Below are 49,955 nucleotides of genomic sequence, written 5' to 3'. Positions count from 1 at the left end.
TAAGAGTGTCTGACACACCGCACTCCTCCTTTTAGGGTCGCTTCGCAACCCAACGCGGGGCAAGCCCGCTCGCCACAGGAATCGTGTTCGCCCTATCAGACAGATTTCCAAAGACCTTGAAAGGGCTGGCTCTTACAGCGGGTCACTTTTGGAAGGACCGGAAGCCGGCCCAGCCAAAAGTAACCAAAAGGTCCTCGCCCCATCACTCGGTGCCTCGCTTAGGCTCGGCATGCCCGCACTCCGGCTTGAATCCGTGGGCCGCCGTGACGGGGTGTGTCAGCTGGCATACATTGCACTGATCCACCGCCATCGCAGGCAAGCCAGCTCCCACAAGGGTTTGTGTCCGCTTTTAGAAACGCACACCGGTTGTCACCATTGCCGCATTGAACCCCAGCAACACCAGCTCTGCCGCGACCGGCCCGTAGTGGGTGCCCACGGAGGGGATAATCACCGGTGCAACGCCAAAACGGTTCAACGGGATTTTGTCGCGGTACTTGCCGCGATAGCCCTGGATCGCCCCTCCCGTTACCTTCAAGTACACCGGATAGTCGGTCATGTCATAACGCTTGCCCGCATAGGCGTAGTACGAGCGCTGGCTGAACGAATTGCGAAACGTCGCCCCGCCATACACAAAGCCTGACGCTTGATTGCGCTCCAGGCCGATCAGGTCTTGATGGTTGTTGTGTTTCGGGTCTGGTGAAAAATGCCGGGTATAGACGCTGGTCTGCGCGTACCAAAAACCCTTGTCGTCATTGGCTGGGGGCGTTTCTGCGGCGAGTGCGGTGGTGGCCTGGGCCAGGAACAACAGGCCAGGCAGTCGAAATTTCTTCATGGGTGCGACCTCGATAGTCGGTTTGACAGGCGGCTAGTTGGGTCGTGGCGTGCGTTATTTTGACGGCTCGGCACGCGCCCAGGCTGAACCGGGGCTGAAAGTACCGGGATTGCTGCACCCAATCCTGATGAGTGGGCCGTTGTGCTATACAGCGGCGCGTTTTATTACGGTAAAGTCTCTTACAACTGGTAACACTAAGGAGGCACACCGCTTTTCGCCATGACCGTCATCGAATCCGATCTTATGCAATTGGCTTACCCTCCGCGGCTTGATCTGGGGCCGCAACTCACTCACGAGCAGTTGATGAGCTCGATGCAGGCCACCATGGCTCGGCATAAGGGTGGGCCGGTCTGGCTATTCGCTTATGGTTCGCTGATCTGGCGCCCCGAATGCTCCTCGACCGAACGCGTGCGGGCACGGGTCCACGGTTATCACCGCGGCCTTTACTTATGGTCGCATGAGCATCGCGGTACGCCGGAGTTGCCGGGGTTGGTGTTTGGTCTGGATCGCGGCGGCTCTTGCAGCGGGTTTGCCTACCGCTTGCCGGAAGATCAGTTGGAGGCCTCGCTTTATGCCTTGTGGCAACGCGAGATGCCTTACCCCTCGTACCGGCCGCACTGGCTCAACTGCCGTCTCGAAGATGGCAGCCAGGTACAGGCGCTGGGGTTTGTGTTGGAGCGGCACTTGCCAAGCTATGCCGGCAACTTGCCCGACATCGTGCTCAACCATGTGTTGGAAAGCGCTTGCGGGCGTTACGGCACGACGCGTGATTACGTCGAGCAGACCGTTAACGCCCTGCGTAGCCACGCCATGCCAGATAAAAACCTGGAGGCGCGGCTCAAGCGTTGTGCAAAGGGTTGCGGCGGCGTTAACGCGCGGAGCTGACGCTGTTGGTGTGCCACAGCGTCGGGATCAGGAACGCGATCGCCAACAGGCACGCGCCTACCAGCAGTACAAACCCGCCATCCCAGCCGAAATGGTCCACCGTGTAGCCCATGGCTGCACTGGCGGCCACCGAGCCACCGAGGTAACCGAACAAACCGGTGAAACCCGCAGCGGTGCCAGCGGCTTTCTTCGGTGCCAGTTCCAGCGCCTGCAGGCCGATCAACATCACCGGGCCGTAGATCAGGAAGCCGATCGAGAACAGCGCGATCATGTCGACCATTGGGTTGCCCGGCGGGTTGAGCCAGTAAACCAGCGTCGCCACGGTTACCAGCGCCATGAACACGATGCCGGTCAGGCCACGGTTGCCCCGGAAGATTTTGTCCGACATCCAGCCGCACAGCAGCGTGCCCGGAATACCTGCCCACTCGTAGAAGAAGTACGCCCACGAGGTTTTATCCACGTCGAAGTGTTTGGCTTCCTTGAGGTAGGTCGGCGCCCAGTCCAACACGCCGTAGCGCAGCAGGTAGACGAAGACGTTGGCGAACGCGATGTACCACAGCATTTTGTTGCGCAGCACGTACTTGACGAAGATTTCCTTGGCGCTGAATTCGTCTTCGTGGCTGGCGTCGTAGCCTTCCGGGTAATCGTTCTTGTACTTCTCGATCGGCGGCAGGCCGACGGATTGCGGGGTGTCGCGCATGGTGATGAAGGCAAACGCCGCCACCGCCAGCGCCACAGTCGCGGGCACATAGAAGGCTGCGTGCCAGTCGTTGAACCAGGCCATGCCCAACAGGAACAGCGGGCCAATCAAGCCGCCGCCGACGTTGTGCGCCACGTTCCACACCGACACCACGCCGCCGCGTTCTTTCTGCGACCACCAGTGCACCATGGTCCGCCCACTTGGCGGCCAGCCCATGCCTTGGGCCCAGCCGTTGATGAACAGCAAAATGAACATCATGGTCACGCTGGACGTAGCCCAAGGCGCGAAACCGAAAATGAACATCACACCCGCCGATATCAGCAGGCCGAAGGGCAGGAAGTAACGTGGGTTGGAGCGGTCGGACACCAGGCCCATAAGGAACTTGGACAGGCCGTAGGCAATCGCAATCGCCGACATCGCCAGGCCCAGCTGACCACGGGTGTAACCCTCGTCGATCAAGTAGGGCATGGCCAGCGAGAAGTTTTTACGCAGCAGGTAGTACCCGGCGTAACCGAAGAAAATACCCGCGAAGATCTGCCAGCGCAGCCGTCGGTAGGTACTGTCTATTTTTTCTTCAGGCAGGGGCGCCTGGTGTGCGGCAGGTCGAAAGAAAGCAAACATTCAAGAGCTCCAAATTTCTTGTTTTGACTGCGGATGCGAATGTTACAGTTTCGTTACCGAAAATAGCATCGCCTCTTATCTGCCAACACAGGAATTGGGAGCAATTGCATGTTCTCTTATGAACATGTCGCGAATGGATAAGTCATGGTCGTGAGCAGTGCCTAAGGCCACTGAGGATCCAAGGTGGGAGCTGGCTTGCCTGCGATGGCGGTGTGTCAGTGATACCGCTATCGCAGGCAAGCCAGCTCCCACATTGATTGCATTGCAAATGGGTTAGCGGGTTTGTACGACGACTTTGCCGACCGCTTTGCGCTGCCTCAGGTCATTGATCGCCTGGGCGGCCTGTTCGAGTGGGTACACCTGCGACACCAATGGCTTGAGCTTGCCCTCGGCATACCAAGTGAACAACTGCTGGAAATTCGCCGCATTGTCCTGTGGCTGGCGCTGGGCAAACGAACCCCAGAACACCCCGACCACGGACGCGCCCTTGAGCAGCGCCAGGTTCACCGGCAGCTCGGGAATGCGCCCGCTGGCAAAACCCACCACCAACAGGCGGCCATTCCAGGCGATGGCGCGCACGGCTTGGTCAAACAGGTCGCCGCCCACCGGGTCGTAAATCACATCCACGCCGTTGCCGTCAGTCAGGCGCTTGACCTCATCCTTCAGGTTGGCTTCGCTGTAGTTGATCAACTCATCGGCACCGGCTGCTTTCGCCACGGCGAGTTTGTCGGCGCTGCTGGCGGCGGCAATCACGCGGGCGCCCATGGCTTTGCCGATTTCCACCGCCGCCAGGCCCACGCCACCGGAGGCGCCGAGCACCAGCAGGGTTTCGCCGGGTTGCAAGTGGGCGCGTTGTTTCAGCGCGTGCATCGATGTGCCGTAGGTCATGCTGAAGGCGGCGGCGGTGTTGAAGTCCATGCTTGGCGGGATCGGCAGCACGTTGTAGCCCGGCACCGCGACTTGCTCGGCAAAACTGCCCCAGCCGGTCAGCGCCATGACGCGGTCGCCGACTTTGAGGTGGCTGACCTTCTCGCCCACTTCACTTACCACGCCTGCCGCTTCGCCACCCGGCGAGAACGGGAAGGGCGGCTTGAACTGATATTTGCCCTCGATAATCAGGGTATCCGGGAAGTTGACCCCGGCGGCGTGCACGTCCAGCAGGATTTCGTTCTTCTTGATCGCAGGGCTTTCGATCTCTTCCAGCACCAGGGTTTCGGCGGGGCCGAAGGCTTTGCACAGCACAGCTTTCATCGGACTATTCCTTTTGGCATCGTGGCCGATAAGTGTAGGAGGGTACGCCCGTGGGTCAACGAGCATGCCCGGGCCTGATAAGCCGCCATAAGCTTGTGCTCAGCCTTGCTAGCGTTATGCTACCGGGCAATCGAATGTGAGGAATGAACTGTGAAAGCGTGGATTCTGTTGATGCTGGCCTTGACCTTGCCGATGGCCGCCCAGGCCGAAGAAGCCAAAGAAGGCGAGCCGCCGAAGGTCAGCTATATCAGCCTGACGCCGCCGTTCGTGGGCAACTATGGCCTGGACGGCACGGCGAAGCTCAAAGTGTTCAAGGCCGACATCGCCCTGCGCGTGACCGGGCCTGAAGCCGCCGCAGCCGTCAAAGCCAACGACCCGTTGATTCGTAACCAATTGGTCGCGCTGTTTACTCAACAGACTACCGAGGCGATGAGCACGGTTGAAGGCAAGGAAAAACTGCGTCAGGAAGCCTTGAAACAGACCCAGCAAGTGATGAACGACGAGACCGGCAAGCCGATGGTTGAAGACCTGTTGTTCAACAACCTGATCATCCAGTAATACTCTCAGCGCAACTGAATGATGGCCGCCCACTGTTCGGCGGTCACCGGCATCACTGAAAGCCGGCTGCCTTTTTGCACCAGGGGTAATTCTGCGAGGGCGGTTTGCTGCTTCAAGTAGCCAAGGCCGAGCACCTTTGGAAAGGTTTTGACGTGCGCCACATTGATTGCGCTCCATGGGTTTTTCTCCGGGGTTGCCTTGGCGTCGAAGTAGTGGCTTTCCGGCTCCAGCGCTGTAGGGTCCGGGTAGGCCGCCTCGACGATTTTGCCGATGCCGGCAATGCCGGGCTCCGGGCAACTGGAGTGGTAGAAGAAAAATTCATCACTCACCGCCATGGCCCGTAGGAAGTTGCGCGCCTGGTAGTTGCGCACCCCGTCCCAGCGGGCTTCGCCGAGCTTTTCCAGGCCTTTGATCGAGAGTTCGTCGGGCTCGGATTTCATCAACCAGTAGGCCATTTTTCGGCTCCTGAAAAAGGTATTGGGCAAGTTGTCAGGCAATTCCATGACAAACCGACAGTCGGTTGGCGTCAAGGTTTGCGTGTTGGTTCACGTTGCCGCAAAATGCCGGCCTTTAAGCTTGACGCAGTTGCAACGGACTACTTTGGAACGTTGTTGTCATCGTGTACGAGGTGCCTGAAGGGGGGCAATCGATGCAACGTAAACCGGATTTACTATGGATTTTGGTTATTTTGTTTGGCCTGGGCGTCGTGACCACCGGGTATGCGCAAAGCTTGTGGTCGAACAAGACCGATGCGCCCGTTGAACTGGCTCAACAGCAGCCGCAACCGTTCAAGCGTTAACGCTTCTTTAAGGCGTCGCCGACTCCGGCGACGTTTCTGCGACATACCATTGCTTATCGGTGACAGTGCCCGCCAGCGGTACGTCCCAGCTTGCCTGTGCCAATCGATCGACCTTCTGACATTCATGTGCCAAACCCAGCAACGTGGGTTTGCGCCAGTTTTTGCGTCGAGCCAGGTAAGCCAGGCTGCGGTCATAAAAGCCGCCGCCCATGCCGAGGCGTCCGCCCGCATCATCGAACCCCACCAACGGCAGTAGCACCAAATCCAGCGCCCAAACCTGACGTTGCTGGTGGGCGTTCACCCGTGGTTCAAGAATGCGAAAGCGATTGGGCAACAACTTATCCCCAGGCCGCACGCGCTGGAACACCATTTTGGTTCGCGGCCAGGCGCTGAGTACCGGCAGGTAAGTGGCCTTGCCCCGGCGCTGAGCGGCGCGCAGCAGCAAGCGCGGATCGATTTCACCGTCCGTCGGCAGGTATAAAGAGATATGTTTGGCCCGGCGAAACAGCGGGTGCTGTGCCAGTTGCCGAAACAGGCCCTGGGCGGCCTTGCGTTGCTCGCTCGGCGAGAGTTCGCGGCGGGCTTTGCGCAGCATGCGTCGAAGGTGCGGACGGGAAAGCGGCGCAGGTTCGGTCATGGTTTCGGCTCATAAAACAATGCCAGTCCTAGGACTGGCATTGAGTTTTTGAATTCAGGCTCCCCGACAGAGCCGCTGTCGACTTAGCCCTTGAACCCGAAAGTTCAAGGTGGAAGATGCAGTAGGCTTTAAGGCTTTCCGTCTAGCGGACATGCACACCAGCCCAACGTGCAACTTCCAGGGTAGTGCGAATCGGCTCAGGGACATCGCCGACTGGCAAACACGCCAGGGAGTGGGGCGAGTATACCTTAAACAGTCGCGGCAATCAGCCCTTGGGTGGTGCTGGATCGGTAGAAAGTACCAGATCCACGCGGTCCAGCAGGTCGCGTACCTGCTCACGCGTCGAGCCGCTGGCCTGCACGTCAGGCCGTTCCTGCTTATGCAGCAAATCGTGAGTAATGTTCAGCGCGGCCATCACAGCGATGCGATCGGCGCCGATCACTTTGCCGCTGCTGCGGATTTCACGCATCTTGCCGTCCAGGTAGCGCGCGGCGCTCACCAGGTTGCTGCGCTCTTCCTGGGGGCAGATGATCGAATATTCTTTGTCGAGGATCTGCACGGTTACGCTATTGCTTGAACTCATGAGTCTTGCTCCAGGGCCTTCAGGCGCGAAATCATCGATTCGACCTTACGCCGGGCGATTTCGTTTTTTTCAATGAGGTGCGCGCGTTCCTCGCGCCAGGTCTTTTCCTGAGCTAATAGGAGTCCGTTTTGACTCTTAAGTTGCTCGACCCGATCAATTAGCAGTTCGAGTCTGGCCATCAGCGCTTGCAGGTCGGTGTCTTCCATTGGGTTCCACTGGATTTGTCTGATGAATGGCAACTGCAGGATAAACGATCTCACGCCCTTGATAGTCTTGGTACGTCTGCCGGTGCTAGGATACAGCGCTCCATTCTAGACATTGCGCCGTCTGGCGCCTAGCTCACCATGCCTATTCAGAACTCCCCGTACGACGCTTTTTCCAAACTGCTGAGCACCAGCGGTCACCCTTGCTCGCCTGCTGAACTGCACGGCGTGCTACTGGGCCGCAGTTGCACCGGGGTTGGCTTTGATGCCGACAACTGGTTGGCCGATGTGGCCGAGCTGCTCGAAACCGAACCCACCGAAAATGTGCGTAACGCGCTGATCGGCCTTCAGGAAATGGTCAAGGGCGAGCTGACCGGTGATGACGTCACCGTGGTCCTGCTGTTGCCGACCGACGATGCACCGCTCGCCGAACGCGCCGCCGCGCTGGGCCAATGGTGCCAGGGTTTCCTCCACGGTTTCGGCGTGAACGCCGGCGGCCTGGAACTGAGCACCGACGCCAAGGAAGTGTTGCAGGATCTGGCAGCCATCTCCCAAGTGCAAGACGCTCTGGAAGAGTCCGAAGACGGCGAAGGCGACTACATGGAAGTCATGGAATACCTGCGCGTCGCGCCGCTGCTGCTGTTCACCGAGACCAAAAAGTCTGCTGAACCTGCTTCGCCCAAGCCGTCGCTGCACTGAGAAAGGACACCCATCTGCCCATGATCCATATCCCCAGAGCGGAATACACCCGACGCCGCAAGGCGCTGATGGCGCAGATGGAACCCAACAGCATCGCGATACTGCCCGCTGCTGCCGTGGCGATCCGCAACCGTGATGTGGAACATGTCTACCGTCAGGACAGCGACTTTCAGTACCTCAGCGGCTTCCCCGAACCGGAAGCGGTGATCGTGCTGATGCCCGGTCGCCTGCATGGCGAGTACGTGCTGTTCTGCCGCGAGCGCAATGCCGAACGCGAATTGTGGGACGGCCTGCGCGCCGGCACCGAAGGCGCCATCCGCGACTTTGGCGCCGATGATGCGTTTCCCATTACCGATATCGACGACATCCTGCCCGGACTGATCGAAGGCCGCGACCGGGTGTATTCGGCCATGGGCAGCAACGCCGAATTCGACCGTCACGTGATGGAGTGGATCAACGTGATCCGCTCTAAAGCGCACCTCGGCGCCCAGCCGCCGAACGAGTTTGTTGCCCTGGATCATCTGCTTCACGACATGCGCCTGTATAAATCGGCGGCAGAAGTGAAGGTGATGCGCGAGGCTGCGCGAATTTCCTGCGCTGCCCACGTGAAGGCCATGCAGACCAGCCGTGCCGGGTTGCATGAGTTCAGCCTCGAAGCCGAACTGGACTACGAATTCCGCAAAGGCGGCGCGAAAATGCCCGCCTACGGCTCCATCGTTGCCGCCGGGCGCAACAGCTGCATCCTGCATTACCAGCAGAATGACGCCGTGCTCAAGGACGGCGACCTGGTGCTGATCGACGCCGGTTGCGAGATCGACTGCTACGCCAGCGACATCACCCGCACCTGGCCTGTCAATGGCAAATTTTCGCCGGAACAGAAGGCTATCTACGAGATTGTGCTGGCCTCCCAGGAAGCCGCGTTTGCCGAAATCGCGCCAAACAAGCATTGGAATCAGGCCCATGAGGCCACGGTGCAGGTCATCACCGCGGGGCTGGTCAAGCTGGGGCTGTTGCAGGGTGACGTCGACGAGTTGATTGCCAAAGAAGCCTACCGCGCCTTTTATATGCACCGCGCCGGTCATTGGCTGGGCATGGATGTGCACGATGTGGGCGAGTACAAAGTCGGCGGTGAATGGCGTGTGCTGGAAGTCGGCATGGCGTTGACCGTGGAACCGGGTATCTACATCTCACCGGACAACCAGAACGTGGCAAAGAAATGGCGTGGCATTGGCGTACGCATCGAGGACGACGTGGTAGTGACCAAAAAAGGCTGTGAAATCCTGACCAGCGGCGTGCCCAAGACCGTCGCTGACATCGAAGCGCTGATGGCGGCGGCCCGATGAGCCGGGTCAACCTGGCCATTATCGGCGGCGGCCTGGTAGGCGCCAGCCTGGCACTGGCGTTGCAGGCCGGGGCCAAGGCGCGCGGCTGGAAAATCGTGCTGATCGAGCCGTTCGCTCCGGGCGACAGCTACCAGCCCAGCTACGACGCACGTTCCTCGGCGCTGTCGTTTGGCGCGCGTCAGATTTATCAGCGTTTGGGTGTGTGGCAGCACATTGCCCGCCGCGCCGAGCCGATCAAACAGATTCACGTGTCAGACCGTGGGCGCTTCTCCACCGCGCGATTGTCGGCGATGGAAGAGGGCGTGCCCGCGCTGGGTTATGTCGTGGAAAATGCCTGGCTCGGCCAATGCCTGTGGCAAGGCCTGGACAAAGACGTGGTGAGCTGGCGCTGCCCGGCGGAAGTCACGCGCATGGAGCCGCTGCCTGACGGCTATCGCCTGACGCTCAATGATGAAACGGTTCTGGAGTGTGATCTGGCGGTGCTCGCCGACGGCGGCCGCTCCAGCTTGCGCGAGCAACTGGGCATTGGCGTGAAAACCCGGCCGTACAACCAGAGCGCGCTGATCGCCAACATCACCCCGAGCGAGTCCCATAACGGCGAAGCGTTCGAGCGCTTCACCGATGAAGGCCCGATGGCGTTGCTGCCGCTGCCGGACAACCGCTGCGCGCTGGTGTGGACGCGCATCGGCATGGACGCCCAGCGCCTGGCCAATCTCGATGAGCGCAGCTTTCTCAGCGAATTGCAGGGCGTGTTCGGCTATCGCCTGGGCACCTTGAAGCAAGTCGGCGCCCGGCATTTGTATCCGCTGACGCTGGTGGAGGCCGAAGAGCAAGTGCGCTCGCACCTGGTCGTCCTCGGCAACGCCGCCCACAGCTTGCACCCGATTGCCGGGCAGGGGTTCAACCTGTCCCTGCGCGATGCGAACGCCTTGGCCGAAGCCTTGCTGGCCGGGCCGCAAACCCCGGGCGACCTGGCGACCCTGCAGCGCTACCGCGAGCGTCAGCGTCTGGATCAAAAATTGACCGTGGGCTTCTCCGACCAAGTGACGCGCCTGTTTGGCAGCGCTCAACCATTGGTCGCGCTGGGCCGCAACATGGGGCTGCTGGGCCTGGATTTACTGCCACCGGCCAAACGCTGGTTTGCTCGTCAGGCCATGGGCCTGGGTACGCGCTCCGATGGGTAAGTGGCTGATCCAGCGGCTGGGCAAGGCGCGGCTGTTGCGCTGGATCATGACCCTCTACCCGCCGTACCTGGGCGCAGGTATCAGCGTGCAACAGATGAGCGCCGACTTTCGTCACGTCAAAGTGCGCATGGGCCTGGGCTGGTACAACCGCAATTACGTCGGCACGCAGTTCGGCGGCAGCTTGTATTCGATGGTCGACCCGTTCTACATGCTGATGCTGATGGAGAACCTGGGCCGCGACTACATCGTGTGGGACAAGGCCGCGAGCATTGACTTCATCTCGCCGGGCAAAGGCCCGGTGTACGCCGAATTTTCCATCGACGACGCCTTGCTCGATGAGGTGCGTCGCCAGACCGAAGGGGGCGAGAAGTACTTGCCCCAGCTGAAGGTCGAGATTCATGACGGCTCCGGCACTCTGGTGGCGCGTGTCGACAAAACCCTTTACGTGCGGCGCAAGCCGCCAGCAAAGCAGGCTTAAAGCATGGACATGCGCGCAGATGTGCTGATTGTCGGGGCCGGAATGGTCGGAAGCGCCTTGGCGCTGGCATTGCAGGGCAGTGGCCTGCAGGTGCTGCTGCTCGACGGCAGCCCGCTAAGCGTCAAGCCGTTCGACCGTGATGCGGCGTTCGAACCCCGCGTGAGCGCCTTGTCGACGGCCAGTCAGCGCATTCTTGAGCGCCTCGGCGTATGGGATGGCATCCTCGAACGGCGGGCCAGCCCGTACGGCGAGATGCAGGTGTGGGACGGCAGCGGCACCGGCCAGATCCACTTTTCGGCGGCCAGTGTGCACGCTGAAGTGCTCGGGCATATCGTCGAAAACCGTGTGGTTCAGGATGCCTTGCTGGATCGCCTGCACGACTGCGATTTGGGCCTGTTGGCCAACGCGCGTCTGGAACAGATGCGCCGCTCCGGCGACGATTGGCTGCTGACCCTGGCGGATGGGCGCAAACTGCGCGCGCCGCTGGTGGTCGCCGCCGATGGTGCACATTCTGCCGTACGCCGCCTGACCGGCACCGCCACCCGCGAATGGGATTACCTGCATAACGCCATTGTTACCAGCGTGCGCAGCAGCCAGCCGCACCAGCGCACGGCGTGGCAACGGTTTACCGACACCGGCCCGCTGGCGTTTCTGCCGTTGGTGCGGGACGGGCAGGAGGATTGGTGTTCGATCGTGTGGTCGACCACGCCCGCTGAGTCCGCCCGCCTGATGGCGCTGGACGATGACACGTTCTGCCGTGAACTGGAGCGCGCCTTTGAAGGGCGCCTTGGCACCGTGGTCAGCGCCGACCCTCGCGTTTGCGTGCCGTTGCGTCAGCGCCACGCCAAACGCTACGTGGCCGAGGGCCTGGCGTTGATCGGCGACGCAGCTCACGTGATCCACCCGTTGGCGGGGCAGGGCGTGAATTTGGGCTTTCTCGATGCGGCCACACTGGCCGACGTGCTGTTGTCTGCAAACGAGCGGGGCGAGCGCTTGGCGGATGTGAAAGTGTTGAGCCGTTACGAGCGTCGGCGCATGCCGCACAACCTGGCGTTGATGGCTGCAATGGAAGGTTTCGAGCGGCTGTTCCAGGCCGATCAACTGCCACTGCGCTGGCTGCGCAACGCCGGGTTGAAGCTGGTCAACCAGATGCCCGAAGCCAAGGCCGTATTCGTGCGCCAAGCCCTGGGCCTTACCGGCGACCTCCCCGAACTGGCCAAACCTTAAATTGAGTCACCTAACCCTGTGGGAGCGGGCTTGCTCGCGAAAGCGCAGTGTCAGTCGGTACATGTATTGCTGATCGATCGCTTTCGCGAGCAAGCCCGCTCCCACAGGGGAAGTTCTTTAGCTGCAAAGCTGATGTGCAACATCTGGTAACGCCTCCACCAAGCGCCACCAAATGTGAGTCCTTATCATTTGCCTACTTTTTGCGAATGAGAGACCGCACCCATGTTGGCACCCAAGCGCCTCCTGACTGCCCTGGCACTCACCCTTATCGGCACCACCACCGTGCAGGCGGCCGACGAGGTCGTGGTCTACTCCTCGCGCATCGACGAACTGATCAAGCCGGTGTTCGACGCCTACACCAAAAAGACCGGCGTGCAGGTGAAGTTCATCACCGACAAGGAAGCCCCTCTGATGCAGCGCATCAAGGCCGAGGGCGAAAACGCCACTGCTGACCTGCTGCTGACCGTCGACGCCGGCAACCTCTGGCAGGCCGAGCAAATGGGCATCCTGCAACCGTTCACCTCCGAGGTGATCAACAAGAACATTCCCCTGCAATACCGCTCCTCGAAACATGCCTGGACCGGCTTGAGCCTGCGCGCACGAACCATCGCCTATTCCACCGACCGCGTGAAACCGGGTGACCTGACCACTTACGAAGCCCTGGCCGACAAACAATGGGAAGGCCGCCTGTGCCTGCGCACGGCGAAAAAAGTCTACAACCAATCGCTGACAGCCACCCTGATCGAAACCCATGGCGCGGCCAAAACCGAAGAAATCGTTAAGGGCTGGGTCAATAACCTGTCTACCGACGTGTTCTCCGATGACATCGCGGTTATCGAGGCCATCAATGCCGGGCAGTGCGACGTGGGCATCGTCAACACCTACTATTACGGCCGCCTGCACAAGCAGAAGCCGGACCTGGCAGTTAAGCTGTTCTGGCCGAACCAGGGCGACCGTGGCGTGCACGTGAACCTGTCGGGCATCGGCCTGACCAAATATGCACCGCACCCGGAAGCCGCCAAAGCATTGGTGGAGTGGATGACCACGCCTGAGGCGCAGAAGATCTTTGCTGATGTGAATCAGGAGTTCCCGGCCAACCCGGCGGTACCACCGTCGGCTGAAGTCGCGACCTGGGGCAAGTTTGTGGCGGATACCTTGCCGGTGGAAGTGGCGGGCAAGCGCCAGGCAGAAGCCATTCGCCTGATGGATCGCGCCGGCTGGAACTAAAAGCACAGCAAACACCAATGTGGGAGCTGGCTTGCCTGCGATGGCATCACCTCGGTATGACTGATACACCGAGCTGATGCCATCGCAGGCAAGCCAGCTCCCACCTTGATTTATGGCAACTTCAAGATACTTATTCACTGAGAAACAACATTGGCCCACCCCGCCCAACGCCGCTGGTACCTGCCGGTCTTCACCGTCGCCGCCCTGGTGCTGCTTCCGCTGAGCGTGCTGCTACTGTCCTGGCAAAGCATCGACGCGCAAATCTGGTCGCACCTCTGGGAAACCCAGATGCCGCGTCTGTTGGGCAATACCCTGACGCTGGTGCTTGGCGTCGGTGTGGGTGTGACGGTGTTGGGCGTAAGCCTGGCCTGGCTGACCAGCCTCTGCGAATTCCCTGGCCGGCGCTGGCTCGACTGGGCATTGATGCTGCCCTTCGCTATCCCGGCCTACGTGCTGGCTTTTGTGTTTGTCGGCCTGCTGGACTTTGCAGGCCCGGTGCAGACCCTGCTGCGTGAGTGGTTCGGTACAGGGCTGCGTTTGCCTCGCGTACGTTCCACCGCTGGCGTAGTGATTGTGTTGGTGCTGGTGTTCTATCCCTACGTTTACCTGCTGGCGCGCACCGCGTTTCTGGCGCAGGGCAAAGGCCTGATGGAAGCGGCGCGGGTACTCGGCCAATCGCCCTGGCAAGCGTTCTGGCGTGTGGCGCTGCCCATGGCGCGCCCCGCAATTGGCGCCGGCGTGGCGCTGGCCTTGATGGAAACCCTGGCCGATTTCGGCGCAGTCTCGGTGTTCAACTTCGACACCTTCACCACCGCCATCTACAAGACCTGGTACGGTTTCTTCAGCCTGTCGAGCGCTGCGCAGTTGGCCAGCCTGTTGCTGCTGGTGGTGATGCTGGTGCTCTACGGCGAGCGGCGCGCCCGCGGTGCCAGTCGCCCAAGCAATGAGCGGCCACGGGGCAAGGCACTTTATCACCTGCGTGGGTTCAAGGCGGCGGCAGCCAGTGGCTGGTGTGGTTTGGTATTCGCCTGCGCCTTTGTGATTCCGATGCTGCAGTTGGTCGTTTGGTTTTGGCAGCGCGGTCGGTTCGATCTGGATGAGCGCTACGCCGGCCTGATCGTCCACACCCTCTATCTGGGCGGTATCACGGCGCTGATCACGGTCAGCGTGGCGCTGATACTGGCCTTCGCCAACCGCCTGGCGCCGACCCGGGCGATTCGCTCGGGCATCAGCCTGGCCAATGTCGGCTATGCCTTGCCGGGCTCGGTGTTGGCGGTGTCGATCATGCTGGCATTCAGTTATCTCGACCGTGAACTGGTGGTGCCGCTGTCAGGCTTGCTGGGCGGCGCAGGTAAACCGTTGCTGTTGGGCAGCCTGTCGGCACTGGTGCTGGCCTATCTGGTGCGCTTTCTGGCGGTGGCCTATGGGCCGCTGGAAAACAGCCTGGCGCGAATCCGCCCATCGTTGCCGGAAGCGGCGCGCAGCCTGGGAGTGAGCGGGCCGCGACTGTTTTGCAAAGTGTATCTGCCATTGTTGTTGCCGGGCACCCTGAGCGCGGCGCTGCTGGTGTTTGTCGATGTGCTCAAGGAAATGCCCGCGACCTTGCTGATGCGCCCATTTGGCTGGGACACCCTGGCGGTACGCATCTTTGAAATGACCAGTGAAGGCGAGTGGGCGCGTGCGTCTTTGCCGGCGCTGACCCTGGTACTGGTCGGCCTGTTGCCAGTGATCGGGTTGATTCGACGCTCCGCGCGACCAATCGCTTAGGTGCCAGTCCTACGGCTTGCGGCTACAATGCGCGGCATTCGGTGCGCTTCGTCTTTCGGAGCGGGTCGCTGGGCGTTGCTGCAGGCCTTGTAATTCAAGGCATTCAGACGCAAACAGCAGCTCCGCGCACCTTCGCCACGCCCGGAAGGAGAAACCCATGGGACAGCGTACGCCTCTGTATGACCTGCATCTCGCCCTAGGCGCGAAAATGGTCGATTTTGGCGGTTGGGATATGCCTCTGCATTACGGCTCGCAAGTTGAAGAACACCACCAAGTGCGACGCGACTGCGGGGTGTTTGACGTATCTCATATGACCGTGATCGATGTCACAGGCCTTCAGGCCAAGGAATGGCTCCAGCACTTGCTGGCCAATGATGTCGATCGTTTGCATGGCTGCGGCCGTGCGCTTTACAGCGCCATGCTCAATGAGCAGGGCGGCGTGGTAGACGACATGATCGTCTATCGAACCGAAACCGGTTACCGGCTGGTGTTCAACGCCGCCACGCGCGATCAGGATATGGCCTGGATGCAGGCGCAACTGGGCGGCTACTCGGTACAGATGCTTGAGCGGTCCGAATTGGCCATGCTCGCCATCCAAGGCCCGCTTGCCCGGCAGAAAATCGCCGAGTTGGTCACCCAGTCTCGCGGCACCTTGATTCACCAGCTCAAGCCCTTTGAGGGCCAGACCGACGGCGACTGGTTTATCGCCCGCACGGGTTACACCGGCGAAGACGGCCTGGAAATTGTCCTGCCTGCCGATCAGGCCCCAGGTTTTTTCAACGACCTGGTCGGTGCCGGCATTTCACCCATTGGCCTCGGCGCCCGCGATACCTTGCGCCTGGAAGCCGGCATGAACCTGTACGGCCAGGATATCCACCAGGACGTTTCACCGCTTGCGGCCAATATGGCCTGGAGCATTGCCTGGGAGCCCGCCGAACGCAACTTCATCGGCCGCGCCGCGCTGGAAGCGGAAAAAGCGGCGGGTGTGCAGTTCAAATTGGTCGGGCTGGTACTGGAAGAACGCGGGGTTTTACGCGCTCATCAGGTGGTTCGTATCGCCAATGTTGGCGAAGGGGAGATAACCAGTGGTAGTTTCTCTCCTACGCTGAGCAAATCCATTGCCCTGGCGCGCGTACCGACGGCGACTGCCGACCGGGCCGAAGTGGAAATCCGCGGCAAGTGGTACCCGGTTCGAGTGGTCAAACCGACCTTCGTGCGCCATGGCAAAACCTTGATCTAACACAGTTCCGGCAGGCCAAAGGCCGCTGACATTTCTTCTTGAGGACACAGACTATGAGCAATATCCCTGCCGACCTGCGTTTTGCCGAAAGTCACGAATGGGCCCGTCTGGAAGCTGACGGTACCGTGACCGTCGGTATCTCCGACCATGCCCAGGAAGCCTTGGGTGACGTGGTGTTTGTTGAGTTGGCTGAAGTCGGCGCTCAGTTTGAGGCGCAAGGCCAGGCGGGTGTGGTTGAGTCGGTGAAGGCTGCTTCGGATATCTATGCGCCAATTGCTGGCGAAGTAATCGCTGTCAACGAGGAACTGAGCGGTAGCCCTGAGCTGCTGAACTCCGACCCGTACGGTGCCTGGATCTTCAAACTCAAGCCAAGCAGCCCTGCTGACCTTGAAAAGCTGCTGGATGCCGCTGGCTACAAAGCCGCCATCGGCGAATAAACGCAGACAGCAGTATCAGCACAAACCAATGTGGGAGCTGGCAAGCCAGCTCCCACAGTTGATTGGGTTTACTCAGGTTTCAGTACAGCTTTAACTGCCGCTACAGACCGCTCCACATCCGCCTCTGTCATGGCCGTGAACATCGGCAACGACACGATCAAACGCCCAACCTTTTCCGCCACAGGGAACATGCCTTCCTTAAACCCTTGTGCCCGATACAGGCTCAGCAAGTGGATCGGCGGGTAGTGATAGCCAATGCCGACGCCGTGGGCCTGCATCTGCTCCATGAATGTCGCGCGTGCTGGCAGGCCATCCTGACGTTCCGGCAGCACCAACTGGAACAAGTGCCAGTTACTGTTTTCGAAATCTGCCGGCGGCAGTTGCGCGCCGTATTGCGCTTCAAAGTCACTGCCGAAGCACTTGAAGTAGTGCCTTGCCAGGTTCTGGCGGTGTGCAGTGATCTTCTCGATATGCGCAAATTGCCCCAGGCCAATGGCCGCAGCGATATCGGTCATGTTGAACTTGCCGCCTAACACATCCACATCCAGGCCGTCGAAGCCTGTACGAGTAACGCCTTGCAGGCGATATTTTTCGGCCAGGCGTGCTTCCTCGGCGTTGTTCAACACCAGGCAACCGCCTTCGGACGACGTGATGTTCTTGTTGGCCTGGAAGCTGAACGACACGAAGTCACCCGTAGCGCCGATGCGTTCACCATTCCAGCTGGAGCCCAGGGCCTGAGCGGCGTCTTCGACGATGCGCAGGTTGTACTTGTTGGCCAGTGCGTAAAGCATCGGCATGTCCAGTGGCAAGCCAGCCAGGTACACCGGGATGATGGCTTTGGTACGCGGGGTGATTGCGGCTTCGACCTGGGCCAGATCAATGTTGCGAGTGACCGGGTCGATATCGGCAAACACCGGCGTCGCGCCGACTTCCAGAATCACGTTGGCCGTTGCGACCCAGGAGATCGGCGTGGTGATTACTTCATCCCCAGGACCGATGCCGGCGATGCGCAACGCGATCTCCATGGTGCATGTGCCGGAGTTGAACGTGCGCACCGGACGGCCGCCAAAGTATTCCGACAGCTGTGCTTCGAACGCCTGCACTTTTGGCCCGCTGGTAATCCAGCCCGAGCGCAGTACATCGCCGACCGCCGAGATGGTGGCCTCATCAATGGTAGGTTTGGAGAACGGCAGAAAAGGCTGTTGGCTCATGACGACGAAGGCATCCGTTTCAGTTAGGCGATGAGTGTTAAACGTATCAGTACCGCATGGTTGCACGGCTCGACTGAATATAGCCTGTCGCCCGTGAATGAATCGTCATATTGCGGGCAAAAAAATGCCGCTTTATCAGCGGCATTTTTTATGGGCCGAGTATTACTCGGTGACAGCATTTTTCGCGAGAATGGCGTTGGCCAGTTCCATATCCGTGGCCTGCAGGCCAGGGTTGTCGGCGCGGACTTTCTGCATGGCAGCTTCAAGGTACGGGCCGCGGATGCCGCCGTCGCTGGCGACAAAACTGCCCGCGTCGTCCTGGGCGGCAACCACCATCTTGTGATCCTTGAAGGTCAGGTACGTCGAGCCGGTGGTGGCGCCCGACGAAATGACATTGCGCCAGAAGCTGTCGGCCATCGCTGAACCGACAGGGAGGGAAAGCACAGCAAGGGTTGCGACAGCATATTTGAGACGCATGATGGGTGACTCCGGGTGGGTTATCTGTACGTTATGATTGTAGTTAACCCAATCGAGTTCAATCCTGACTAAACAGTTTCGACTTGCAAAATGACCCCAGCCTGCCCAATTACGCGGACTTGGGCGCCTACAGGGCTGTCTGGCCCCGTCGCCATCCACACGCCATCACCGACTTTTATCTTGCCCCGACCATCAACGATCGCCTGATGTACCACAAAAGTGCGCCCGATTAACTCGGAGCCGCGCATGTTCAAACCGGGTTGGTCGCTGACCTTCGCGCTGCTGCGCTGGCGCCTCCACCAGTACACCGCTGTGAGGATCGACAACAGGGCGAACAGCAGCAGTTGCCATTCCAGCCCGAGTGGCGGCACCAGGAATTTAATGACGCCCACGGCTGCTGCGGCGATGCCCATCCACAACAGGTAACCACCGGCGCCGAACACTTCAAGAATCAACAGCACCGTACCCAGTGCCAGCCAATCCCAGAACGACAGATGCTGCAGGAATTCCCACATGGCGACTGCCTCAGCCTTTCTTGTTGTCGAAGGTGGCCTTGACGATCTCGCCGATGCCACCAATGGAGCCAATCATCTGACTCGCTTCCAGCGGCATCAGGATGACCTTGCTGTTGTTGGCGGAAGCGAGTTTGCCCAGGGCATCGATGTATTTTTGCGCGACGAAGTAGTTGACCGCCTGAACGTTACCCGACGCGATGGCCTCGGAAACCACTTTGGTGGCACGCGCCTCTGCTTCGGCTTGGCGCTCACGGGCTTCGGATTCAAGGAACGCCGCCTGACGGCTACCTTCAGCTTCAAGGATCTGCGCCTGTTTCTTGCCCTCGGCCGTCAGGATCGCCGACGCTCTCAGGCCTTCGGCCTCGAGGATTTGCGCGCGTTTGATGCGCTCGGCTTTCATCTGGCCGGACATGGCAGCCATCAGGTCGGCAGGCGGGCTGATGTCCTTGATTTCGATGCGGGTGATCTTGATGCCCCACGGCGCCGTGGCTTCATCGACGGTGCGCAGCAGTTTTTCGTTAATACCGTCACGCTGGCTCAACATGGCATCCAGCTCCATGGAACCGAGCACGGTGCGGATATTGGTTTGCAGCAGGTTGCGGATGGCGTGTTCGAGGTTGTTCACCTCATAGGCAGCCTGGGCGGTGTTGACCACCTGGAAGAAGCACACGGCGTCGATCTGCACGGTGGCGTTGTCGGCGGTGATGACTTCCTGAGGCGGAATATCCAGCACGCTTTCCATTACGTTGATCTTGCGACCGATGCGGTCCATGACCGGAATGATGATGTTGAGGCCGGGCTTGAGGGTGTTGGTATAGCGGCCAAAACGCTCGACGGTCCATTGGTAGCCCTGAGGCACCACCTTGAAGCCCATGAACAGGATGGCCACGGCCAACCCAACGAAAAGAAGCAGTACGGTTCCGATCTGCATAGCGATTCCCTATCTGATGGTGTCAGTGAAACGACGTTCGCCCGAGTGTAACGGTCTGGTCAGGGATAAGAACGGTTTCATGGCCCAACGACCAAAGCATTTGTTTCTGAATCCCCAGGTGTCACCCGTAATACCTCTGCCATGGTTGTCAGCCCTGCATGCACTTTGCTGATCCCGGCGGCTCGCAGGCCGCACATACCGTTCTCCCGCGCCGCATGGCGTAACGCCTGCGCATCCGCACCGGGGATGATCAGCGCCTTGAGCGCCTCGTCGACCACCATGATTTCGTAGAGCCCGGCGCGGCCTCGATAGCCACTGTCACGACACTCGTTGCAACCGATAGCCTCGTGGACAGTTCCCAGCGCATCCACCACGCGTTTGCAGTGAGGGCACAAAAGCCGCACCAGACGCTGCGCCATCACGCCTATCAGCGTCGCTTTGATCAAATAATGTGCAATGCCCAGTTCCTGCAAACGGCTGATCGCTCCGGGCGCATCGTTGGTGTGCAGGGTCGACAGCACCAGGTGGCCGGTCAACGCAGCCTGGATCGCCATTTCAGCGGTTTCCTGGTCGCGAATCTCGCCGATCATAATGATGTCCGGGTCTTGCCGTAACAGTGCGCGAATGCCGCTGGCGAAGGTCAGGTCGATGTTGTGCTGTACCTGCATCTGGTTGAAGGCGGGCTCGACCATTTCAATCGGGTCTTCCACCGTGCACAGGTTCACCTCTCGGGTCGCCAATTGCTTGAGTGTGGTGTAGAGGGTGCTGGTTTTGCCCGAACCGGTCGGCCCGGTGACCAGGATGATGCCGTTGCTGTGACGGGTCATGGCATGCCAGCGCTGCTGGTCGTCAGCGGACAGCCCCAGCTGGTCAAAATCCTTGAGCAACACCTGTGGGTCGAAAATTCGCATCACCAGTTTCTCGCCAAATACCGTCGGCAAAGTGGAGAGGCGCAGTTCCACTTCGACGCCGAAAGGGCTCTTGGTCTTGACCCGGCCGTCCTGGGGTTTGCGTTTTTCCGCCACATTCATCCGGCCCAGGCTTTTCAGGCGGCTGACAACCGCCATCGTGACCTGGGGTGGAAACTGGTAAACGTCGTGCAGCAGCCCATCAATGCGAAAACGCACGCGGCCCTGATCACGACACGGTTCGATATGGATATCACTGGCCCGCTGGCCGAAGGCGTACTGCAATAGCCAGTCGACAATGTTGACGATATGCGCGTCATTGGCATCCGGCTCCTTATCGCTGGCGCCGCGGTTGAGCAGTTCGGGATGGCCCGGTGGCGCGGCCTTTCGATCAGCACCGCTGACCGACTTGGCCAGCCGATAGAACTCGTCGGTACAACGCTGAATGTCCTGTGGGTTGGCAACCACGCGGGTAATCGAGCGTTTGAGCACCTGCGCCAACCCGCTTTCCCAGCCGGTGATGTAGGGCTGTGCGCTGGCGACGGTAACGGTTTGCGCATCCACCGCTACCGCAAGAATGGCATGGCGCTGCGCGAACGCTTGGGACATCAGGGGCACGACCGCCGCCGCGTCGATCTTCAGCGGGTCGATGCGCAGATAGGGCTGCCCGGCATCACGGGCAAGCCATTGCATCAGCGTTTCCAGGCAAGGCCCCTCGGCCGCTATGCATTCCAGAGGGTGCAGGGTTGAGACGACCGTCGACAACCGGCGCGCCAAATCCGCCGCAATCAACCCTTGCTCGACCAATACAGGCAGCAATTGTTGCAGGTCCAGTCGACGATCTGGCAAGGCGGCGGGCATTTGGAATTCCTGAGCAGCATGGGTGTGATCCCAGGCTAGCTACCTCCCGTCATTCCTCCTCCCGGCGTGTATTGCAGGCTTTTACCGAGCGACGGCCATTACCGCCTCAGGCCGCGCAGCATCAGCCGGCCACAGGTCCAGCGAGCACACGGTAATCAGGTTTCGAATCTTTTCACCGATCACCTGGGCGCGGTGCCAGCTCAATCCGTCCATCACGATATCAATGTTCAACAGGTCATCGTCGCGGTTCACGCAGACCTGCCGGGGCGTCAGAAACTGCAGGGCAAAATAGTTAAGCACTCGGCACAAAACATCCGGTTCTGCCTCGGCGACGATCCGATAATGCGCCTGACAATGGGGGTTGGTGACGGCCCATGCATCGACGCGGGAGGCGGGTTGTGCGGTTTCTACGGCGTGCATGCTGACTCTCCAGATTCGACTGAAGAAATTTTTACATTCGCCAGGGGAGATTTCTTACCTAAGATGGGCTTGATTGGCGAATAATCGAATCAAACAATTCAAAATAATCACGATAAAAGGTAATTTTATGCACAGTGAGTTGGACGTCTACGACCGCCGTATTCTGGCCCTGCTGCAAGAAGACGCCTCGCTCTCCAGTGCGCAGATCGCCGAGCAGGTCGGGCTGTCGCAGTCGCCCTGCTGGCGGCGCATCCAGCGGCTCAAGGAGGAAGGCGTGATTCGCGGGCAGGTCACCCTGCTGGACCGCAAGAAAATTGGCCTCAACACGCAGATTTTTGCCGAGATCAAACTCAACGCCCACGGGCGATCGAACTTCACGGAATTCACCGACGCGATTCGCGGGTTTCCGGAGGTGCTGGAGTGTTATGTGCTGATGGGGTCGGTGGATTTTTTGCTGCGGATTGTTACGTCGGACATCGAGGCGTACGAGCGGTTTTTCTTTGAGAAGTTGTCGATGGTGCCGGGGATTCAGGAGGTGAATTCGATTGTGGCGTTGTCGGAGATCAAGTCCACCACCAGTCTGCCAGTATTGCGCTGACAGTGTGGGAGCGGGCTTGCTCGCGAAAGCGTAGTGTCAGTCACTGAATGTGTGTCTGATCCACCGCTTTCGCGAGCAAGCCCGCTCCCACATTTTGACCGAGGCGTCAGTTGGATTACAGACGCAGCAAAGTCTTCCAGGCGCGGTTCTGATAAACCGCAATCGCCTGATGCATCCGCGCATCCAGCGACTCATCGGTGATCGGCTGGTTGGCCAGTTGCGCCAACTTGTTCAGCTCGCCGTACAGACGGTCCAGCTCCGGGATGTCCACCACCTGACGTGCATGGTGCAGCCACGCCTGAATACGCTCGATGCGCGGCAGTTGCTCAGCCAAATCTTCCGGCTGCTGCTGGTAGCGCTGCAGTTGCAGGGCGACGGCGTCGTCGGCCAGCAGGCGCGGCAGCCAGTTGGTGATTTGCGCGGCGCCCTGGCGGTTGCCACGCACATTGCGATCGGCGGTCCAGGTGCGGGCCAGCAACCAGCGCGAAGCGTTCAGTGAGAACAAGCCCCAACGCACGTCGTCCAATTCTTCGATGAACTGTTCCGGCGCGGCTTTGCGGATGTCTTCATCGTCGTCGCCGGCTTGTACCAGCGGGCGCCAGTCTTCCAACAAGGCATCGAGTGCGCTGCGCAGTTCACTGGTGGATTGACGCGGTGCGGCCTGGCCCAGGCTGCCGATCAGAGCGCGCAATTCGCCAAGGTTGTCGACCCAATCCTGCAGCAGGCGCCAGTGGCCGTTGAACCGATACTGTTCGGCCAGGCGCTGGCTGCTGCCGAGCAAGTGCCACATGATCGCGGCGAAGGTATCGTCCAACGGCATTTCGGCGTGAACATCGGGTGCCGGCAGGCTCAGGGAGTAGCTGCTGGCGTCGTACAGGCGGTAGCCGCGCTCGGCCTTGCTGATATCGCACGGCATCAGCGCGAGGGTCGCGGCCAATTCGGCGGCGAGTTCCAGCAGGGCAGCCGGCTCACCTTCACGCAGCTCCAGCTCCAGCTCGCAGATTTCTTCTTTCTGCTTGCCGACCACCACATGGCCCAGGTCCAAAGCGGCTTCGATCACCACCTTGGCCTTGCCACGGCCCCAGGCGATTTCGGCGCGTTCACGCACAAAGTCGGTGGTGAAGATTGGCTTGAGGGTCTTTTTGTCCAGCTCGGCCAGTTGCTCGGGCCAGCATTCGCCGTCGAGCTTCTTCACGTCGAGCTTGGCTTTGGCCAGGTCCCAGTTGTACTCGTTACGTTCCGACAAGCCGGCGATGCTTTGGCCGCGGGTCTTGAGGGTCTGGATGATCTCGTCACCGTCCTTGCGCAGGCGCAGGGCGACTTTGGCCTGGGCCAGGTCGCGCTCGGGGGTGTCGAAGTACTGGTTCATCAACTCACGGCGTTCCCAGCCACTTTTGTTACGTTTTTTCAGTAGCGGGTGCTCACGCAGCGCGGCGAGTGTTTCGCGGCTGACGCGGAGCTTGATTTCGGTTTCTTTCTGCATGGCCGGAAAATCCAGGATCGGGAGCGCAGCCGGGAAAAAGAGTGGCTGCCAAGGTCGTGCAGTGTACAGGACTGAGCCCGGCAACGTGCCGCAACGGTTTATTGTGTCGTGCAGATGGCTCTATAGTGGGGCTCATCCGTGAAGTTGAGAGACCGCGCATGCCATTACCGTCCATGAAAGAGCAGTTCGCCGCATTGATTGCCGCGCCTTCGGTCAGTTGCACCCAAGCGTCTCTCGACCAGACCAACCGCCCGGTGATTGATTTGCTCGCCAGTTGGCTGGGCGATTTGGGTTTCGCCATCGACATTCAACAAGTCAGCCCCGGCAAATTCAACCTGTTGGCGAGTTTCGGCAGCGGCCCCGGCGGGCTGGTGCTGGCGGGGCATAGCGATACCGTTCCGTATGACGCCGCGTTGTGGAAGACCGATCCGCTTAAATTGACGGAAGTCGACGGCCGCTGGGTAGGACTGGGCAGCTGCGACATGAAGGGTTTTTTCGCGCTGGCGATTGAAGCTGTGTTGCCGTTGCTGGACCAACCGTTCAAGCAACCGCTGCTGATTCTTGCTACCTGCGATGAAGAAAGCTCGATGTCCGGCGCCCGTGCGCTGGCCGAAGCGGGGCGCCCGCTGGGCCGCGCCGCAGTCATCGGCGAGCCGACCGGGCTCAAGCCGATTCGCCTGCACAAAGGCGTGATGATGGAGCGCATCGACATTCTCGGCCAAAGCGGCCATTCATCGGATCCAAGCCTGGGCCACAGCGCCCTTGAAGCCATGCACGACGCCATCGGCGAACTGCGCGGCCTGCGCCTGGCCTGGCAGCGCGAGTACCGCAACCCGCAATTCAGCGTGCCGCAACCGACCATGAACTTCGGCTGCATCCATGGCGGCGATAACCCCAACCGCATCTGCGGCCAGTGCTCCCTGGAGTTCGACCTGCGGCCCTTGCCGGGCATGGACCCACAGGTGCTGCGCAACGCCATTCGCCAGAAGCTCGAACCCTTGGCCGAACGGCACAAAGTGAAGATTGATTACGCTCCGCTGTTCCCCGAAGTGCCGCCGTTTGAGCAAGCTGAAGACGCCGAGCTGGTGCGAGTTGCACAACGATTGACCGGTCATCGTGCCGAAGCAGTAGCGTTCGGCACCGAAGCGCCTTATCTTCAGCGCCTCGGTTGCGAAACCCTGGTGTTAGGCCCTGGCGATATCGCCTGCGCCCATCAGCCGGGCGAGTACCTCGAAATGTCACGGTTGACGCCTACAGTGCGTCTATTGCGCGAACTGATTGAGCATTACTGCCTGAAACCCGCGTAAATTAACCCCTGCCCATTCGTACATAGAAGGAGAGCGAGCGTGTCGCCAAGCCTGTTCCGACGATAACCATCAGCCCGTTGTGCGCTTTCACGAATCATCCTTTTTCGGCTGCTTTTTATTACAGGCCCAGGTTTTATGCCCGAATACGTTAATTGGCTTCGTCACGCTTCGCCCTACATCAATGCTCACCGGGACTGCACCTTTGTGGTCATGCTGCCCGGCGACGGTGTGGAACACCCCAACTTCGGCAATATCGTCCACGACCTGGTGCTGCTGCACAGCCTGGGTGTGCGGCTGGTACTGGTCCACGGTTCGCGCCCTCAAATTGAAGCCCGTCTTGAAGCGCGCGGCTTGACCCCGGTTTACCACGAAGGCATGCGCATCACCGATGCCGCGACGCTGGAGTGTGTGATCGACGCCGTCGGCCACTTGCGTATCGCCATTGAAGCGCGCTTGTCCATGGACATGGCGTCCTCGCCGATGCAGGGTTCGCGCCTGCGTGTGACCAGCGGCAACCTGGTGACGGCGCGCCCGATCGGCGTGCTCGGGGGCGTGGACTATCACCATACCGGCGAAGTGCGCCGCGTTGATCGCAAAGGCATCAACCGCCTGTTGGACGAGCGCTCCATCGTACTGCTGTCGCCGCTGGGCTATTCGCCTACCGGTGAAATCTTCAACCTGGCCTGCGAAGACGTCGCCACCCGCGCCGCCATCGACCTGGGCGCCGACAAGCTGCTGCTGTTTGGCGCCGACCTCGGCCTGATTGATGAACATGGCCGACTGGTGCGTGAACTGCGCCCGCAACAAGTGCCGGCACACCTGTTGCGCCTGGGCAGCAACTACCAGGCGGAACTGTTGGACGCTGCCGCCGAGGCTTGCCGTGGCGGGGTAGGGCGCAGCCACATCGTGAGTTATGCCGAAGACGGCGCCTTGCTCACCGAACTGTTCACCCGGGACGGCGGCGGTACGCTGGTGGCCCAGGAGCAATTCGAACTGGTGCGCGAGGCGGCGATTGAAGACGTCGGAGGTTTGCTTGACCTGATCAGCCCATTGGAAGAGCAGGGCATTCTGGTACGCCGTTCGCGGGAAGTGCTGGAGCGCGAGGTCGAGCAGTTCAGCGTGGTCGAACGCGAAGGCATGATCATCGCCTGCGCGGCGCTGTACCAGATCGCTGATTCGGACGCCGGTGAGTTGGCGTGCCTGGCGGTAAACCCGGAGTACCGTCACGGCGGGCGCGGTGATGAGTTGCTGGAACGTATCGAAACGCGCGCGCGGGCGCAGGGGTTAAAGACGTTGTTCGTGCTGACTACCCGCACCGCCCACTGGTTCCGGGAGCGTGGTTTTGTGCCGAGCAGCGTGGATCGCCTGCCATCGGCGCGGGCGTCGCTGTACAACTATCAGCGTAATTCGAAAATCTTCGAGAAGGCGCTTTAACCCCAATTTAGTTATCTAATACAAAGCGGGCTTCTGTGGGAGCTGGCTTGCCTGCGATAGCATCACCTCGGTGTTACTGAAAAACCGGGGTGTCAGCATCGCAGGCAAGCCAGCTCCCACAGTTGATTGCATTTATTGGCGGATAAATTTGTTGGTCACAACGGCCGAGTAATCCGGCAACACCGTCTCCCCAATCGCTTTCGCCGTGCCGCCTTTAAGCAGCGCATCGGTTTGCTGTGCCTGAGCATTCGGGAACGTGATGCCCGCCAACAGTTCGGCACTGGAACCTGTCAATTTGGCGATTTTCTGCACGGGCTCCGAATCCACCGTCCAGCTGTCTTTGCGCGCGGCATAGTCGGCAAAAAAATCCAGCGTGACATTGGCAAACCTGGCAACCACGTCAGGATGTTTTTCCGCAAAATCCTTGCGCACCACCAAGGCTTCAGAAGTACTGATCTGCGCCGATACGATAAACGCCATGATCGGTAGAGTGCGTGAAGCCGCCGTTGCGAGGGGCTGGAACCCAGGTTGTCGAGTTGCATGTCGCCGGAGACGATGGCGGTGACTACCTTCGGCCCACTGTTGAACCGGCGGCTCTGACACCAAAAGAAAGAATTAGTGACACAAAAACTGTAACAATTTGACGGGAGGATGTGCCACTGGCCATGATGGCGTCGCCTTTTTGATCGTGGGTGACGTATGCAACAGTACGGCCACACTAATCGATCTAAAAAAAGGCGAGTAAATACCGTTCAGGTATTAGCTTATGGTGCGCGTAGGTCCACGCTGACCCGTTCGTGCCGTGTAAATGCTTATTCCTGAATCGTATGAAAAAGGATGAAACAATTCTTTTTGGGTGTATGAAAAACTCATTACCCTGCAGGGACCAAATCAACTGCGATTAGACCAAGGTAGTAGACAAACGAAGTTACGATTGACTTGGTAGTCACTATCTGGCGCTAATCGCGCATCTGTGGATCCAGGGCGTCAGACCCGGGACCTAAGAAATACAAAAATTAGAAATGAGAGGAGCGGTACATGAAGAAGTCAACATTGGCGTTGGCCGTGGCTGTAGCTGCGATTGCCCAACAGGCAAACTCCGCCGGTTTTATCGATGACAGCAAGGTTACGCTGGGGCTGCGTAACTTTTACATCAACACTGATAACCGTGACTCCGCTGCTGGCACTGCAGCCAACAAGCGCGCCGGTGTTCAGAGCAAGCAAGAAGAATGGGGCCAAGGCTTCGATCTGCGCTTCATCTCCGGTTTCACCCAGGGCACCGTCGGCTTCGGTCTCGATGCTATCGGCCTGCTGGGCGTGCGTCTGGATTCGGGCGGCGGCACCAACGGCGCCACTGCCAGTTCCTACGGCGGCACTGTGTTCCCGAGCAAGTCCAACGGCGAAGCTGTTGATAACTACTCGAGCCTGGGCCTGACTGCCAAAGCCAAGATCTCTCAAACCGAATTGAAGCTGGGTACTCTGCAACCCAAGCTGCCGGTTATCGTGACCAACGACGGTCGTCTGCTGCCGCAGACCTTCCAGGGTGGCCAGATCACTTCGAACGATATCAAAGACCTGACGCTGGTTGCCGGTCAGATCGAAAAGGCCAAAGGTCGTAACTCCAGCAACGTTGACAACCTGTCCATTTCGGGTGCAAACAGCCGTGGCGCCAGCTGGCGTGACAGCAACAAGTTCTACTTCGCCGGTGGTGATTACAAGATCACCAAGGACCTGACGGCTCAGTACTACTACGGCAACCTGGAAGATTTCTACAAGCAGCACTTCCTGGGTCTGACCCACAACTGGGCTATCGGCCCGGGTGTACTGAAATCTGACCTGCGTTATTTCAACAGCTCCGATGACGGTAAGAACGGCAACGAATCCGCCTACTTCTCTTCGGGCAACTACAGCGGCGTCAACTCCGGTCGCGGCAAGGTCGATAACAACCTGTACAGCGGCCTGTTCCTGTACACCGTTGCCGGCCACACCTTCGGTGGTGGTTACCAGGTCAGCAACGGTAGCAGCGACTTCCCTTGGTTGAACCAGGGCGACGGTTCGTCTGCCTACATCACCACTGACATGCAGATCGCCAAGTTCGCCCGTGCCGGCGAACGCACCTGGCAAGCTCGTTACGCTTATGACTTCGCCAAGGTTGGCGTGCCTGGCTTGACCGCCGGTGTCGTGTACCTCAAAGGTACTGATATCGATACCGTCAACGGCAGCCGTGCCGAGTTCACTGGCCAGTCCGAGTGGGAACGTGACATCACTGTTGCCTACGTGATCCCAGAAGGCCCGCTGAAAAACCTCGGTGTCGCCTGGAAAAACGCTATGTGGCGCAACGATGTCGCTGCCGCGCGCGATCAAGACGAAAACCGCGTAATCGTCAGCTACAGCTACGCGTTCAAGTAACTGCGTTAAGCCTTGCCCGGCGCAATGCCGGGCAAGGTATGTTGCTTTCAGGTCGGGCTCAACCCCCGCAAGCCCTCCCCGAATCCCCTCTTTGTACAGCGTCTCAAGGCCTTCTCGAACCTTGGATTCAATGGTGCTCCTCGGCCGTTGCGGCGTCCAATGAACAGATTTTTAATATTTCCTTATCGTCTAAATAAATCGATATTTATTCTTTTTAAATAATCATCAACCCATGCACAGTGGGCTCCATAAGCACTCATCAGGAGCCACACCATGAGCCTAAGATTGGGCGACATCGCCCCCGACTTCGAACAGGATTCCAGCGCCGGCACCATTCGTTTCCACGAATGGCTGGGCGACAGCTGGGGCGTGTTGTTTTCCCATCCGGCCGACTTCACCCCGGTGTGCACCACCGAGCTGGGCTTCACCGCCAAGCTCAAGGACGAATTCGCCAGGCGCGGCGTCAAGGCGATCGCCCTGTCAGTCGACCCGGTGGACTCGCACCACAAGTGGATCGAAGACATCAACGAAACCCAGAACACCGTCGTCAACTTTCCGATCCTGGCCGATGCCGATCGCAAAGTGTCGGACCTCTACGACCTGATCCACCCGAACGCCAGTGACACCCTCACGGTGCGGTCGTTGTTCGTGATTGACCCGAACAAAAAGATTCGCCTGACCATCACCTACCCGGCCAGCACCGGCCGTAACTTCCACGAAATTCTGCGGGTCATTGATTCGCTGCAATTGACCGACAACCACAAGGTCGCCACGCCCGCCAACTGGCAGGACGGTGATGAAGTGGTGATCGTGCCGTCGCTCAAGGACGAGGAAGAGATCAAGAAGCGCTTTCCCAAGGGATATCGCGCGGTGAAGCCGTATCTGCGGCTTACCCCACAGCCTAACCGTTAAGGCTGAGACCGCCATCGCGGGCAAGCCCGGCTCCCACAGTGGGCGCATTCCCCTGTGGGAGCCGGGCTTGCCCGCGATGGCGCCGGTACATACACCACACATTCTGGATTGAAACCGAATCACACAGCAGGGGTTTTCAGGCCGTTTCGACGGCCTTTTTTTTCGCCCGCAGATCTATAAAGCGCATATTCTTTTTAAGAATAAACAAATGAAAAAATGAGATTTATAGATATATAAATCTGCTGCTAAGGTCTCTCCATCCTGGCGCCATCGCCACACCGCAAACCGCTGACACTTGCTCAAGGAATACCTGCATGCTGGTCGTAACACTTGGAGGCAGCCCCAGCCAGCGTTCGCGCTCCGGGGTCTTGCTGGATAAATCCCGTCAGTGGCTGCAAGACAAAGGCGTGGAAGTGGTGAGTTATCAGATACGGGACTTCCCGGCCGAAGACTTGCTGCACGCCCGCTTTGACAGCCCCAAAGTCATCGACCTGCTGCAACAAGTGGCCAATGCCGACGGCCTGGTGATCGCCACGCCGGTGTACAAGGCCTCGTTTTCCGGCGCGTTGAAAACCGTGCTGGATTTGCTGCCCGAACGCGCCCTGGCCCACAAGATCGTGCTGCCAATGGCCACCGGCGGCAGCATCGCCCACATGCTGGCGGTGGATTACGCCTTGAAGCCGGTGCTGTCTGCCCTGAAAGCCGAGGAGTTGCTCCACGGGATCTTTGCTGAAGACACCCAGATCGCCTACGCCGAAGGCAGTGCCCAGGCGCAACTGGTGCCAGTGCTTGAACACCGTTTGCACGACGCCCTGGAAACCTTCTACAGCGCCATGGCCCGTCGCCCTAAACCGCTGGACCCGCATGTATTGAATGAACGTTTATTGAGTGCCCGCTGGAGCATTTAAGCGCTACCCCTACATCGAGAAACACTCACCTTACTCAGCCGCCAACGGCCAAGCAGGTGCAGCCAACCCCCTCATCGCACTATTTGGAGAGAGCGCCATGCGCACTGTCATCTTGCGTCGTGGTCTGGTCGCACTGTTTGCTGCGGCTGTGTCCATCGGCGCCATTGTTCAAGCCCAGGCTGCCGAAACCCTGCGGATCGGTTATCAGAAATACGGCACGTTGGTGCTGCTCAAGGCCAAGGGTTCGCTGGAAAAGCGCCTGGCCGCCCAGGGCGTGCAAGTGCAGTGGACTGAATTCCCCGGCGGCCCGCAATTGCTCGAAGGCTTGAACGTCGGCTCAATCGATTTTGGCGTGACGGGCGAAACCCCGCCGGTCTTCGCCCAGGCGGCCGGCGCCGACCTTCTGTATGTGGCCTACGAGCCGCCAGCGCCGACCAGTGAAGCGATCCTGGTGCCGAAAGACTCGCCGATCAAATCGGTGGCCGAGCTCAAAGGCAAGAAAGTCGTTCTGAACAAAGGCTCCAACGTGCATTACCTGCTGGTGCGTGCGCTGGAAGATGCCGGCCTGCAATACACCGACGTGCAGAAGGTGTTCCTGCCGCCCGCCGATGCCCGTGCCGCGTTTGAGCGTGGCAGCGTCGACGCGTGGGTGATCTGGGACCCGTACCAGGCCGCCGCCGAGAAACAACTGCAGGCACGCACCTTGCGTGACGGCACTGGCATCGCCGACAACCATCAGTTCTACCTGGCCACCAAGCCGTACGCCGAACAACACCCTGAAGTGATCAAGGCGCTGGTGGAAGAAGTGCGCGCAGTGGGTGAATGGTCCAAGGCCAATCCGCAGGAAGTCACCGAACAAGTTGCACCGCTGCTCGGCCTGCCGGCTGACATCACGTTGACCTCGGTGAAACGCCAAGGCTACGGCGCGCTGTTTCTGACCCCGGAAGTGGTCGCCGCCCAACAGAAAATCGCTGACAGCTTTTACCAACTCAAATTGATCCCCAAGCCCTTGAGCATCAAGGACGTGATCTGGACGCCACCCGCCGCCGTCGCCACAGCGCCGTAATCCGACTTCTTCAGGAGACAACTCCATGAGCCTCAATATTTTCTGGTTCCTGCCTACCCATGGCGACGGCCACTACCTTGGCACTGCCGAGGGCGCTCGCGCCGTCGATCATGGCTACTTGCAGCAAGTCGCCCAGGCGGCTGACCGCCTTGGCTTCGGCGGCGTGCTGATCCCCACCGGGCGCTCCTGCGAAGACTCGTGGCTGGTAGCCGCCTCGCTGATCCCGGTGACCCAGCGTCTGAAATTCCTCGTCGCCCTGCGCCCCGGGATCATTTCCCCGACGGTGGCCGCGCGTCAGGCCGCGACCCTCGATCGTCTGTCTGGTGGCCGCGCGCTGTTCAACCTGGTGACCGGCGGTGACCCGGAAGAACTGGCTGGCGACGGCTTGTTCCTGAGCCACGAAGAGCGTTATCAAGCCTCCGTGGAATTCACCCGCATCTGGCGCCGCGTGCTCGAAGGCGAAACTGTGGACTACGACGGCCAGCACATCAGCGTCAAAGGCGCCAAATTGCTCTACCCGCCGATTCAGCAACCGCGCCCGCCGCTGTACTTCGGCGGTTCCTCCGAAGCGGCCCAGGACCTGGCTGCCGAACAGGTGGAAATGGTGCTGACCTGGGGCGAGCCACCGGCCGCCGTTGCTGAAAAGATCGAACAGGTGCGCGCCAAAGCCGCGAAACTAGGGCGCACTGTGCGCTTCGGCATACGCCTGCACGTGATCGTGCGTGAAACCAACGCCGAAGCCTGGCAAGCCGCCGACAAACTGATCTCCCATGTGGATGATGAAACCATCGCCCGCGCCCAGGCCTCGCTGTCGCGCTTTGACTCGGTGGGCCAGCAGCGTATGGCCGCCTTGCACGGCGGTAGCCGCGACAATCTGGAGGTCAGCCCCAACCTGTGGGCTGGCGTTGGGCTGGTGCGTGGCGGTGCCGGTACGGCGCTGGTGGGCGATGGCCCAACCGTCGCTGCGCGCGTCAATGAATACGCAGCGCTGGGCATCGACACATTTATCTTCTCCGGTTACCCACACCTGGAAGAGTCGTACCGGGTTGCCGAGCTGTTGTTCCCCCATCTGGATATCGAACGCCCGGAGCTGCCAAAAGGCGCGGGCTATGTCAGCCCGTTCGGCGAAATGGTCGCCAACGATATCCTTCCCAAAGCTGCGTCACAGAGCTGAGGCGCTGTCATGAATGTGGAAAAACTGAGCCATCGCGTAGCGCCTTGGGTGCTGCCGATTTTATTGCTGGCGGTGTGGCAGTTGTCGGTGTCGGCAGGCTGGTTGTCGACGCGCATTCTGCCGGCGCCCAGTGCCGTGATTGAAGCCGGGGTTAACCTGGTACGCACCGGCGAAATCTGGACGCACTTGGCCATCAGCGGCTGGCGTGCGGGGCTGGGGTTTGCGATCGGTGGCAGCATCGGTCTGATTCTGGGCTTTATCACCGGCTTGTCGACGTGGGGCGAACGCCTGCTCGACAGCTCGGTGCAGATGATTCGCAACGTGCCGCACCTGGCGCTGATTCCACTGGTGATCCTGTGGTTCGGCATCGACGAAACCGCAAAGATTTTCCTGGTTGCCCTCGGCACGCTGTTCCCGATTTACCTGAACACCTACCACGGCATCCGCAACGTCGACCCGGCGCTGGTGGAAATGTCGCGCAGCTACGGCTTGTCCGGCTTCAGCCTGTTCCGTCAGGTGATCCTGCCGGGTGCGCTGCCGTCGATCCTGGTGGGCGTGCGTTTTGCGCTGGGCTTCATGTGGCTGACGCTGATCGTGGCGGAAACCATCTCGGCCAGCTCCGGCATCGGTTACCTGGCGATGAATGCGCGTGAATTCCTGCAAACCGATGTCGTCGTCCTCGCCATTGTTATGTACGCGATCCTCGGCAAGCTCGCCGACCTCGCCGCCCGTGGCCTTGAGCGTGTGTGGCTGCGCTGGCACCCGGCTTACCAAGTGAATAAGGGAGGTGCGGCATGACCGCTCAACAACCTCCGCGCCTGCTTAAAGGCATCCCGCTGGCGGTGCGCAAATTGCGTAAGGCCTTTGGTGCGCGGGAAGTGCTCAAGGAGATTGATCTGCATATTCCGGCGGGCCAGTTCGTGGCCGTGGTCGGTCGCAGTGGCTGCGGCAAAAGTACCTTGCTGCGCTTGCTGGCCGGCCTGGACAAAGCCAGCGGCGGCGAGCTGCTGGCGGGTTCCGCGCCGCTGAGTGACGCAATTGAAGACACGCGGTTGATGTTCCAGGAAGCGCGTTTGCTGCCGTGGAAAAAGATCATCGACAACGTCGGCCTTGGCCTCAAGGGCGATTGGCGTCCCAAGGCATTGGAAGCACTTGAAGCCGTCGGCCTGGCCGAACGTGCCAATGAATGGCCGGCGGCCTTGTCCGGTGGCCAGAAGCAGCGTGTGGCCCTGGCGCGCGCATTGATTCATCAGCCGCGCCTGTTGCTGCTCGACGAGCCACTGGGCGCGCTGGATGCCCTGACCCGCATCGAGATGCAGCAACTGATTGAAAAGCTCTGGCGCAAGCACGGCTTCACCGTGTTGCTGGTCACCCATGACGTCAGCGAGGCCGTGGCCATCGCCGACCGGGTGATCCTGATCGAAGACGGCGAAATTGGCCTGGACCTCATTGTCGACCTGCCGCGCCCACGCGCCCGAGGCTCACATCGCCTGGCTGCGCTGGAGGCCGAAGTGCTCAACCGTGTGCTGTCGTTGCCAGGCTCGCCGCCGGAACCCGAACCTGTTTCACCGCTGCCTACGCAACTGCGTTGGGCTCAATAACTCACTTGCCCCCTGAAGGAAGAAGACCATGACTATTAAAGCCATCAACGTGCGTAACCAGTTCAAAGGCACCATCAAGGAAATCGTCGAAGGCGACGTGCTGTCGGAAATCGACGTGCAGACCGCGTCCGGCATCGTGACTTCGGTGATCACTACTCGCTCGGTGAAAGAGTTGGAGTTGGTGATTGGCAGTGAAGTGATTGCCTTTGTTAAGTCCACTGAGGTGTCGATCGCCAAGTTGTGATTTGCGTTGCTCTTGAGGCCGCCATCGCAGGCAAGCCAGCTCCCACACTTTGAACTGTGAATACTTTCAATTGTGGGAGCTGGCTTGCCTGCGATGGGGCCTTCAGCGCGCAGCCACCCGCTTGGGCAGATACGCCGGCAAATAAAGCCCCACATACGCATCAAACACCCGCATGCCTTCCTCGGCCATGCGCGCTGTGATCTGCCCGTGCTGATGTATAGAGCGCGCGTACACGCGGTCGCTCAACTCCAGCGCCAACGCAAACACATCCACATCGCTTGGCAACGTCGGCACTTCAAAGTGGCGGCTGAACACCGCCAGCATCAGATCCCCCAACTCCAGATCATGCTGACGGTCCGCCTGGGTCACTTCGGTCAGCCCGTGCTGCGCCAGGATCAACTGCCGCGCGGCGGCGTCGTGCTCGTAGATCGCGAGCATGCGCTGTTCGACGATGCAGGACAGGTCGCGCCATTGCTTGAGCGAGTCATGGTCGATAGGCGCCTTAATCGCCGCGCGAAACGCTGCGTGTACAGCCGCCGTCAACGCCTCGAGCAACGCCGGCACGCTGGCGAAAAAGTGGTACACCGATGACGGCGGTATCTGCGCGCGTTCCGCCACACTGTAGATCGACAAACTCGCCACGCCTTCGGCCGCCAGCAAGGTGCGGGCGGCGTCGAGGATCGCGTCGATCCGGGCCTGGCTGCGAGCGCGGGGTTTGCGAGGGGCGGCGGGGCGGGTGGTCATGGAAGTCTCCTACAAGGCAGCGGGCATTGTATGAGCAGGGAGGTGTGTTGTCTGCCAGGGCGCCTTCGCAGGCGAGCCAGCTCCCACATTTTGATCTGTGAACACATTCAAGTGTGGGAGCTGGCTTGCCTGCGATGAAGTCACCTCAATCCCACTGAAGAAACCCATAAAAAATGCCGCAGGCCATAAGCCTGCGGCATTTTTTATTGCTGCAACCGCTTACACGGTATGCAGGTACCAGTTGTACTCAAGGTCGGAGATGGAGTGTTCGAACTCTTCCAGCTCACTTTCCTTACAGGCGACGAAGATATCGATGTATTTAGGATCGATGTACTTGGCCATCACCTCGCTGTCGTCCAACTCGCGCAGGGCATCGCGCAGGTTGTTCGGCAGGCTTTGTTCGTTCTGCTCGTAGCTGTTGCCTTCCACCGGTGCGCCAGGCTCGATCTTGTTGGTCAGGCCGTGATGCACGCCTGCCAACACCGAAGCCATCAGCAGGTAAGGGTTGGCGTCGGCGCCGGCCACACGGTGTTCGATACGCACCGAATCGGCTGTGCCGGTCGGTACGCGAATCGCCACGGTGCGGTTGTCCAGGCCCCAGCACGGCGAGTTCGGCACGTAGAACTGTGCACCGAAACGACGGTAGGAGTTGACGTTGGGGCACAGGAACGCCATTTGGGCGGGCAGGGTCTCGAGCACACCGCCGATCGCGTGACGCAATGCGGCGTTCTGCTCGGGATCCTCGCTGGCAAAGATGTTCTTGCCGTCTTTGTCCAGGATCGAAATGTGTACGTGCAAACCGTTGCCTGCCTGGCCCGGATAAGGCTTGGCCATGAAGGTGGTGTCCATCTCATGGTCGTAGGCGATGTTCTTGATCAGGCGCTTGAGCAGTACCGCGTAGTCGCATGCCTTGATCGGATCGGCGACGTGGTGCAGGTTCACTTCGAACTGCGCCGGGGCACTTTCCTTCACGATGGCGTCGGCCGGGATGCCTTGCTCTTTGGCACCTTCCAGAATGTCCTGGAGGCAGTCGACGTATTCGTCGAGGTCGTCGATCAGGTAAACCTGAGTCGAATGCGGGCGTTTGCCGGAGATCGGCGAGCGGGGCGGTTGTGGGCGGCCGTTTACGTTCTCCTGGTCGATCAGGTAGAACTCAAGCTCAAAGGCGGCGCAAATGGTCAGACCAAGGTCGTCAAATTTGCTTACAACTTGGCGGAGGACTTCGCGAGGATCGGCGAAGAAAGGTTCACCTTCCAGTTCGTGCATGGTCATCAGCAGTTGCGCGGTTGGGCGCTTTTGCCAAGGCTCGTTGCACAGGGTGTCGGGGATTGGATAACAGATTCGGTCAGCATCACCGATGTCCAGACCCAGGCCGGTGCTTTCCACCGTCGAGCCGTTGATATCCAGGGCAAATAAAGAGGCAGGCAGGTTAATGCCCTTCTCGTAAACCTTGTGGAGGCTGGTGCGTTCGATGCGCTTGCCGCGCACCACACCATTCATATCCGCAATTAGAAGGTCTACGTACAGAACCTCAGGATGATCCTTAAGGAACGCGTTCGCTTCGTTAAGCTGAACGGCACGCGGGGGTACCGACATGATGCAACACCTTTGTTGTTAAAAATATCAATCATTGATCTTTTCTGGTTTCAGTCAACCCGAACGGCATGCCGAAGTCAAGCGAGGCCTTTTTTGCCCTAAAAAAGCACCGCGAGGCCTTTTTTGGGGCTTTTTGGGGCAAATTTTTGGGTTTGAAGGCCTTGGGACTAGCAGGCTTGAGCGGGCCGTGTTGTATTTTTTACGGGGGTGTTGTGTAAAAAAATGAACAAGGCTAAGCTCGATTCAAACCCATAACAGCAATAATACCGGGGTGCTTCATGTCTCGCCTGCCGCCACTCGGCGTCTCGATCTGTGCCTTACGGGCCTTGCCTTCAGTCCCCGTCTCATCTATTCGCGTTGCGGCACCGGTCAATATTCTTGACGGTCCAGCCGATCGTTCCTGTATCGCGTCATCCTCCTCAAGCCTGCCCATCGAAGCGCGCCCGTCCAGGCAGTTGCTCATGATTCTGCACGGCTTTTGCTTGATGAGTGCAACACCACCACAAATGGCAGGTAAGCTCCTGCCTTGAACGACAAAACGACGCGGATGCTGCGTCAACCAACGCCTGACCTTTAATGGATGTCAGGAAACACAGCCCAGAGGCATTTATGAGTAACAACCTCGACCAGCTCACCGATTGGTTGAAAGACCACAAGATCACAGAAGTCGAATGCATGATTGGCGACCTCACGGGCATCACCCGGGGCAAAATCTCGCCGACCAACAAGTTCATCGCCGAAAAAGGCATGCGCCTGCCCGAGAGCGTTCTGTTGCAGACCGTGACCGGCGACTATGTCGAAGACGACATTTATTACGAACTGCTCGACCCGGCCGACATCGACATGATCTGCCGCCCCGACCAGAACGCGGTGTTCCTGGTGCCGTGGGCCATCGAGCCGACGGCCCAGGTGATCCACGACACCTACGACAAGCAAGGCAACCCGATCGAGCTGTCGCCGCGCAACGTGCTCAAGAAAGTGCTCAAGCTCTATGCCGAGAAAGGCTGGCAGCCTATCGTCGCGCCGGAGATGGAGTTCTACCTGACCAAGCGCTGCGAAGACCCGGACTTCCCGCTGCAACCGCCGATTGGCCGTTCCGGTCGCCCGGAGACCGGTCGCCAGTCCTTCTCTATAGAAGCCGCCAACGAATTCGACCCGCTGTTCGAAGACGTCTACGACTGGTGCGAACTGCAGGAGCTGGACCTCGACACGCTGATCCACGAGGACGGCACGGCGCAGATGGAAATCAACTTCCGTCACGGCGATGCCTTGTCCCTGGCCGACCAGATTCTGGTGTTCAAACGCACCATGCGCGAAGCCGCGCTCAAGCACAACGTGGCCGCCACCTTCATGGCCAAGCCCATGACCGGCGAGCCGGGCAGTGCGATGCACTTGCACCAGAGCATCATCGACATCGCCACCGGCAAAAACGTCTTCTCCAATGAAGATGGGAGCATGAGCCAGCTGTTCCTTAATCACATCGGCGGCCTGCAGAAATTCATCCCCGAATTGCTGCCGCTGTTTGCCCCTAACGTGAACTCGTTCCGCCGCTTCCTGCCCGACACCTCGGCGCCGGTGAACGTGGAATGGGGCGAAGAAAACCGCACCGTGGGCCTGCGTGTACCGGATGCCGGCCCGCAGAACCGTCGCGTGGAAAACCGCTTGCCGGGCGCCGATGCCAACCCGTACCTGGCGATTGCCGCCAGCCTGCTGTGCGGCTACATCGGCATGGTTGAAGGCCATGAGCCGAGCGCGCCGGTGGTGGGTCGCGGTTACGAGCGCCGCAACCTGCGCTTGCCGTTGACCATCGAAGACGCGCTGGAACGCATGGAAAACAGCAAGACCATCGAGAAATACCTGGGTCAGAAATTCATCACGGGCTACGTCGCGGTCAAGCGGGCCGAGCATGAAAACTTCAAGCGCGTGATCAGTTCGTGGGAGCGGGAATTCCTGCTCTTCGCCGTCTGATGCGCCAGGCGGGCCGTGGGAACGGCTCGCCCTCACCTGAAACATCTAGGAGATTGGTATGTCCAGCAACAACCCGCAAACCCGTGAATGGCAAGCCTTGAGCAGCGATCATCACTTGGCGCCGTTCAGCGATTTCAAGCAATTGAAAGAGAAGGGCCCACGGATCATCACCAAAGCCCACGGCGTTTACCTGTGGGACAGCGAAGGCAACAAGATCCTCGATGGCATGGCCGGCCTGTGGTGCGTGGCGATCGGTTACGGTCGCGATGAACTGGCAGACGCCGCCGCCAAACAGATGAAAGAACTGCCGTACTACAACCTGTTCTTCCAGACCGCTCACCCGCCGGTGCTGGAACTGGCAAAAGCTATTTCCGATGTCGCACCGGCGGGCATGAACCACGTGTTCTTCACCGGTTCCGGCTCCGAAGGCAACGACACCATGTTGCGTATGGTCCGCCACTACTGGGCGATCAAGGGCCAGCCAAACAAGAAAACCATCATCAGCCGCAAGAATGGCTACCACGGCTCCACCGTGGCCGGTGCCAGCCTGGGCGGCATGACGTATATGCATGAACAGGGCGACCTGCCGATCCCGGGCATCACCCATATCGCCCAGCCGTACTGGTACGGCGAAGGTGGCGACATGAGCCCCGAAGCGTTCGGCGTGTGGGCGGCCAACCAACTGGAAGAGAAAATTCTGGAAGTCGGCGTGGACAACGTCGGGGCCTTTATTGCCGAGCCGATCCAGGGTGCCGGTGGTGTGATCGTGCCGCCCGACAGCTACTGGCCGCGTATCAAGGAAATCCTCGCCAAATACGACATCCTGTTCGTGGCTGACGAAGTGATCTGCGGTTTCGGCCGTACCGGTGAGTGGTTCGGCAGCGACTTCTACGACCTCAAGCCGCACATGATGACCATCGCCAAGGGCCTGACCTCGGGCTACATCCCGATGGGTGGCCTGATCGTGCGCGACGACGTGGTTGCCGTGCTCAATGAAGGCGGTGATTTCAACCATGGCTTTACCTACTCCGGTCACCCGGTGGCGGCAGCGGTAGCCCTGGAAAACATCCGCATCCTGCGCGATGAAAAAATCGTCAGCCGCGTTCACGACGAAACGGCACCGTATTTGCAGAACCGTCTGAGGGAACTGGCTGATCACCCGCTGGTGGGTGAAGTTCGCGGCGTAGGCATGCTTGGGGCGATTGAGCTGGTGCAGGACAAGGCCACGCGCAAACGTTACGAAGGGAAGGGCGCAGGCATGATCTGCCGCACGTTCTGCTTCGAGAATGGCCTGATCATGCGCGCCGTAGGCGACACCATGATCATTTCGCCGCCGCTGGTGATCAGCAAGGCTGAAATCGACGAGCTGGTGACTAAGGCTCGCCAGTGCCTGGACCTTACTTTGGCGGCATTGCAGGGCTAAATGCTAGGCTCAGTGCGCAGCGGCTTCGGGCGCTGCGTCCGGGCAGTTGTATACAGGCAGGCTTTGGTTGAAAGCCTGCCTGCGAACTTGCCAGACTGTCGCCCTGTTTTGCTGCCCTTTGGAAGGGCCGTGAGACGACTAAAGAACGTGGCCCAAAAAAAGAAAGAATTGGAGCATCACCAAATGAAGGCATTAGGTTTGAAGAACGCTGGCAAGACCCTCCTCGCCTTGTCCCTGATGGGCGCAATGGCGGGCGCGGCCCAGGCAGACGATAAAGTGCTGCACGTTTACAACTGGTCCGACTACATTGCACCGGACACCATCGCCAACTTTGAAAAAGAGTCGGGCATCAAAGTGGTGTACGACGTTTTCGACAGCAACGAAACCCTGGAGGCCAAGCTGCTGGCAGGCAAGTCCGGTTACGACATTGTCGTGCCGTCGAACAACTTCCTCGCCAAGCAGATCAAGGCCGGTGTCTATCAGGAGCTGGACAAGTCCAAGCTGTCCAACTACGACAACCTGAACAAATCCCTGCTTAAAGCCGTGTCGGTCAGCGACCCGGACAATAAGCACGCCTTCCCGTACATGTGGGGCTCGATCGGCATCGGCTACAACCCGGAAAAGGTCAAGGCTGCGCTGGGCGTGGACAAGATCGACTCGTGGGACGTGCTGCTCAAGCCTGAGAACATTGCCAAGCTGAAAAGCTGTGGCGTGAGCTTCCTCGATTCGCCAACCGAAATGCTGCCCATCGCGCTGCACTACCTGGGCCTGCCGACCGACAGCCAGAAGAAAGCCGACCTCAAGCAAGCTGAAGACCTGTTCCTCAAGATCCGTCCTTCGATTGGCTACTTCCACTCGTCCAAGTACATCTCCGACCTGGCCAACGGCAACATCTGCGTCGCCGTGGGTTACTCGGGTGATATCCAGCAGGCCAAGTCCCGCGCGGCTGAAGCCGGTGGCAAGGTCAAAGTGGCCTACGACATTCCGAAAGAAGGTGCTGGCAGCTTCTATGACATGGTCGCCATCCCTAAAGATGCCGAAAACGTCGAAGCCGCCTACAAGTTCATGAACTACCTGCTTGAGCCAAAAGTGATGGCTGCGATCACCGACAGCGTGCGTTTCCCGAACGGTAACGAGAAAGCCACTCCATTGGTCGACAAGGACATCACCAGCGACCCGGGCATTTACCCGCCAGCCGATGTGCAGGCCAAGCTCTACGCCATTGCTGACTTGCCGGCTGCGACCCAGCGTGAAATGACACGCAGCTGGACCAAGATCAAATCGGGCAAGTAAGCCTTAAAACCTGTGGGCGGGGCAGTTTGACTGCCCCTCCCACACATTAAATGACAGAAAGTTTTGCCGGATCGGTTTATCGAGGGTAAGTTGCGCGCCGGTTTTGTTGCCGGGAGACAACTTCGGGCCCAACTAGTTAAAAGGACCTTCACGTGCCAATTTCTTTTTTTCGCCAGGCCATGCTGGTGGGTGCAGGTATCACGCTGGCTCTCAGCGTGCAGGCTGCACCGACTGTGCATATTTATAACTGGTCGGACTACATCGGCCCCGAGACGCTGGCCAACTTCGAAAAGGCCACGGGCATCAAGCCGGTCTATGACGTGTTCGATTCCAATGAAACCCTGGAAGGCAAGTTGCTCGCCGGGCGTACGGGTTACGACGTGGTCGTGCCGTCCAACCACTTCCTCGGCAAGCAGATCAAGGCCGGGGCGTTCCAGAAGCTCGACAAGTCGTTGCTGACGAACTATTCCAACCTCGACCCGGCGCTGCTCAAGCGTCTGGAGAAGAACGACCCGGGTAACCAATACTCCGTGCCGTACCTGTGGGGCACCAACGGCATTGGTTACAACGTCGACAAAGTCAAAGAAGTGCTGGGCATCGACCACATCGATTCCTGGGCGGTGCTGTTCGAACCGGAAAACATGAAGAAGCTCGCCACGTGCGGCGTGTCGTTCATGGACTCGGCGGATGAAATGCTGCCGGCGGTGCTTAACTACATGGGTCTGAACCCCAACAGCACCAACCCGGACGACTACAAAAAGGCTGAAGAAAAACTGCTGAAAGTGCGGCCTTACGTGACCTACTTCCATTCCTCCAAATACATCTCGGACCTGGCCAACGGCAACATTTGCGTGGCGGCCGGTTTCTCCGGAGATGTGTTCCAGGCCAAGGCCCGTGCGGCTGAGGCGGGTAAAGGCGTGAATATCGCCTATGCGATTCCGAAAGAGGGCGGCAACCTGTGGTTTGACGTGCTGGCGATCCCGGCGGACGCCACCAACGTCAAAGAGGCCCACGCCTACATCAACTATTTACTGCAGCCTGAGGTGATCGCTCAGGTCAGTGATTACGTCGGTTACGCCAACCCTAACCCAGGGGCGGACAAACTGATGGAGCAATCGATACGCACTAACGCAGCGGTTTACCCACCGCAGGCGGTTCTCGACCGGACATTCGTCAACTTCGAGTTACCCCCGAAAGTGCAACGCTTGATGACCCGTAGCTGGACCAAGGTCAAGACGGGCATGTAAGGCTTAAAGCTCAAACTATCCAGGGTTTGCCCGTTTTGGGCGGGCTGCACTCTTTGTTTTTGGGAGTTTCGTAAATGGCAGTTGCCTCCGGCGCCTATAAGAAAGCCCTCGAGGGCGACCAGACACCGAAAAAGGTGCTGGTCAAAATCGACCGGGTCACGAAGAAATTCGACGAGACGATTGCCGTGGACGATGTGTCCCTGGAAATCAAGAAAGGCGAAATTTTCGCCTTGCTCGGCGGTTCGGGTTCGGGCAAATCCACCCTGCTGCGCATGCTCGCAGGCTTCGAGCGCCCAACGGAAGGTCGCATTTACCTCGACGGTGTGGACATCACCGACATGCCGCCGTACGAGCGGCCGATCAACATGATGTTCCAGTCCTACGCCTTGTTCCCGCACATGACCGTGGCGCAGAACATCGCCTTCGGCCTGCAACAGGACAAGATTCCCAAGGCCGAGGTCGAGGCCCGCGTGGCCGAGATGCTCAAGCTGGTACGCATGAGCGAGTACGCCAGGCGCAAGCCGCACCAACTCTCCGGCGGGCAACGCCAGCGCGTGGCGTTGGCGCGTTCCCTGGCCAAACGCCCGAAACTGCTGCTGCTCGATGAGCCGATGGGCGCGCTGGACAAGAAGCTTCGTTCGCAGATGCAGCTGGAGCTGGTGGAGATTATCGAGCGCGTAGGCGTGACCTGCGTGATGGTGACCCACGACCAGGAAGAGGCCATGACCATGGCCGAGCGTATTGCGATCATGCACCTGGGCTGGATCGCCCAGATCGGCAGCCCGATCGATATCTACGAAACGCCTACCAGCCGCCTGGTGTGCGAGTTCATCGGCAACGTCAACATCTTCGATACCCAGGTAGTCGACGACGCCGAAGGCCACGCGGTGCTCCAGTGCCCGGACCTCGACCGCAACATCTACGTGGGTTACGGCATCGCCACCTCGGTGGAAGACAAGTCGGTGACCTACGCCATCCGCCCGGAAAAGCTGCTGGTCACCACCGAAATGCCGACCTGCGAACACAACTGGTCCACGGGCAAGGTGCACGACATCGCCTACCTGGGCGGCCACTCGGTGTTTTACGTCGAACTGCCGAGCGGCAAGCTGGTGCAGTCCTTCGTCGCCAACGCCGAGCGCCGTGGCCAACGGCCGACCTGGGGTGATCAGGTCTACGTATGGTGGGAAGACGACAGCGGCGTGGTACTTCGCTCATGAACATGAAGAAGTTTAAACGTCGCCTGCAACGAATAACGCCCGGTGGCCGGCATGTGGTCATCGGGATCCCGTTTCTCTGGCTGTTCCTGTTCTTCGCGTTGCCGTTCTTCATCGTCCTGAAAATCAGCTTTGCCGAAGCCGACGTGGCGATCCCGCCGTACACCGAGATCTACACCTTCGTTGAGCAGAAGCTGCAGTTGGTGCTCAACCTGGGCAACTACGCGATGCTCGGCGACGACGAGTTGTACATCGCCGCGTATTTGGGCTCGCTGAAAATGGCGTTCTTCAGCACGCTGTTGTGCCTGCTGATCGGCTACCCGATGGCGTACGCGATTGCCAGTGCGCGCAAAGAGATGCAGACCGTGCTGGTGCTGCTGATCATGATGCCGACCTGGACCGCGATTCTGATCCGCGTGTATGCGTGGATGGGCATCCTCAGCAACAACGGGTTACTCAATGGCTTCCTGATGTCGATGGGGCTGATCAACGAACCGCTGCAGATCCTCAACACCAACATCGCGGTGTACATCGGCGTGGTCTATTCGTACCTGCCGTTCATGATCCTGCCGCTGTACGCCAACCTGGTGAAGCATGACCAGAGCCTGCTGGAAGCCGCATCGGACCTGGGTTCGAGCACTTTCAACAGCTTCTGGAAAATCACTGTGCCGCTGTCCAAGAACGGCATCATCGCCGGCTGCATGCTGGTGTTTATCCCGGTGGTGGGCGAGTTCGTGATCCCGGAACTGCTCGGCGGTCCGGAAACCCTGATGATCGGTAAAGTGTTGTGGCAAGAATTCTTCAACAACCGTGACTGGCCGGTGGCGTCTGCCCTGGCAGTGGTGATGCTGGCGATCCTGATCGTGCCGATCATCCTGTTCAACCGCAGCCAAGCCAAAGAGATGGAGGGCAAGATATGAAGCGCTTTCGTTTCTCCAGCTTCATGCTGGTCGCAGGACTGCTGTTCATCTACCTGCCGATGTTGATCCTGGTGATCTATTCGTTCAACGAATCCAAACTGGTGACGGTGTGGGGCGGTTGGTCGATCAAGTGGTACGTGGGCCTGCTGGACAACACTCAGTTGATGGGCTCAGTGGCGCGCTCGCTGGAAATTGCCTGCTACACCGCCGTTGCGGCGGTGGCGCTGGGTACCCTGGCCGCCTTCGTGCTGACGCGCATCAGCCACTTCAAGGGCCGCACGCTGTTTGGCGGCTTGGTGACGGCGCCGTTGGTGATGCCTGAAGTGATCACCGGTCTGTCGTTGTTGCTGCTGTTCGTGGCCATGGCGCAGATGATCGGCTGGCCGCAAGAGCGTGGCATCGTCACCATCTGGATCGCCCACACCACCTTCTGTGCGGCGTATGTGGCAGTGGTGGTGTCGGCGCGTTTGCGTGAGCTGGACCTCTCGATTGAAGAAGCAGCGATGGACCTGGGGGCGCGGCCGTGGAAGGTGTTTTTCCTGATCACCATCCCGATGATCGCGCCGTCACTGGCGGCGGGCGGCATGATGTCGTTCGCGCTGTCGCTGGATGACCTGGTACTCGCCAGCTTCGTATCGGGCCCAGGCTCGACCACCTTGCCGATGGAAGTGTTCTCGGCCGTGCGTCTTGGGGTTAAACCCGAGATCAACGCCGTGGCCAGTTTGATTCTGTTGGCGGTGTCGCTGGTGACCTTCCTGGTGTGGTTCTTCAGCCGCCGTGCTGAAGAGATGCGCAAGAAAGCCATCCAGCAAGCCATCGAAGAAGCGGCAGCGGATGGCTGGCAACAGCCCGACAAGCGCCGCGCGCCTGCACCGGTCTAAAGGCCGGAACCGGGTCAACATGTGGGAGCTGGCTTGCCTGCGATAGCGGTGTATCAGTCGACAGATGAGTCGACAGATCCGGCGTCATCGCAGGCAAGCCAGCTCCCACAGTTGATGGCATTTCAGGTCAATTAAGCAGCCCAGGGCGATTTGCGGATGACTTCAACAAAGTTCATCGGCTTGAACCCCGGCTCCTGATCCACCAGCACATCCGTCTTCACGTTGCCAAACGTGGTCTGCGGACGATGGCGCAGGCCGTCGGCAAATGCGCAGATGATGCACTCCTTGAACCCTTCACCGCGTGGGTGCGCATGCACCACGGCTTCGCGCTGCACAGTGGAAAACGCGGCGTAGTCCATCCCCAGCACGTCCATTTCAACGCCGGCGGTCACCAGCGCCACGGTCGGGCGCAAGTGCTGCGGCACGCCCGGCGTGGTGTGCAGGGCAACCGACAGCCACACTTGCTCGATATCGTCATCGCTCAGCCCGTATTGCTTGAGAAAGGCTGCTGCCGCGTTGGCGCCGTCGACTTCAAAACGCTCGTTGTCACTGCGATGGCCTTCCACCAGGCCCAGGTCATGGAACATCGCGCCGACGTAAAGCAGGTCCGGGTTGTAGGCGAGCTGCTTGCGCTCACCGCTCAACGCGCCGAACAAAAACACGCGGCGGGAGTGGTGGTAGAGCAGGTCGGATTCGACGTCGCGGATGTATTCGGTGGTGGCCTTGGCCAGGGCGCTGTCCGGGATCTGGATGCCGGCGATGCTGGTGCTCATGGTCGTTCTCCTCAACAAAGCGCCGGGGGTGGCGCCGATGAGTCCAGTCTGGTCGCGCGCTTGCGAAGCGGCTATCGCGGCGAGGGTGCGATGTCGGCCAATGTGCCTTCACATCGCGCCAAAGGTGTACACGCTCAAATGTGGGAGCTGGCTTGCCTGCGATAGCATCACCTCGGTATACCTGATGTACCGAGTTGTTTGCATCGCAGGCAAGCCAGCTCCCACCGGGTTTTGGCGTTTATCCAGTTAGAGAAGGTGTGTTGTTCATGGGCAAAACCGTCGCGATCCTTATCTTCCCCGGCGTCCAGTCGCTGGACGTGACCGGCCCCATGGATGTGTTCTGCGAGGCCAACCGTTTTTTGCCGCCGCAGGATCACTACACACTGCACGTCATCGGCTTGGGCCACGGCAGTATGGCCGCCTCCAATGGTTTGTCGCTCCAGGCCCACCGTCATTACAGCGAAGCCCTGCAAGCCTATGACTTATTGCTGGTCGCGGGTGGCCCGCAGCTGCCCTTCGAAGACTTCGGCGCCCAGTTTGATGAATGGCTACGCAGCGCCACCGCCCGTGCTCAACGCTTCGGTTCTATCTGCAACGGCGCCTTCATGCTTGCGCGCGCGGGGTTGCTCGATGGAAAAACCGTCACCACCCACTGGAACGACGCCGCCGCCCTGGCGCGTGTATGCCCCACGGCGCAGGTCGATGCCGACCGCCTCTACGTGCAGGACGGCAACCTCTACACCTCGGCCGGGGTCACGGCAGGTATCGACCTGTCGCTCTACTTGCTGGCCCAGGACCACGGCCCGGAAGTCGCGCTAAGCGTGGCCAAGCGCCTGGTGGTGTTCACCCAGCGTTCGGGCGGGCAGTCGCAGTTCAGCCCGTTTCTCACCCCCCACGCCGAAACCACCTCGGCGGTAGCGCTGGTGCAGTTGTACGTGCTGGCGAACCTGACCGGGGATTTGACCATCGCCGACCTGGCCAGGGCGGCCAATATGAGCGCACGCAATTTTTCCCGGGTGTTTGCCCGAGAGGCGCGGGTTACGCCAGCGGAGTTTGTCGAGCGAGCGCGGGTAGACGCGGCGCGGGTAATGCTCGAAAGCAGCCCCGCGCCACTCAAGACCGTGGCCTATCAATGCGGCTTTCGCGACGCCCAGCACATGCGCAGTGTGTTCAGCCGCCGGCTGGGCGTGACGCCGCAACAATTCCGGCTTAATTTTGCGGCGCCGGTTTGAGCGTGTCGTAGGCTTCCAGCGCGCGCAGCGAGTAGATGTATGCCGCGCCGGCATTCAGCGAGATGGCAGTGGCGAGGGTTGCAGCCACTTCTTCGCGAGTCGCGCCGGCCTTGATCGCCGCGTCCGCATGCACGCCGATGCAACCGTCGCAGCGCGTGGTGATCGCCACTGCGATGGAAATCAGTTCACGGGTCTTGGCGTCGAGTACATTGTTTTCCTCGGCAGCTTCGCCCAGCGCCATGTAGGCTTTGACCATCTTCGGGTTGCTCTTGCCCAGCGCGCCAAAGGCTTTCTTCACGGTAGGCAGCAAGTCGGACCAGTTATTGAACATTGCGGTAACTCCTGAACAGGTTGGGTGTGAAGCCAGTCTGTGCCGTTCGGGGTTGGCGTCATTGTTCAATCCGCTCATCTTTTTGACCGATGCTCGCAAATGAATTCGATCGACACGCTTATCGCGCTGGCCAACCTGCGCGGCAGTCTGGATTTACGTTGCCGGTTCCAGGGCGACTGGGCGCTGGACCACGCGCCAGAGAACCTTGGCGTGGCGCCGTACCACATTATGCTCAGCGGCACCTGCCGCGCCGAACTCACGGGCGGGCAACACGTGACGCTGGAGGAGGGCGATATCCTGCTGATGCCCGGCGGCGCCACACATTTGCTGCGCAGCCAGGGCGCGCGCATTCGGCCGATGCAGCCGACGGTAATCGACGGCGGCGTGCTGCCGGTGCATCGTTTGGGCGGTGAACGGCCGGAAGTCGACATGCTCTGCGGCAGTTTTCACTACAACCGGCAGTCATTGTTGTTTGGGGCGTTGCCGGAGTATCTGGTGGTGTCCAGCCGCGAGTGGCAGGGCGATGGGCAGTTGGCCGCGTTGATCGCGCTGTTGCGCAGTGAAGCGGATGGGCAGCAACTGGGGGCGCGTTCTTTTATCGACGCGCTGTCGTCGGCGCTGTTTACCCTGGTGTTGCGCACCTGGCTGACCCAACAGGCGCCGGTGGCGGGCACCTTTGCATTGCTCGCCGACAAACGCTTGAGCAAAGCCTGGCAGGCGATGCTGGCCGAGCCGGGCCATGAATGGACCATCGACAGCTTGGCTGCGGCGGCCAGTATGTCGAGGGCGACGTTTATGCGGGCGTTTGTGAAGGTTGCTGGGGTGTCGCCTTGGGTGTTGTTGACGCAGTTGCGCATGGAGTTGGCGTTTAATTTGTTGCGCCAATCGCGTTTGAGTTTGATGGATATTGCGGCGCAGGTGGGGTACCAGTCGCAGGCGGCGTTTAGCAAGAAATTCAAGGAGACCTATGGCGAGGCGCCGGGGCGGTTGCGGGCGCGGTAGCTAGCTTGTAGACCTCGAGTGCATATCCGTTGTTGGGGTAACGGCTGCTTATGGTTCCGCCCTTACGGCGGGTCACTTTTGGAAGGACCGGAAGCCGGCCCAGCCAAAAGTAACCAAAAGGTCCTCGCCCCACCACTCGGCACCTCGCTGTGGCTCGGTGTGCCCGCACGCAGGCTTGAATCCGTGGGCCGCCGCGATGGG

The 49,955-nt window shown here is 59.8% G+C and carries 50 protein-coding genes, 1 other RNA gene and 1 pseudogene; 32 read left to right on the top strand and 20 right to left on the bottom strand.

Annotation, left to right across the window (positions count from 1 at the left end):
- Positions 1–349: 349 nt before the first annotated feature.
- Complete coding sequence (locus tag ACP7A2_RS22320) at positions 350–832, bottom strand: sn-glycerol-3-phosphate transporter (protein ID WP_348062460.1); 483 nt, start codon at positions 830–832, stop codon at positions 350–352.
- A gap of 219 nt (positions 833–1,051) precedes the next feature.
- On the opposite strand from ACP7A2_RS22320, the gene ACP7A2_RS22315 reads away from it, so the two are divergent.
- Positions 1,052–1,717, top strand: coding sequence for a gamma-glutamylcyclotransferase (locus ACP7A2_RS22315; RefSeq protein ID WP_426135979.1), 666 nt, complete (start codon positions 1,052–1,054; stop codon positions 1,715–1,717).
- On the opposite strand, the gene glpT is transcribed toward ACP7A2_RS22315, so the two are convergent.
- The gene (gene glpT, locus ACP7A2_RS22310; RefSeq protein WP_375069151.1) at positions 1,701–3,038 is read right to left on the bottom strand and encodes a glycerol-3-phosphate transporter; all 1,338 of its coding nucleotides are present in this window, start codon (positions 3,036–3,038) and stop codon (positions 1,701–1,703) included. The two genes, ACP7A2_RS22315 and glpT, sit on opposite strands and share 17 nt — an antisense overlap.
- A 273-nt stretch (positions 3,039–3,311) precedes the next feature.
- The gene (locus ACP7A2_RS22305; protein ID WP_426135978.1) at positions 3,312–4,289 is read right to left on the bottom strand and encodes an NADPH:quinone oxidoreductase family protein; all 978 of its coding nucleotides are present in this window, start codon (positions 4,287–4,289) and stop codon (positions 3,312–3,314) included.
- Positions 4,290–4,439: 150 nt separating this feature from the next.
- Between ACP7A2_RS22305 and ACP7A2_RS22300 the strand changes: the two genes are divergently transcribed.
- Positions 4,440–4,847 carry a flagellar basal body-associated protein FliL gene (locus ACP7A2_RS22300; RefSeq protein WP_426135977.1) on the top strand — a complete coding sequence of 136 codons (408 nt, stop codon included), beginning with the start codon at positions 4,440–4,442 and terminating at the stop codon, positions 4,845–4,847.
- 5 nt (positions 4,848–4,852) lie between these two features.
- Here the strand turns inward: ACP7A2_RS22300 and ACP7A2_RS22295 are convergent, their stop codons facing one another.
- Positions 4,853–5,302, bottom strand: a complete 450-nt coding sequence (locus ACP7A2_RS22295; protein WP_426135976.1) for an EVE domain-containing protein — start codon at positions 5,300–5,302, stop codon at positions 4,853–4,855.
- Between the two features lie 194 nt (positions 5,303–5,496).
- Here ACP7A2_RS22295 and ACP7A2_RS22290 point away from each other — a divergent pair, with 194 nt between their 5' ends.
- Positions 5,497–5,646: a hypothetical protein gene (locus ACP7A2_RS22290; RefSeq protein WP_010207387.1), complete on the top strand. Its 150-nt coding sequence runs from the start codon at positions 5,497–5,499 to the stop codon at positions 5,644–5,646.
- Between the two features lie 7 nt (positions 5,647–5,653).
- Here ACP7A2_RS22290 and ACP7A2_RS22285 read toward each other — a convergent pair whose 3' ends face one another.
- The 4 genes from ACP7A2_RS22285 to ACP7A2_RS22270 all read right to left on the bottom strand — a co-directional run bounded on the left by ACP7A2_RS22285 (position 5,654) and on the right by ACP7A2_RS22270 (position 7,072).
- The gene (locus tag ACP7A2_RS22285; RefSeq protein WP_426135975.1) at positions 5,654–6,283 is read right to left on the bottom strand and encodes a 5-formyltetrahydrofolate cyclo-ligase; all 630 of its coding nucleotides are present in this window, start codon (positions 6,281–6,283) and stop codon (positions 5,654–5,656) included.
- 56 nt (positions 6,284–6,339) lie between these two features.
- Positions 6,340–6,518, bottom strand: a non-coding RNA gene (gene ssrS / locus ACP7A2_RS22280) — 6S RNA.
- 30 nt (positions 6,519–6,548) lie between these two features.
- Positions 6,549–6,866, bottom strand: coding sequence for a cell division protein ZapA (locus ACP7A2_RS22275; protein ID WP_426135974.1), 318 nt, complete (start codon positions 6,864–6,866; stop codon positions 6,549–6,551).
- Positions 6,863–7,072, bottom strand: a complete 210-nt coding sequence (locus tag ACP7A2_RS22270; protein ID WP_003177365.1) for a TIGR02449 family protein — start codon at positions 7,070–7,072, stop codon at positions 6,863–6,865. The genes ACP7A2_RS22275 and ACP7A2_RS22270 overlap by 4 nt, the downstream gene beginning before the upstream one ends.
- Positions 7,073–7,210: 138 nt before the next feature.
- Here ACP7A2_RS22270 and ACP7A2_RS22265 point away from each other — a divergent pair, with 138 nt between their 5' ends.
- From ACP7A2_RS22265 to gcvH, 9 genes are all read left to right on the top strand, one after another.
- Positions 7,211–7,768: a YecA family protein gene (locus tag ACP7A2_RS22265; RefSeq protein ID WP_426135973.1), complete on the top strand. Its 558-nt coding sequence runs from the start codon at positions 7,211–7,213 to the stop codon at positions 7,766–7,768.
- 20 nt (positions 7,769–7,788) lie between these two features.
- Positions 7,789–9,111, top strand: coding sequence for a Xaa-Pro aminopeptidase (pepP, locus tag ACP7A2_RS22260; RefSeq protein WP_426135972.1), 1,323 nt, complete (start codon positions 7,789–7,791; stop codon positions 9,109–9,111).
- Positions 9,108–10,295: a 2-octaprenyl-6-methoxyphenyl hydroxylase gene (gene ubiH / locus ACP7A2_RS22255; protein WP_348061238.1), complete on the top strand. Its 1,188-nt coding sequence runs from the start codon at positions 9,108–9,110 to the stop codon at positions 10,293–10,295. The genes pepP and ubiH overlap by 4 nt, the downstream gene beginning before the upstream one ends.
- Positions 10,288–10,773 carry a DUF4442 domain-containing protein gene (locus tag ACP7A2_RS22250; protein WP_426135971.1) on the top strand — a complete coding sequence of 162 codons (486 nt, stop codon included), beginning with the start codon at positions 10,288–10,290 and terminating at the stop codon, positions 10,771–10,773. Before ubiH ends, ACP7A2_RS22250 begins: the two co-directional genes overlap by 8 nt.
- A 9-nt stretch (positions 10,774–10,782) precedes the next feature.
- Positions 10,783–12,000, top strand: a complete 1,218-nt coding sequence (locus ACP7A2_RS22245) for a 2-octaprenyl-3-methyl-6-methoxy-1,4-benzoquinol hydroxylase (protein WP_426135981.1) — start codon at positions 10,783–10,785, stop codon at positions 11,998–12,000.
- Between the two features lie 222 nt (positions 12,001–12,222).
- Complete coding sequence (locus tag ACP7A2_RS22240) at positions 12,223–13,227, top strand: extracellular solute-binding protein (RefSeq protein ID WP_426135970.1); 1,005 nt, start codon at positions 12,223–12,225, stop codon at positions 13,225–13,227.
- 150 nt (positions 13,228–13,377) lie between these two features.
- Positions 13,378–14,994, top strand: coding sequence for an ABC transporter permease (locus ACP7A2_RS22235; RefSeq protein WP_426135969.1), 1,617 nt, complete (start codon positions 13,378–13,380; stop codon positions 14,992–14,994).
- Between the two features lie 157 nt (positions 14,995–15,151).
- Positions 15,152–16,234, top strand: a complete 1,083-nt coding sequence (gene gcvT / locus ACP7A2_RS22230) for a glycine cleavage system aminomethyltransferase GcvT (protein ID WP_426135968.1) — start codon at positions 15,152–15,154, stop codon at positions 16,232–16,234.
- Positions 16,235–16,287: 53 nt separating this feature from the next.
- Positions 16,288–16,671, top strand: a complete 384-nt coding sequence (gcvH, locus tag ACP7A2_RS22225; protein ID WP_426135967.1) for a glycine cleavage system protein GcvH — start codon at positions 16,288–16,290, stop codon at positions 16,669–16,671.
- A gap of 68 nt (positions 16,672–16,739) precedes the next feature.
- Here gcvH and ACP7A2_RS22220 read toward each other — a convergent pair whose 3' ends face one another.
- From ACP7A2_RS22220 to ACP7A2_RS22195, 6 genes are all read right to left on the bottom strand, one after another.
- Positions 16,740–17,882 carry a DegT/DnrJ/EryC1/StrS family aminotransferase gene (locus ACP7A2_RS22220; RefSeq protein WP_426135966.1) on the bottom strand — a complete coding sequence of 381 codons (1,143 nt, stop codon included), beginning with the start codon at positions 17,880–17,882 and terminating at the stop codon, positions 16,740–16,742.
- A 162-nt stretch (positions 17,883–18,044) separates the two neighbouring features.
- Entirely contained in the window at positions 18,045–18,359 is a 315-nt protein-coding gene (locus ACP7A2_RS22215; protein ID WP_057723397.1) for a DUF2388 domain-containing protein, read from the bottom strand.
- A 68-nt stretch (positions 18,360–18,427) separates the two neighbouring features.
- Positions 18,428–18,874 (bottom strand): NfeD family protein, encoded by a 447-nt coding sequence (locus ACP7A2_RS22210; protein ID WP_348062318.1) that lies wholly within the window; start codon positions 18,872–18,874, stop codon positions 18,428–18,430.
- A gap of 10 nt (positions 18,875–18,884) precedes the next feature.
- Complete coding sequence (locus ACP7A2_RS22205) at positions 18,885–19,805, bottom strand: SPFH domain-containing protein (RefSeq protein ID WP_078739672.1); 921 nt, start codon at positions 19,803–19,805, stop codon at positions 18,885–18,887.
- 77 nt (positions 19,806–19,882) lie between these two features.
- Positions 19,883–21,574, bottom strand: coding sequence for a GspE/PulE family protein (locus ACP7A2_RS22200; protein WP_426135965.1), 1,692 nt, complete (start codon positions 21,572–21,574; stop codon positions 19,883–19,885).
- Positions 21,575–21,655: 81 nt separating this feature from the next.
- The gene (locus tag ACP7A2_RS22195) at positions 21,656–21,994 is read right to left on the bottom strand and encodes a hypothetical protein (protein ID WP_426135964.1); all 339 of its coding nucleotides are present in this window, start codon (positions 21,992–21,994) and stop codon (positions 21,656–21,658) included.
- 127 nt (positions 21,995–22,121) lie between these two features.
- On the opposite strand from ACP7A2_RS22195, the gene ACP7A2_RS22190 reads away from it, so the two are divergent.
- Positions 22,122–22,592 carry an Lrp/AsnC family transcriptional regulator gene (locus tag ACP7A2_RS22190; protein ID WP_426135963.1) on the top strand — a complete coding sequence of 157 codons (471 nt, stop codon included), beginning with the start codon at positions 22,122–22,124 and terminating at the stop codon, positions 22,590–22,592.
- 115 nt (positions 22,593–22,707) lie between these two features.
- Here the strand turns inward: ACP7A2_RS22190 and ACP7A2_RS22185 are convergent, their stop codons facing one another.
- Positions 22,708–24,075: an inorganic triphosphatase gene (locus ACP7A2_RS22185; RefSeq protein ID WP_426135962.1), complete on the bottom strand. Its 1,368-nt coding sequence runs from the start codon at positions 24,073–24,075 to the stop codon at positions 22,708–22,710.
- A 158-nt stretch (positions 24,076–24,233) separates the two neighbouring features.
- On the opposite strand from ACP7A2_RS22185, the gene argE reads away from it, so the two are divergent.
- Positions 24,234–25,382, top strand: a complete 1,149-nt coding sequence (argE, locus tag ACP7A2_RS22180; protein WP_426135961.1) for an acetylornithine deacetylase — start codon at positions 24,234–24,236, stop codon at positions 25,380–25,382.
- Between the two features lie 135 nt (positions 25,383–25,517).
- Positions 25,518–26,816, top strand: coding sequence for an amino-acid N-acetyltransferase (gene argA, locus ACP7A2_RS22175; RefSeq protein WP_426135960.1), 1,299 nt, complete (start codon positions 25,518–25,520; stop codon positions 26,814–26,816).
- A gap of 132 nt (positions 26,817–26,948) precedes the next feature.
- On the opposite strand, the pseudogene ACP7A2_RS22170 reads toward argA, so the two are convergent.
- Positions 26,949–27,483 (bottom strand): annotated as a pseudogene (locus ACP7A2_RS22170) (hypothetical protein).
- Positions 27,484–27,854: 371 nt separating this feature from the next.
- On the opposite strand from ACP7A2_RS22170, the gene ACP7A2_RS22165 reads away from it, so the two are divergent.
- The 8 genes from ACP7A2_RS22165 (at position 27,855) to ACP7A2_RS22130 (ending at position 35,130) form a co-directional block, all read left to right on the top strand.
- Positions 27,855–29,225 carry an OprD family porin gene (locus ACP7A2_RS22165; RefSeq protein ID WP_426135959.1) on the top strand — a complete coding sequence of 457 codons (1,371 nt, stop codon included), beginning with the start codon at positions 27,855–27,857 and terminating at the stop codon, positions 29,223–29,225.
- 273 nt (positions 29,226–29,498) lie between these two features.
- The gene (locus ACP7A2_RS22160) at positions 29,499–30,137 is read left to right on the top strand and encodes a peroxiredoxin (protein WP_300631409.1); all 639 of its coding nucleotides are present in this window, start codon (positions 29,499–29,501) and stop codon (positions 30,135–30,137) included.
- Between the two features lie 314 nt (positions 30,138–30,451).
- Complete coding sequence (gene ssuE / locus ACP7A2_RS22155) at positions 30,452–31,045, top strand: NADPH-dependent FMN reductase (protein ID WP_426135958.1); 594 nt, start codon at positions 30,452–30,454, stop codon at positions 31,043–31,045.
- A 97-nt stretch (positions 31,046–31,142) separates the two neighbouring features.
- The gene (locus ACP7A2_RS22150) at positions 31,143–32,111 is read left to right on the top strand and encodes a sulfonate ABC transporter substrate-binding protein (protein WP_426135957.1); all 969 of its coding nucleotides are present in this window, start codon (positions 31,143–31,145) and stop codon (positions 32,109–32,111) included.
- A 25-nt stretch (positions 32,112–32,136) separates the two neighbouring features.
- The gene (ssuD, locus tag ACP7A2_RS22145; RefSeq protein WP_348061473.1) at positions 32,137–33,285 is read left to right on the top strand and encodes an FMNH2-dependent alkanesulfonate monooxygenase; all 1,149 of its coding nucleotides are present in this window, start codon (positions 32,137–32,139) and stop codon (positions 33,283–33,285) included.
- A gap of 9 nt (positions 33,286–33,294) precedes the next feature.
- Positions 33,295–34,083 (top strand): aliphatic sulfonate ABC transporter permease SsuC, encoded by a 789-nt coding sequence (gene ssuC / locus ACP7A2_RS22140; RefSeq protein WP_426135956.1) that lies wholly within the window; start codon positions 33,295–33,297, stop codon positions 34,081–34,083.
- Positions 34,080–34,886, top strand: coding sequence for an aliphatic sulfonates ABC transporter ATP-binding protein (gene ssuB, locus ACP7A2_RS22135; protein ID WP_426135955.1), 807 nt, complete (start codon positions 34,080–34,082; stop codon positions 34,884–34,886). Before ssuC ends, ssuB begins: the two co-directional genes overlap by 4 nt.
- 28 nt (positions 34,887–34,914) lie before the next feature.
- Positions 34,915–35,130: a TOBE domain-containing protein gene (locus ACP7A2_RS22130; RefSeq protein ID WP_003213899.1), complete on the top strand. Its 216-nt coding sequence runs from the start codon at positions 34,915–34,917 to the stop codon at positions 35,128–35,130.
- 102 nt (positions 35,131–35,232) lie between these two features.
- Here the strand turns inward: ACP7A2_RS22130 and ACP7A2_RS22125 are convergent, their stop codons facing one another.
- Positions 35,233–35,874, bottom strand: a complete 642-nt coding sequence (locus tag ACP7A2_RS22125; RefSeq protein ID WP_426135954.1) for a TetR/AcrR family transcriptional regulator — start codon at positions 35,872–35,874, stop codon at positions 35,233–35,235.
- A 219-nt stretch (positions 35,875–36,093) separates the two neighbouring features.
- Positions 36,094–37,470, bottom strand: a complete 1,377-nt coding sequence (locus ACP7A2_RS22120; protein ID WP_375069107.1) for a glutamine synthetase family protein — start codon at positions 37,468–37,470, stop codon at positions 36,094–36,096.
- Between the two features lie 609 nt (positions 37,471–38,079).
- On the opposite strand from ACP7A2_RS22120, the gene ACP7A2_RS22115 reads away from it, so the two are divergent.
- From ACP7A2_RS22115 to ACP7A2_RS22085, 7 genes are all read left to right on the top strand, one after another.
- Entirely contained in the window at positions 38,080–39,438 is a 1,359-nt protein-coding gene (locus tag ACP7A2_RS22115) for a glutamine synthetase family protein (RefSeq protein ID WP_426135953.1), read from the top strand.
- Positions 39,439–39,496: 58 nt separating this feature from the next.
- A complete protein-coding gene (locus tag ACP7A2_RS22110; RefSeq protein ID WP_375069103.1) occupies positions 39,497–40,861 on the top strand; it encodes an aspartate aminotransferase family protein in 1,365 nt (454 codons plus the stop codon).
- A gap of 198 nt (positions 40,862–41,059) precedes the next feature.
- Positions 41,060–42,154, top strand: coding sequence for a polyamine ABC transporter substrate-binding protein (locus ACP7A2_RS22105; protein WP_426135980.1), 1,095 nt, complete (start codon positions 41,060–41,062; stop codon positions 42,152–42,154).
- Between the two features lie 152 nt (positions 42,155–42,306).
- The gene (locus tag ACP7A2_RS22100; RefSeq protein WP_348062271.1) at positions 42,307–43,401 is read left to right on the top strand and encodes a polyamine ABC transporter substrate-binding protein; all 1,095 of its coding nucleotides are present in this window, start codon (positions 42,307–42,309) and stop codon (positions 43,399–43,401) included.
- Between the two features lie 74 nt (positions 43,402–43,475).
- Positions 43,476–44,618, top strand: coding sequence for an ABC transporter ATP-binding protein (locus ACP7A2_RS22095; protein ID WP_375069099.1), 1,143 nt, complete (start codon positions 43,476–43,478; stop codon positions 44,616–44,618).
- A complete protein-coding gene (locus ACP7A2_RS22090; protein ID WP_078739655.1) occupies positions 44,615–45,535 on the top strand; it encodes an ABC transporter permease subunit in 921 nt (306 codons plus the stop codon). The genes ACP7A2_RS22095 and ACP7A2_RS22090 overlap by 4 nt, the downstream gene beginning before the upstream one ends.
- Positions 45,532–46,416, top strand: coding sequence for an ABC transporter permease subunit (locus ACP7A2_RS22085; RefSeq protein WP_348062456.1), 885 nt, complete (start codon positions 45,532–45,534; stop codon positions 46,414–46,416). Before ACP7A2_RS22090 ends, ACP7A2_RS22085 begins: the two co-directional genes overlap by 4 nt.
- A 131-nt stretch (positions 46,417–46,547) precedes the next feature.
- Here the strand turns inward: ACP7A2_RS22085 and ACP7A2_RS22080 are convergent, their stop codons facing one another.
- A complete protein-coding gene (locus ACP7A2_RS22080; protein ID WP_426135952.1) occupies positions 46,548–47,189 on the bottom strand; it encodes an HD domain-containing protein in 642 nt (213 codons plus the stop codon).
- 266 nt (positions 47,190–47,455) lie between these two features.
- On the opposite strand from ACP7A2_RS22080, the gene ACP7A2_RS22075 reads away from it, so the two are divergent.
- Entirely contained in the window at positions 47,456–48,421 is a 966-nt protein-coding gene (locus ACP7A2_RS22075) for a GlxA family transcriptional regulator (protein ID WP_426135951.1), read from the top strand.
- Here the strand turns inward: ACP7A2_RS22075 and ACP7A2_RS22070 are convergent.
- Positions 48,399–48,752 (bottom strand): carboxymuconolactone decarboxylase family protein, encoded by a 354-nt coding sequence (locus ACP7A2_RS22070; protein ID WP_003176771.1) that lies wholly within the window; start codon positions 48,750–48,752, stop codon positions 48,399–48,401. The two genes, ACP7A2_RS22075 and ACP7A2_RS22070, sit on opposite strands and share 23 nt — an antisense overlap.
- 99 nt (positions 48,753–48,851) lie before the next feature.
- Between ACP7A2_RS22070 and ACP7A2_RS22065 the strand changes: the two genes are divergently transcribed.
- A complete protein-coding gene (locus tag ACP7A2_RS22065) occupies positions 48,852–49,754 on the top strand; it encodes an AraC family transcriptional regulator (protein ID WP_426135950.1) in 903 nt (300 codons plus the stop codon).
- Positions 49,755–49,955 lie beyond the last annotated feature (201 nt).

The organism is Pseudomonas sp. PWP3-1b2, assembly GCF_049896045.1.
Classification (GTDB): Bacteria; Pseudomonadota; Gammaproteobacteria; order Pseudomonadales; family Pseudomonadaceae; genus Aquipseudomonas; species Aquipseudomonas antarctica_B.
This window is presented reverse-complemented; position numbering and strand designations above follow the sequence as displayed.

Bases quoted from the DNA above. Each gene is read 5' to 3' on its own strand.
- ACP7A2_RS22320 (WP_348062460.1), bottom strand. From the start codon at position 832: ATGAAGAAATTTCGACTGCCTGGCCTGTTGTTCCTGGCCCAGGCCACC.
- ACP7A2_RS22315 (WP_426135979.1), top strand. From the start codon at position 1,052: ATGACCGTCATCGAATCCGATCTTATGCAATTGGCTTACCCTCCGCGG.
- glpT (WP_375069151.1), bottom strand. From the start codon at position 3,038: ATGTTTGCTTTCTTTCGACCTGCCGCACACCAGGCGCCCCTGCCTGAA.
- ACP7A2_RS22305 (WP_426135978.1), bottom strand. From the start codon at position 4,289: ATGAAAGCTGTGCTGTGCAAAGCCTTCGGCCCCGCCGAAACCCTGGTG.
- ACP7A2_RS22295 (WP_426135976.1), bottom strand. From the start codon at position 5,302: ATGGCCTACTGGTTGATGAAATCCGAGCCCGACGAACTCTCGATCAAA.
- ACP7A2_RS22290 (WP_010207387.1), top strand. From the start codon at position 5,497: ATGCAACGTAAACCGGATTTACTATGGATTTTGGTTATTTTGTTTGGC.
- ACP7A2_RS22285 (WP_426135975.1), bottom strand. From the start codon at position 6,283: ATGACCGAACCTGCGCCGCTTTCCCGTCCGCACCTTCGACGCATGCTG.
- ACP7A2_RS22275 (WP_426135974.1), bottom strand. From the start codon at position 6,866: ATGAGTTCAAGCAATAGCGTAACCGTGCAGATCCTCGACAAAGAATAT.
- ACP7A2_RS22270 (WP_003177365.1), bottom strand. From the start codon at position 7,072: ATGGAAGACACCGACCTGCAAGCGCTGATGGCCAGACTCGAACTGCTA.
- ACP7A2_RS22265 (WP_426135973.1), top strand. From the start codon at position 7,211: ATGCCTATTCAGAACTCCCCGTACGACGCTTTTTCCAAACTGCTGAGC.
- pepP (WP_426135972.1), top strand. From the start codon at position 7,789: ATGATCCATATCCCCAGAGCGGAATACACCCGACGCCGCAAGGCGCTG.
- ubiH (WP_348061238.1), top strand. From the start codon at position 9,108: ATGAGCCGGGTCAACCTGGCCATTATCGGCGGCGGCCTGGTAGGCGCC.
- ACP7A2_RS22250 (WP_426135971.1), top strand. From the start codon at position 10,288: ATGGGTAAGTGGCTGATCCAGCGGCTGGGCAAGGCGCGGCTGTTGCGC.
- ACP7A2_RS22245 (WP_426135981.1), top strand. From the start codon at position 10,783: ATGCGCGCAGATGTGCTGATTGTCGGGGCCGGAATGGTCGGAAGCGCC.
- ACP7A2_RS22240 (WP_426135970.1), top strand. From the start codon at position 12,223: ATGTTGGCACCCAAGCGCCTCCTGACTGCCCTGGCACTCACCCTTATC.
- gcvT (WP_426135968.1), top strand. From the start codon at position 15,152: ATGGGACAGCGTACGCCTCTGTATGACCTGCATCTCGCCCTAGGCGCG.
- gcvH (WP_426135967.1), top strand. From the start codon at position 16,288: ATGAGCAATATCCCTGCCGACCTGCGTTTTGCCGAAAGTCACGAATGG.
- ACP7A2_RS22220 (WP_426135966.1), bottom strand. From the start codon at position 17,882: ATGAGCCAACAGCCTTTTCTGCCGTTCTCCAAACCTACCATTGATGAG.
- ACP7A2_RS22215 (WP_057723397.1), bottom strand. From the start codon at position 18,359: ATGCGTCTCAAATATGCTGTCGCAACCCTTGCTGTGCTTTCCCTCCCT.
- ACP7A2_RS22210 (WP_348062318.1), bottom strand. From the start codon at position 18,874: ATGTGGGAATTCCTGCAGCATCTGTCGTTCTGGGATTGGCTGGCACTG.
- ACP7A2_RS22205 (WP_078739672.1), bottom strand. From the start codon at position 19,805: ATGCAGATCGGAACCGTACTGCTTCTTTTCGTTGGGTTGGCCGTGGCC.
- ACP7A2_RS22200 (WP_426135965.1), bottom strand. From the start codon at position 21,574: ATGCCCGCCGCCTTGCCAGATCGTCGACTGGACCTGCAACAATTGCTG.
- ACP7A2_RS22195 (WP_426135964.1), bottom strand. From the start codon at position 21,994: ATGCACGCCGTAGAAACCGCACAACCCGCCTCCCGCGTCGATGCATGG.
- ACP7A2_RS22190 (WP_426135963.1), top strand. From the start codon at position 22,122: ATGCACAGTGAGTTGGACGTCTACGACCGCCGTATTCTGGCCCTGCTG.
- ACP7A2_RS22185 (WP_426135962.1), bottom strand. From the start codon at position 24,075: ATGCAGAAAGAAACCGAAATCAAGCTCCGCGTCAGCCGCGAAACACTC.
- argE (WP_426135961.1), top strand. From the start codon at position 24,234: ATGCCATTACCGTCCATGAAAGAGCAGTTCGCCGCATTGATTGCCGCG.
- argA (WP_426135960.1), top strand. From the start codon at position 25,518: ATGCCCGAATACGTTAATTGGCTTCGTCACGCTTCGCCCTACATCAAT.
- ACP7A2_RS22165 (WP_426135959.1), top strand. From the start codon at position 27,855: ATGAAGAAGTCAACATTGGCGTTGGCCGTGGCTGTAGCTGCGATTGCC.
- ACP7A2_RS22160 (WP_300631409.1), top strand. From the start codon at position 29,499: ATGAGCCTAAGATTGGGCGACATCGCCCCCGACTTCGAACAGGATTCC.
- ssuE (WP_426135958.1), top strand. From the start codon at position 30,452: ATGCTGGTCGTAACACTTGGAGGCAGCCCCAGCCAGCGTTCGCGCTCC.
- ACP7A2_RS22150 (WP_426135957.1), top strand. From the start codon at position 31,143: ATGCGCACTGTCATCTTGCGTCGTGGTCTGGTCGCACTGTTTGCTGCG.
- ssuD (WP_348061473.1), top strand. From the start codon at position 32,137: ATGAGCCTCAATATTTTCTGGTTCCTGCCTACCCATGGCGACGGCCAC.
- ssuC (WP_426135956.1), top strand. From the start codon at position 33,295: ATGAATGTGGAAAAACTGAGCCATCGCGTAGCGCCTTGGGTGCTGCCG.
- ssuB (WP_426135955.1), top strand. From the start codon at position 34,080: ATGACCGCTCAACAACCTCCGCGCCTGCTTAAAGGCATCCCGCTGGCG.
- ACP7A2_RS22130 (WP_003213899.1), top strand. From the start codon at position 34,915: ATGACTATTAAAGCCATCAACGTGCGTAACCAGTTCAAAGGCACCATC.
- ACP7A2_RS22125 (WP_426135954.1), bottom strand. From the start codon at position 35,874: ATGACCACCCGCCCCGCCGCCCCTCGCAAACCCCGCGCTCGCAGCCAG.
- ACP7A2_RS22120 (WP_375069107.1), bottom strand. From the start codon at position 37,470: ATGTCGGTACCCCCGCGTGCCGTTCAGCTTAACGAAGCGAACGCGTTC.
- ACP7A2_RS22115 (WP_426135953.1), top strand. From the start codon at position 38,080: ATGAGTAACAACCTCGACCAGCTCACCGATTGGTTGAAAGACCACAAG.
- ACP7A2_RS22110 (WP_375069103.1), top strand. From the start codon at position 39,497: ATGTCCAGCAACAACCCGCAAACCCGTGAATGGCAAGCCTTGAGCAGC.
- ACP7A2_RS22095 (WP_375069099.1), top strand. From the start codon at position 43,476: ATGGCAGTTGCCTCCGGCGCCTATAAGAAAGCCCTCGAGGGCGACCAG.
- ACP7A2_RS22090 (WP_078739655.1), top strand. From the start codon at position 44,615: ATGAACATGAAGAAGTTTAAACGTCGCCTGCAACGAATAACGCCCGGT.
- ACP7A2_RS22085 (WP_348062456.1), top strand. From the start codon at position 45,532: ATGAAGCGCTTTCGTTTCTCCAGCTTCATGCTGGTCGCAGGACTGCTG.
- ACP7A2_RS22080 (WP_426135952.1), bottom strand. From the start codon at position 47,189: ATGAGCACCAGCATCGCCGGCATCCAGATCCCGGACAGCGCCCTGGCC.
- ACP7A2_RS22075 (WP_426135951.1), top strand. From the start codon at position 47,456: ATGGGCAAAACCGTCGCGATCCTTATCTTCCCCGGCGTCCAGTCGCTG.
- ACP7A2_RS22070 (WP_003176771.1), bottom strand. From the start codon at position 48,752: ATGTTCAATAACTGGTCCGACTTGCTGCCTACCGTGAAGAAAGCCTTT.
- ACP7A2_RS22065 (WP_426135950.1), top strand. From the start codon at position 48,852: ATGAATTCGATCGACACGCTTATCGCGCTGGCCAACCTGCGCGGCAGT.